The sequence below is a fragment of the Pseudomonas sp. GW821-FHT01A09 genome (genome assembly GCF_058986725.1).
In genome coordinates this window covers 1-55,122 of the sequence record NZ_JBYSWB010000032.1, presented here as the reverse complement: position 1 = coordinate 55,122, position 55,122 = coordinate 1, and the positions used below count along the sequence as shown (strand labels likewise).

Annotated in this window: 54 protein-coding genes (1 of these 54 only partly in view); 28 read left to right on the top strand and 26 right to left on the bottom strand. The window is 63.6% G+C overall.

The features are described from left to right. Both AC3WJP_RS25780 and AC3WJP_RS25775 read left to right on the top strand, forming a co-directional pair. On the top strand, positions 1–112 hold the 3' end of the coding sequence (locus AC3WJP_RS25780; protein ID WP_493723801.1) for a shikimate dehydrogenase family protein. Its footprint begins 698 nt before the window's first position; 112 of the gene's 810 nt are visible here — the last part of the coding sequence; the start codon falls outside the window, past its left edge; it ends in the stop codon at positions 110–112. Positions 113–183: 71 nt separating this feature from the next. Continuing rightward, positions 184–1,383, top strand: a complete 1,200-nt coding sequence (locus tag AC3WJP_RS25775; RefSeq protein ID WP_493723802.1) for a DUF2252 domain-containing protein — start codon at positions 184–186, stop codon at positions 1,381–1,383. Positions 1,384–1,455: 72 nt separating this feature from the next. On the opposite strand, the gene AC3WJP_RS25770 is transcribed toward AC3WJP_RS25775, so the two are convergent. After that, positions 1,456–2,499 (bottom strand): purine-nucleoside phosphorylase, encoded by a 1,044-nt coding sequence (locus tag AC3WJP_RS25770; RefSeq protein WP_493723803.1) that lies wholly within the window; start codon positions 2,497–2,499, stop codon positions 1,456–1,458. A gap of 590 nt (positions 2,500–3,089) precedes the next feature. Between AC3WJP_RS25770 and AC3WJP_RS25765 the strand changes: the two genes are divergently transcribed. The 4 genes from AC3WJP_RS25765 to deoA are packed head-to-tail and all read left to right on the top strand — an operon-like array spanning position 3,090 to position 7,126. After that, positions 3,090–4,016 (top strand): nucleoside-specific channel-forming protein Tsx, encoded by a 927-nt coding sequence (locus AC3WJP_RS25765; RefSeq protein WP_493723804.1) that lies wholly within the window; start codon positions 3,090–3,092, stop codon positions 4,014–4,016. 41 nt (positions 4,017–4,057) lie between these two features. Next, complete coding sequence (locus tag AC3WJP_RS25760; protein ID WP_493723805.1) at positions 4,058–4,468, top strand: cytidine deaminase; 411 nt, start codon at positions 4,058–4,060, stop codon at positions 4,466–4,468. A gap of 43 nt (positions 4,469–4,511) precedes the next feature. Continuing rightward, positions 4,512–5,777, top strand: a complete 1,266-nt coding sequence (locus tag AC3WJP_RS25755) for a NupC/NupG family nucleoside CNT transporter (protein WP_493723806.1) — start codon at positions 4,512–4,514, stop codon at positions 5,775–5,777. A gap of 17 nt (positions 5,778–5,794) precedes the next feature. After that, a complete protein-coding gene (gene deoA, locus AC3WJP_RS25750) occupies positions 5,795–7,126 on the top strand; it encodes a thymidine phosphorylase (RefSeq protein WP_493723807.1) in 1,332 nt (443 codons plus the stop codon). Here the strand turns inward: deoA and AC3WJP_RS25745 are convergent. From AC3WJP_RS25745 to AC3WJP_RS25705, 9 genes are all read right to left on the bottom strand, one after another. Next, complete coding sequence (locus tag AC3WJP_RS25745) at positions 7,098–7,361, bottom strand: hypothetical protein (RefSeq protein ID WP_493723808.1); 264 nt, start codon at positions 7,359–7,361, stop codon at positions 7,098–7,100. The two genes, deoA and AC3WJP_RS25745, sit on opposite strands and share 29 nt — an antisense overlap. 144 nt (positions 7,362–7,505) lie before the next feature. After that, positions 7,506–8,111, bottom strand: a complete 606-nt coding sequence (locus AC3WJP_RS25740) for a cupin domain-containing protein (RefSeq protein WP_493723809.1) — start codon at positions 8,109–8,111, stop codon at positions 7,506–7,508. An 83-nt stretch (positions 8,112–8,194) separates the two neighbouring features. Continuing rightward, positions 8,195–8,905, bottom strand: coding sequence for a DUF1989 domain-containing protein (locus AC3WJP_RS25735; protein ID WP_493723810.1), 711 nt, complete (start codon positions 8,903–8,905; stop codon positions 8,195–8,197). A gap of 18 nt (positions 8,906–8,923) precedes the next feature. Continuing rightward, on the bottom strand, positions 8,924–10,156 hold the full coding sequence (locus AC3WJP_RS25730) for a M20 family metallo-hydrolase (RefSeq protein ID WP_493723811.1): 1,233 nt from the start codon (positions 10,154–10,156) through the stop codon (positions 8,924–8,926). Next, on the bottom strand, positions 10,153–10,959 hold the full coding sequence (locus AC3WJP_RS25725; RefSeq protein WP_493723812.1) for an amino acid ABC transporter ATP-binding protein: 807 nt from the start codon (positions 10,957–10,959) through the stop codon (positions 10,153–10,155). The genes AC3WJP_RS25730 and AC3WJP_RS25725 overlap by 4 nt, the downstream gene beginning before the upstream one ends. Before the next feature lie 4 nt (positions 10,960–10,963). Then, entirely contained in the window at positions 10,964–11,611 is a 648-nt protein-coding gene (locus AC3WJP_RS25720; protein ID WP_493723813.1) for an amino acid ABC transporter permease, read from the bottom strand. After that, a complete protein-coding gene (locus tag AC3WJP_RS25715) occupies positions 11,611–12,270 on the bottom strand; it encodes an amino acid ABC transporter permease (RefSeq protein ID WP_493723814.1) in 660 nt (219 codons plus the stop codon). Before AC3WJP_RS25715 ends, AC3WJP_RS25720 begins: the two co-directional genes overlap by 1 nt. Next, on the bottom strand, positions 12,270–13,118 hold the full coding sequence (locus tag AC3WJP_RS25710) for a transporter substrate-binding domain-containing protein (protein WP_493723815.1): 849 nt from the start codon (positions 13,116–13,118) through the stop codon (positions 12,270–12,272). Before AC3WJP_RS25710 ends, AC3WJP_RS25715 begins: the two co-directional genes overlap by 1 nt. Positions 13,119–13,336: 218 nt before the next feature. Next, positions 13,337–13,738 carry a YybH family protein gene (locus AC3WJP_RS25705; RefSeq protein WP_493723816.1) on the bottom strand — a complete coding sequence of 134 codons (402 nt, stop codon included), beginning with the start codon at positions 13,736–13,738 and terminating at the stop codon, positions 13,337–13,339. A gap of 186 nt (positions 13,739–13,924) precedes the next feature. Between AC3WJP_RS25705 and AC3WJP_RS25700 the strand changes: the two genes are divergently transcribed. Then, positions 13,925–14,821, top strand: coding sequence for a LysR family transcriptional regulator (locus AC3WJP_RS25700; protein WP_493723851.1), 897 nt, complete (start codon positions 13,925–13,927; stop codon positions 14,819–14,821). On the opposite strand, the gene AC3WJP_RS25695 is transcribed toward AC3WJP_RS25700, so the two are convergent. Genes AC3WJP_RS25695 through AC3WJP_RS25685 form a run of 3 tightly spaced genes read right to left on the bottom strand, consistent with a single transcriptional unit; the run spans position 14,818 to position 18,956 of the window. After that, positions 14,818–16,233, bottom strand: a complete 1,416-nt coding sequence (locus AC3WJP_RS25695) for an aldehyde dehydrogenase family protein (protein ID WP_493723817.1) — start codon at positions 16,231–16,233, stop codon at positions 14,818–14,820. The genes AC3WJP_RS25700 and AC3WJP_RS25695 overlap by 4 nt on opposite strands. Then, complete coding sequence (locus AC3WJP_RS25690) at positions 16,230–17,423, bottom strand: iron-containing alcohol dehydrogenase (RefSeq protein ID WP_493723818.1); 1,194 nt, start codon at positions 17,421–17,423, stop codon at positions 16,230–16,232. Before AC3WJP_RS25690 ends, AC3WJP_RS25695 begins: the two co-directional genes overlap by 4 nt. A gap of 51 nt (positions 17,424–17,474) precedes the next feature. Then, positions 17,475–18,956, bottom strand: coding sequence for an APC family permease (locus AC3WJP_RS25685; RefSeq protein ID WP_493723819.1), 1,482 nt, complete (start codon positions 18,954–18,956; stop codon positions 17,475–17,477). 486 nt (positions 18,957–19,442) lie between these two features. Here AC3WJP_RS25685 and AC3WJP_RS25680 point away from each other — a divergent pair, with 486 nt between their 5' ends. Beyond that, positions 19,443–20,660: a GGDEF domain-containing protein gene (locus tag AC3WJP_RS25680; protein ID WP_493723820.1), complete on the top strand. Its 1,218-nt coding sequence runs from the start codon at positions 19,443–19,445 to the stop codon at positions 20,658–20,660. A 37-nt stretch (positions 20,661–20,697) separates the two neighbouring features. Here AC3WJP_RS25680 and AC3WJP_RS25675 read toward each other — a convergent pair whose 3' ends face one another. From AC3WJP_RS25675 to AC3WJP_RS25660, 4 genes are all read right to left on the bottom strand, one after another. Further along, positions 20,698–21,504, bottom strand: coding sequence for a CHAD domain-containing protein (locus tag AC3WJP_RS25675; RefSeq protein ID WP_493723821.1), 807 nt, complete (start codon positions 21,502–21,504; stop codon positions 20,698–20,700). Between the two features lie 152 nt (positions 21,505–21,656). Then, entirely contained in the window at positions 21,657–22,604 is a 948-nt protein-coding gene (locus tag AC3WJP_RS25670; protein WP_493723822.1) for a metallophosphoesterase, read from the bottom strand. 68 nt (positions 22,605–22,672) lie between these two features. After that, positions 22,673–23,719 (bottom strand): L-idonate 5-dehydrogenase, encoded by a 1,047-nt coding sequence (locus tag AC3WJP_RS25665; protein ID WP_493723823.1) that lies wholly within the window; start codon positions 23,717–23,719, stop codon positions 22,673–22,675. Positions 23,720–23,749: 30 nt separating this feature from the next. Then, positions 23,750–24,523, bottom strand: coding sequence for a glucose 1-dehydrogenase (locus AC3WJP_RS25660; protein WP_493723824.1), 774 nt, complete (start codon positions 24,521–24,523; stop codon positions 23,750–23,752). Between the two features lie 223 nt (positions 24,524–24,746). Here AC3WJP_RS25660 and AC3WJP_RS25655 point away from each other — a divergent pair, with 223 nt between their 5' ends. Next, complete coding sequence (locus tag AC3WJP_RS25655; protein WP_493723825.1) at positions 24,747–25,934, top strand: GGDEF domain-containing protein; 1,188 nt, start codon at positions 24,747–24,749, stop codon at positions 25,932–25,934. On the opposite strand, the gene AC3WJP_RS25650 is transcribed toward AC3WJP_RS25655, so the two are convergent. Next, complete coding sequence (locus tag AC3WJP_RS25650; protein WP_493723826.1) at positions 25,924–27,000, bottom strand: NAD(P)H-dependent flavin oxidoreductase; 1,077 nt, start codon at positions 26,998–27,000, stop codon at positions 25,924–25,926. The genes AC3WJP_RS25655 and AC3WJP_RS25650 overlap by 11 nt on opposite strands. 276 nt (positions 27,001–27,276) lie before the next feature. Between AC3WJP_RS25650 and hppD the strand changes: the two genes are divergently transcribed. Beyond that, a complete protein-coding gene (hppD, locus tag AC3WJP_RS25645) occupies positions 27,277–28,353 on the top strand; it encodes a 4-hydroxyphenylpyruvate dioxygenase (RefSeq protein ID WP_493723827.1) in 1,077 nt (358 codons plus the stop codon). A gap of 48 nt (positions 28,354–28,401) precedes the next feature. Here hppD and AC3WJP_RS25640 read toward each other — a convergent pair whose 3' ends face one another. Beyond that, a complete protein-coding gene (locus AC3WJP_RS25640) occupies positions 28,402–29,301 on the bottom strand; it encodes a LysR substrate-binding domain-containing protein (protein WP_493723828.1) in 900 nt (299 codons plus the stop codon). Positions 29,302–29,529: 228 nt separating this feature from the next. Here AC3WJP_RS25640 and AC3WJP_RS25635 point away from each other — a divergent pair, with 228 nt between their 5' ends. The 11 genes from AC3WJP_RS25635 (at position 29,530) to AC3WJP_RS25585 (ending at position 37,276) form a co-directional block, all read left to right on the top strand. Next, positions 29,530–30,369: a transporter substrate-binding domain-containing protein gene (locus tag AC3WJP_RS25635; RefSeq protein ID WP_493723829.1), complete on the top strand. Its 840-nt coding sequence runs from the start codon at positions 29,530–29,532 to the stop codon at positions 30,367–30,369. 51 nt (positions 30,370–30,420) lie between these two features. Beyond that, positions 30,421–31,068 carry an amino acid ABC transporter permease gene (locus AC3WJP_RS25630; protein WP_493723830.1) on the top strand — a complete coding sequence of 216 codons (648 nt, stop codon included), beginning with the start codon at positions 30,421–30,423 and terminating at the stop codon, positions 31,066–31,068. An 18-nt stretch (positions 31,069–31,086) separates the two neighbouring features. Continuing rightward, positions 31,087–32,214 (top strand): enolase C-terminal domain-like protein, encoded by a 1,128-nt coding sequence (locus AC3WJP_RS25625; RefSeq protein ID WP_493723831.1) that lies wholly within the window; start codon positions 31,087–31,089, stop codon positions 32,212–32,214. Next, positions 32,211–33,506: an NAD(P)/FAD-dependent oxidoreductase gene (locus tag AC3WJP_RS25620; RefSeq protein ID WP_493723832.1), complete on the top strand. Its 1,296-nt coding sequence runs from the start codon at positions 32,211–32,213 to the stop codon at positions 33,504–33,506. Before AC3WJP_RS25625 ends, AC3WJP_RS25620 begins: the two co-directional genes overlap by 4 nt. A gap of 160 nt (positions 33,507–33,666) precedes the next feature. Further along, positions 33,667–34,746, top strand: a complete 1,080-nt coding sequence (locus AC3WJP_RS25615; protein WP_493723833.1) for a helix-turn-helix domain-containing protein — start codon at positions 33,667–33,669, stop codon at positions 34,744–34,746. A gap of 106 nt (positions 34,747–34,852) precedes the next feature. Beyond that, positions 34,853–35,359 (top strand): DUF2589 domain-containing protein, encoded by a 507-nt coding sequence (locus AC3WJP_RS25610; protein WP_493723834.1) that lies wholly within the window; start codon positions 34,853–34,855, stop codon positions 35,357–35,359. 18 nt (positions 35,360–35,377) lie between these two features. Further along, entirely contained in the window at positions 35,378–35,995 is a 618-nt protein-coding gene (locus tag AC3WJP_RS25605; RefSeq protein ID WP_493723835.1) for a DUF2589 domain-containing protein, read from the top strand. A 78-nt stretch (positions 35,996–36,073) separates the two neighbouring features. Continuing rightward, a complete protein-coding gene (locus AC3WJP_RS25600; RefSeq protein ID WP_493723836.1) occupies positions 36,074–36,346 on the top strand; it encodes a hypothetical protein in 273 nt (90 codons plus the stop codon). Then, positions 36,346–36,651, top strand: a complete 306-nt coding sequence (locus tag AC3WJP_RS25595; protein ID WP_493723837.1) for a hypothetical protein — start codon at positions 36,346–36,348, stop codon at positions 36,649–36,651. Before AC3WJP_RS25600 ends, AC3WJP_RS25595 begins: the two co-directional genes overlap by 1 nt. Further along, entirely contained in the window at positions 36,641–36,847 is a 207-nt protein-coding gene (locus tag AC3WJP_RS25590) for a hypothetical protein (RefSeq protein ID WP_493723838.1), read from the top strand. Before AC3WJP_RS25595 ends, AC3WJP_RS25590 begins: the two co-directional genes overlap by 11 nt. 30 nt (positions 36,848–36,877) lie before the next feature. Then, on the top strand, positions 36,878–37,276 hold the full coding sequence (locus tag AC3WJP_RS25585; protein ID WP_493723839.1) for a hypothetical protein: 399 nt from the start codon (positions 36,878–36,880) through the stop codon (positions 37,274–37,276). A gap of 93 nt (positions 37,277–37,369) precedes the next feature. Here the strand turns inward: AC3WJP_RS25585 and AC3WJP_RS25580 are convergent, their stop codons facing one another. From AC3WJP_RS25580 to AC3WJP_RS25560, 5 genes are all read right to left on the bottom strand, one after another. Next, positions 37,370–38,671: a c-type cytochrome gene (locus AC3WJP_RS25580; protein WP_493723840.1), complete on the bottom strand. Its 1,302-nt coding sequence runs from the start codon at positions 38,669–38,671 to the stop codon at positions 37,370–37,372. A gap of 12 nt (positions 38,672–38,683) precedes the next feature. After that, positions 38,684–40,468, bottom strand: coding sequence for a GMC family oxidoreductase (locus AC3WJP_RS25575; RefSeq protein WP_493723852.1), 1,785 nt, complete (start codon positions 40,466–40,468; stop codon positions 38,684–38,686). Between the two features lie 2 nt (positions 40,469–40,470). Beyond that, the gene (locus tag AC3WJP_RS25570) at positions 40,471–41,211 is read right to left on the bottom strand and encodes a gluconate 2-dehydrogenase subunit 3 family protein (protein WP_493723841.1); all 741 of its coding nucleotides are present in this window, start codon (positions 41,209–41,211) and stop codon (positions 40,471–40,473) included. Between the two features lie 306 nt (positions 41,212–41,517). Further along, positions 41,518–42,411, bottom strand: a complete 894-nt coding sequence (locus tag AC3WJP_RS25565) for a carbohydrate kinase family protein (RefSeq protein ID WP_493723842.1) — start codon at positions 42,409–42,411, stop codon at positions 41,518–41,520. A gap of 166 nt (positions 42,412–42,577) precedes the next feature. Next, positions 42,578–43,504: a LysR family transcriptional regulator gene (locus AC3WJP_RS25560; RefSeq protein WP_493723843.1), complete on the bottom strand. Its 927-nt coding sequence runs from the start codon at positions 43,502–43,504 to the stop codon at positions 42,578–42,580. 154 nt (positions 43,505–43,658) lie between these two features. On the opposite strand from AC3WJP_RS25560, the gene AC3WJP_RS25555 reads away from it, so the two are divergent. The 4 genes from AC3WJP_RS25555 (at position 43,659) to AC3WJP_RS25540 (ending at position 48,548) form a co-directional block, all read left to right on the top strand. Beyond that, entirely contained in the window at positions 43,659–45,020 is a 1,362-nt protein-coding gene (locus AC3WJP_RS25555; protein WP_493723853.1) for an MFS transporter, read from the top strand. A gap of 83 nt (positions 45,021–45,103) precedes the next feature. Beyond that, positions 45,104–46,126: a UV DNA damage repair endonuclease UvsE gene (gene uvsE, locus AC3WJP_RS25550; RefSeq protein ID WP_493723844.1), complete on the top strand. Its 1,023-nt coding sequence runs from the start codon at positions 45,104–45,106 to the stop codon at positions 46,124–46,126. 342 nt (positions 46,127–46,468) lie between these two features. Next, positions 46,469–47,839: an MATE family efflux transporter gene (locus tag AC3WJP_RS25545; RefSeq protein WP_493723845.1), complete on the top strand. Its 1,371-nt coding sequence runs from the start codon at positions 46,469–46,471 to the stop codon at positions 47,837–47,839. A gap of 61 nt (positions 47,840–47,900) precedes the next feature. Continuing rightward, positions 47,901–48,548: a TetR/AcrR family transcriptional regulator gene (locus AC3WJP_RS25540; protein ID WP_493723846.1), complete on the top strand. Its 648-nt coding sequence runs from the start codon at positions 47,901–47,903 to the stop codon at positions 48,546–48,548. Between the two features lie 27 nt (positions 48,549–48,575). Here the strand turns inward: AC3WJP_RS25540 and AC3WJP_RS25535 are convergent, their stop codons facing one another. Together AC3WJP_RS25535 and AC3WJP_RS25530 are read right to left on the bottom strand one after the other, a co-directional pair. Then, a complete protein-coding gene (locus AC3WJP_RS25535) occupies positions 48,576–51,323 on the bottom strand; it encodes a beta-glucosidase (RefSeq protein WP_493723847.1) in 2,748 nt (915 codons plus the stop codon). Further along, positions 51,320–51,562, bottom strand: coding sequence for a hypothetical protein (locus AC3WJP_RS25530; protein ID WP_493723848.1), 243 nt, complete (start codon positions 51,560–51,562; stop codon positions 51,320–51,322). Before AC3WJP_RS25530 ends, AC3WJP_RS25535 begins: the two co-directional genes overlap by 4 nt. Before the next feature lie 527 nt (positions 51,563–52,089). Between AC3WJP_RS25530 and gspE the strand changes: the two genes are divergently transcribed. The 3 genes from gspE to AC3WJP_RS25515 form a co-directional block, all read left to right on the top strand. Beyond that, a complete protein-coding gene (gspE, locus tag AC3WJP_RS25525) occupies positions 52,090–53,802 on the top strand; it encodes a type II secretion system ATPase GspE (RefSeq protein WP_493723849.1) in 1,713 nt (570 codons plus the stop codon). Further along, the gene (gene gspF / locus AC3WJP_RS25520; protein WP_493723850.1) at positions 53,795–55,003 is read left to right on the top strand and encodes a type II secretion system inner membrane protein GspF; all 1,209 of its coding nucleotides are present in this window, start codon (positions 53,795–53,797) and stop codon (positions 55,001–55,003) included. Before gspE ends, gspF begins: the two co-directional genes overlap by 8 nt. 9 nt (positions 55,004–55,012) lie before the next feature. Then, positions 55,013–55,122: prepilin-type N-terminal cleavage/methylation domain-containing protein (locus tag AC3WJP_RS25515; RefSeq protein ID WP_493723854.1), on the top strand; the 110-nt coding region annotated here is incomplete at its 3' end.

The following is a 55,122-nucleotide window of genomic DNA, read 5'->3' as shown; positions in this document are numbered from 1 at the left end:
TCTGCTGCGCGCCCAGGCGCTGGGCGCGGTGATCCAGACCGGCGCGCAGATGGCGCGGGCGCAGATGGGCAACCTCGGCGCGTTCATGGGCGTCACGCCGATGGGCATCTGACGGTTTCCTGAAATGTTTTGAAACATCCTGGCCGGGGCGGGTCAACTGCTCACACTTGAAAGACTGCCTCGATGAAAACCCCTCGCCCCGCCGCGCGCCTCGATGTCCTCAACAACCTGCGTAACCTCAAAATGGCGCGTTCAGCGCACGCCTACGTGAGGGGCAGCACCGTGCAATTCTACGAGTGGCTGCACAGCCAGCCGGGGCGGCGCCTGCCCAGCGGCCCGCCGGTGTGGATCTGCGGTGATTGCCATGCCGGCAACCTCGGCCCCACGGGCGACCTGAAAGGCAAGACCGACATTCATATCCGTGACCTCGACCAGACCGTGATCGGCAATCCCGCCCACGACCTGGTGCGCCTGGCCTTGTCCCTGGCCACAGCGGCACGCGGCTCGGACCTCCCCGGGGTGGCCACCGCGCAGATGCTCGAAGAGATGATGCGCGGCTACGAGCAGGCCTTCGAGGCGGGCAATGACGAGGAACCACCCCGGCCAGCGCAGGTACGGGCAGGGATGCGCAGCGCTGTCGCGCGGACCTGGAAGCACCTGGCGCAAGAACGTATCGAGGATACCCGGCCGACTATTCCGCTGGGCAAGCACTTCTGGTCGCTGTCCAAGGCCGAGCGCGGTGCGCTGACCACACTCTGCGCCACGCCTGAGATGCACAGTCTGGTCACGGCGCTCAAGGGCCGTTCGCGCGACGACAGCGTTGAACTGCTCGATGCTGCCTATTGGGTCAAAGGCTGCAGTTCGCTGGGGCTGCTCAGGTATGCGGTGCTGCTGGGTGTGGGCGAGGGGGATGACGTGGACTATTGCCTGGTGGATATCAAAGAGGCCGTCCGGGCAGCAGCACCGCGGGTGCCGCGAGCGAGCATGCCACGGGACAACGGTCAGCGAGTGGTGGCCGGTGCGCGCCACCTGTCGCCGGGGCTGGGCGACCGGATGATCGCCGTGCGTATGCTCGACCACGGTTTTTTCATTCGTGAACTGCTGCCCCAGGACATGAAGCTCGAGCTCGACCAACTGAGCCAGCGCGAAGCGATGTCTGCCGCCGGCTACCTCGCCAGGGTGGTCGGCCTGGCGCATGCGCGGCAGATGGACCTGGCCACGCGTTCAGGCTGGATAAAGGACCTGCAGCGCAATCGCACGCAGACCCTCGATGCGCCGTCCTGGCTGTGGTCGAGCGTGGTGCAACTGGTGGGAGAGCACGAGAAAGGCTATCTGGAACATTGTCGCCGCTATGCCCTGCAGCAAGAACGCGCTGGCGCCTGAGCCGATAGCAAGCTCACCGGCGCCCGTCGCTTTCAAAGACGGGCGCCTTTCAGCCATCAAGCTGGCGGATGCTCAAGCACTCGGCACTCCCTTCTGCCACTCGCCCCAGTGCTCGACGATGTTCTGCACCAACGGATTCCCCGCTCGGTAAAGGTTCTCCAGCGCCGGCACGAAGCCGCCTTGGTCGGCGTACTTGAGCAGGTTGTCGACCTCGCTGTAGCCAGGATAGGGGCGATCGAAATCGGAACCCGCGCGCACCACCGCCAGGCGTGAGATATCCACCTTGCCGGCGTGACTGGCGCGCAGCAGCGCCTCGTAGGTGGAGTTGTCTTCCTGCTGGGTGGTGCAGTAGGTGCCCTTATTGTCGGTCAGCAGCTTGGTCCAGACCTCGGCTCGTTCGCTCAGTCGTGTGCCCGAGAACCAGGTATTGCCGGCCAGGGTGTCGCATTGGGTGACCTTGGGCGCCTGATTGGCCGGCGCGTAGGGGTAGTGCTTGCGCCACGCGGTGGATTCCTTGCTCTCGCTCAGGACCACGTCCTTGGACAACGCCAGCGCCTTAGCCTGCAGCACCGGGTTGAGCTCGAAGACTTCGGTTTTGTAGTCCAGCGGTGGTTTCTCGTTGGGGCCTTTGGTGTTGATGCCGATATAGCCGGTCGGCCAGCTCTTGGGCGCATCGCGGGAATCGATTTCCCATTGCGTACCGAACTCCACCAGGTAGTGCGCCCAGGCCGCGGTGCCGAGGGTGCCGTGGTGCGGGTTGATGCCGGCAATGCCGGCGACCACGAAGTAGGTCTTGCGCAGGTCGAACTCGCTGGAAAGGCTCAGCGCCAGGGTCGAGGCCGCCGCGTTGGTCTGGCCCATGCCGGTGACCATCAGGCACACCTGCTGCGCGTTGCAGCGTACTGCAGGGTATTCGGCTGACAGCCCAGGGACTTTGATCTCCTGGGTGAGCTTGAGGCGGTCGATCCAGTTCTGGGCTTCGGGCCCGAACATGGTGATCAGCATGACCTTGGGAGTGACGGTGGCGGCGGGTGGCGTATCGGCCCAGGAGGGGCTGGCGCCCAGCGCCGCGAAGGTCAGGCCGAAGGCGGCCGCGAGGCGAGAAGTGTCGAACATGATAGCTCCATGCAAATGATTGGATGCCCCGTGCGCTGCAGCTGCAATCGCCACCGGGCTATCGCACGTAGCAGGATGCAGGCCAACAAGTTGTCCGGACCGTCAAGTATTTGCCCGGCGGGGACATCGGCAATGTCCGTGGCGAAAGAGCGGCATTGTGCCATGCCAGCGGCTGCGCTAAAACCGCGCACCACGCACAAACCAGGTGCTCTGAAGTAGATCAAATGGTCAGAAAAAACCTGACCGATCGTTCAAACTCCCGCAAATACAGGGCGAGGACTAGATGGCATGCATTCTGCTTTGGAGACATCCGCTTAAAGGGCAGGTATGCAATGAGCAAATACCTGTAGGAAGTTTCTGAAAAGGATCGTACTGATGCCGCGAATAATGAACTAGTTCGACGCAACGTCGAATATTACCCCTGAGCTCTTCAATCAATGAGCAATCGATAGACGAATCTGCCGACGGGCCAGACAGGTCAGGGTACAACTGTGCCCGGACGCTGAGGACGGCCGGGTAAGTGTGTGCCAAGGAGCGTCATAGTGAACATCAGAGCCGTGCGTCATGCCGTTTCACGTCAACGAACAATAATGTCGAATACCCTCGGTATCGCTGCCTTGAGCCTGAGCGGTAGTATTTCCTGCTGGGCCGCCACCGCCCCGGCGAAGGGCGCCGACAGTGCTCAGGGGGAGGACTTGAGTTATCAAGTCACACCGGCCAATACCACGCAGAAGGCCGCACCCTGGTATAACCAAAACTTCACTTTGATTGGCAGCAAGGACATCAGTTTCGGCCCGCGGCCATCGGACGATATCTACCTCGAATACGAATATTTCGGCCGCAAGGGCCCATTCGAACTCTATGGATACATCGACGCGCCGAAAATCCTCGGGGTCGGCAACAGCCACGACAGCGGCGCCTGGGACAAGGGCTCGCCGGTGTTCATGGAGCACGAACCGCGTATTTCCATCGACGAACTGGTCGGCCGCAAGCTCGGTTTCGGGTTGTTCAAGGAGTTCTATGTCGCCTTCGACTGGATCTACGACATGGGCCACAACAAGGCCGGGCGGGCCAACACCCTGTATGCCGGCCTGGGCACCGATATCGATACCCACAGCCCGGTGAACCTGTCGGCCAACTTCTATGCGCGGCGTCAGTGGGAGAACTACGGCGCTTCCAACGAGAACTCCTGGGACGGCTATCGGGCGCAGTTGAAATATATACTGCCCCTGGGCAAATATTCCAACGGCGCCTCGCTCACTTATGTAGGCTTCACCAACTTCGATTTTGGCTCCGATTTGCACGATCAGGCCGGTTCTGCGCGGACAGCCAATGCCACAGTGGCCACTAACGTTCTACTTTATTCATTTACCCATCTGCGCTTCATGGCAGTTGGCCGCTACTTCCATAATGGTGGTAACTGGAAAGATGGCAGCCAACTTGATTTTGGCGATGGCCCCTTTGAGGCGCGCTCCAACGGTTGGGGTTACTATTTCGGCGTCGGCTATCAATTTTGAGCCGATGGCCAACTATTTTGCACGGACAAGTGATAAATCCAATGACCGAACCCGTTTTTGATCGTGACGTTTTGCTGGACGAAGCCAAGGTCGCCGCGCAGCACACCTATTCGCCCTATTCTAAGTTCCCGGTGGGCGCGGCGCTGTTGACTGCCGAAGGCGCCATCATCCACGGCTGCAATGTGGAGAACATCTCCTATGGGCTGACCTACTGCGCCGAGCGCTCGGCGTTGTTCGCCGCCATCAGCCATGGTCTGCCGCCACGCAGCTTCAGGGCGATGGCGGTGTATGCGCCCAACGTGGCGCTGATCAGCCCCTGCGGCGCCTGTCGGCAGGTGCTGCTGGAACTGATGGCTCCTGACGCCGTGGTCATCTGCGCTGGCAGCGATCCATCGGCTACCCGGGTCTGGACCCTTGACCAACTGCTGCCCGGCGCTTTCGACGCCTTTTGAGCCACGCCACGCAATCACCCCTCAGGTGTTCGGAGATAACTGCATGATCAGTCTTGTCGGCATGGCGGTCCTTGTGCTCGTTGCCATCCTGTTGTCCACCCAGCGTCGCGCCATCAAGTGGCGCACCGTGTCCGTCGCGCTGGCGCTGCAGATATTCATTGGCGCCTTCGCCCTGTACGTGCCTTGGGGCCAGGAGGCGCTCGGCTCGTTGTCCGGTGCGGTGGCGTCCTTGCAGCTGTACGCCGACAAGGGCATTGCCTTCATGTTCGGTGGTCTGGGGTCGCCGCGCATGTTCGAGCTGTTCGGCAGTGGTGGCTTCGTCTTTGCCATCCGCGTGCTGCCGATGCTGGTGTTCTTCGGCAGCTTCATCGGGGTGTTGTACTACATCGGCGTCATGGGCTGGGTCATTCGCCTGCTCGGCGGTTTGCTGCGCTTGTTGCTGGGCACCAGCCGCGTCGAGTCGATGGTGGTGACCTCGGCGATTTTCGTCGGCCAGTCCGAAGTCCCGCTGGTGGTGCGGCCCTTTATCGCGAGAATGACCCGCTCAGAGCTGTTCGCGGTGATGGTCGGTGGTTTTGCGGCCGTGGCCGGTTCCGTGCTGCTGGGCTATGCCGGCCTTGGTGTGGAACTCAAATACCTGATTGCCGCATGCTTCATGTCCGCTCCCGGTGCCTTGCTGATGGCCAAGCTGATGGAACCGGAAACCGAAACGGTCAACGACGACATGATGCTCGAAGAACTCAAGGACCCGGAAAACCGCCCGGCCAATATCGTCGACGCCGCCGCCGAAGGCGCCCAGGTCGGCTTGCGCCTGGCCATGGCGGTGGGGGCGATGCTGATTGCCTTCATCGGTTTGATCGCGCTGCTCAACGGTCTGCTGGGCTGGGCCGGCGGCTGGCTGGGCTATCCGCAACTGACCCTGCAATTGATCCTCGGATACGTGCTGGCGCCGGTGGCCTTTCTGATCGGCGTGCCCTGGCACGAAGCGGTGCTGGCCGGCGGGTTCATCGGCGAGAAGCTGACCCTCAACGAGTTCGTCGCCTACGCCGACCTGTCCAACTACCTGACGCCCGAGAAGGCCAGCGCCGCCGGTGTGTCGGTGTTGTCGGTGCATACTCAGGTCATCGTCACCTTTGCCCTGTGCGGATTCGCCAATCTGTCGTCGATCGCCATTCAACTGGCCGGCCTCAGCGGCATCGCCCCCCAGCGTCGCCACGAACTGGCGCGCCTGGGGCTGCGGGCGATGGTCGGTGGCACCTTGTCGAACCTGATGAGCGCCGCCATCGTTGGCTTTTTCATTTCGTTGTAAGGCTGGAGGTCAAAGCCATGTGGCTTGCTCAGGAAGTGATCCGTCGCAAGCGTGACGGCGGTACGCTTGGCGCCGACGACATTCGTCGCTTCGTCGCCGGCATCAGCGACGCCAGCCTCAGTGAAGGCCAAGTTGCCGCGTTCGCCATGGCGGTGCTGCTCAAGGGCATGAACATCGATGAACGCATCGCCCTGACCGCGGCGATGCGCGACTCGGGCCAGGTGCTGCAGTGGGACCTGCCGGGGCCGGTGGTGGACAAACATTCCACCGGTGGCGTGGGCGATTTGATCAGCCTGCCGCTGGCCCCCTTGCTGGCGGCGTGCGGCTGTTTTGTGCCGATGATTTCCGGACGCGGGCTGGGCCATACCGGCGGGACCCTCGACAAACTGGAGAGCATCCCCGGCTACGATTGCCAGCCGAGCGCGCAGCGCTTTCGTCAGATCGTCGCCGAAGTGGGCTGCGCGATCATTGGTCAGACGGCGGATCTGGCGCCGGCCGACAAGCGCCTCTACGGGATCCGCGACATGACCGGCACGGTGGAGTCGCTGGACCTGATCACCGCGTCGATCCTCTCGAAAAAACTAGCTGCCGGCCTCGACGTGCTGGTCATGGATGTGAAAACCGGCAACGGTGCGTTCATGGTCAAGGCCGAGGACGCCCACGACCTGGCCCACAGCATCGCCGCGGTCGCCAATGGCGCTGGCGTGCGCACCACTGCGCTGGTGACCGACATGAATCAGCCGCTGGCCCGCAGCGCCGGCAATGGCCTGGAAGTCGCCGAGGCCGTGGCGTTGTTGCAAGGCGAGGTGCGCAGCCCCAGGCTGTGGGAGTTGACCCTCACCCTGGCCGAGCAGGCGCTGCTGCTGGCCGGGTTGGCGGACACCGAAGCGCAGGCGCGGGCCAGGTTGCTGGAGGTATGGCACAGCGGTGCGGCGTTGCAGCGCTTCGGGCAGATGATCGCGGCGCTGGGTGGCCCGCAGGATTTCACCCAGGCGCCTCAGCGCTACCTGCCCGCGGCGGCAATCAGCCAGCCGGTGTGGGCCGAGCAGAGCGGCACAGTGGCTGCCATCGACACCCGCGCGGTCGGCATGGCGGTGGTCGAACTGGGCGGTGGCCGCCGTCATCCCAACGATGCAGTGGACCCGGCGGTGGGCTTCAGCGAATTGCGTTTTATCGGTGAACAGGTCGGTGCCGAGCAGCCGCTGGGCTGGGTCCACGGGCAGACCACGGCGGCCGTGGAGCAGGCAGCCAGGGCGCTGAGCGCGGCCTACCGTATTGGCGACAAGGCAGATGTTGCCACGCCGCTGGTGGCCGCGATGCTCAAGTCCCCATCTGCGCCCTCGCGCTGATGGAGGCGGCGGCTGGGTATTTCATGGCCCTGAGCCCGCTGAGGCGCTCCAGATAATGCTGACCCTCGGGGCTGAGCCTGACCTGGGCCAGCCCCGCCGCGCCGCTGTGGATGGTCACGTATTTGCAGGCCACCAGCACCTGCAATTCATTGGCGTGCGTGTCGGGGATATCCCGCCATTGACCAGAATGGATCAGCTTGAGCAGTTCCAAATGCTTTTGGTCGTATGTGTTCATGGGCGGTACGTTCGCGAAGGGCCAGTGGGATCGCGATGATAGCGTTTTAGTATCAGTTAAAGGATTCTATTAACGCGTTTCGGATGAGAGGCTATGGACGCCAAAACCCGCTGTCCTAACGGCTTGTGCCTGACGCGCGGGCCACTAGAACGTCGCTGGCGTATTCACCCACAGGATCCGCACCACGCTCGTCGTCGAATTGCGGTAGCCATGGGGCACATTGCTGGGGAAATGAAACGAGTCGCCGGCCTGCAAGGTATAGGTGGCATCGCCAAGCGTCAGGTCCAGGCTGCCCTCGATCACATAGCCCATCTCCTCGCCGGCATGCTCGATCATCTCGCTGACCATGCCTGGGGACACGATATGAATGTCGCCCTGCAGCAGCCCGCCTTTTTGCAGGTGGGTGATGCGCTCCAGGTCGATATAGCCTTTTTTCGCGCCTTTGGCGAAGCGGCTGACCTGACGATCGCCGGCACGCAGCACCGGCTCCTCGGACACCCAGTCTTCAGAGGTGAGTTCGGAGATGTTGCTGCCCAGCGCCAAGGCCAGACGATGGAGCATGGCCAGCGAAGGCGAGGCGGCGTCGTTTTCCAGCTTGGAGATCAGGCTTTCCGAGCAGCCTGCGGCCACCGCGACTTGCTTGAGGGTCAGGCCAGCCACCTTGCGCGCATGCCGCAGGCGCACGCTCAGGCTCGGCAACCCTTCGGAGTGCTGGGATTTGCCGGCAGGCGTCTGGTTGGGTCTGGACATGCGTCCCTCGGTTGACTGATTGCGGATGTGGGCGACAGGCATCCTAGGGGCACGAACGCCCGTCGTCCAGCGGCAATCGATGGTCAGGCGTGAACCGAGAAGCTCACGTCCACCGGGTTGAGATCGTTGATCGGCACGATGTCCTGCGGGCAGGCGGACATCACCACGACGACGTCCATCTCGGCACGGATTTCCACATAATCGCCGGCCTTGGACACCGGTGGCAGCCACTCGACCGTATAGTCGGGCTTGACCGGAATGTTCATCCACAGATTCAGCGGCTGCGGCACTTCATGGGCGCGCAGGCCGATGGCTTGCAGCGCCAGGCGCATGTTGTCGGCGCAGCTGTCGTGGTAGCCCTCGACGCCCAGGTTGGTGTAGCGATGCAGATCGCAGGCGGCCATCAGCGTGTCGTGAATGCCCGGCGAGGTGTCTGCGGTCAGGGTGCCGATGGCGCGGCGACGGTTGCTGAACAGTGCGTCGCCGACCTTGGGAATGATGCTGTTGCAGTGGGCGCGGGCATGTTCCATCGAGGAGAACTCGCTCAGGTCGGCGCTGTTGAACAGCCAGGTGTCGCACACCTGGGTGCCGTGGGTGTTGACGATCTTGATGGTCTGCCCGGCCTTGAGGTGCACGGCGCGGCCGCAGCGCGCAGGCACGGTGTAGTTTTCGCCGAGCACCGGGGTGCCGTCGGCCGAAATCGGTTCGTGCAGCGTGGCGTTGACGCCCAGCGAGGTGCCGTTGTCCGGTTGGCAGCACGCGGGGAAATCATGGCTATGGGTAACGTGGGTCATGCTTGACTCCTAAGGGCTTCAGGGTTGTTCGGCAAGGGCCACCAGGCTCCAGGCCAATGCCTGGGCGCCCGCCAGCAGTTGCGCGGGATCGGTGTATTCCAGCGGGTTGTGGCTGATGCCGTCGCGACTCGGCACGAACAGCATCGCGGTGGGGCAGTGCTCGGCCAGGTACATGGCGTCGTGAAAGGCCCCCGAGCGAATCGGTTGCCAGCTCAGGCCGGTGGCGGAGCAGCCTTGTTCGAGCACGTCGATGACGGCTGGATCGAACGCCGTCGGCGCATGGCTGAACAGGCGGGTGAGCTCGGCGTCGACCGGCAGGCAGGCGCTCAGACCAGCCTCGAAGGCTTCGAGTACCGCCAGCTCGGCGTGGCGAAAGTCGATGCTGAAGGTCGCCTCGCCGGCGATGGTGTTGATGGCGTTGGGGAACACGCTCCAGCGCCCGAACGTCAGGCGCTTGTCGACGCCCGCCAGTTGCTCGGCGAGGGCGTCGATGCGGCCCAGAGCGGCCACCGCCAGCAGCATCGCATCGCGGCGCATGGGCGTCGGCGTGGTGCCGGCGTGGGCCGAGGCACCCCTGCAGCGCACCTGATACCAGCGCACGCCCTGGATGCCGGAGACCACGCCGAGCGGCACCTGGGCCTGCTCCAGCACCGGGCCCTGCTCGATGTGCAGTTCGACGAAGGCGTGGGTGGCAATCTTGCCGCGCAGGGGCAGGTCGGCGAAACGCTCGGCATGGGCGTCCAGCGCCGCGCCGACCGAGATACCGGCGGCGTCCACAGTGTTGCGATAGTCCGCCAGCCGCGCCGGCTCGACATAGGCACTGGAGCCCATGGCCCCGGGGCTGAAGCGGCTGCCTTCTTCGTTGGTCCACACCACCAGTTCGATCGGCCGCCGGGTGCGTACGCCGGCATCCTCGAGGGCGTACAGGCATTCCAGGCCGGCCATCACGCCGTAGCAACCGTCGAGGGTGCCGCCGGTGGGTTGGGTGTCGATGTGGCTGCCGGTCATCACCGGTGGCAGGTCTTCGCGGCCTTGGCGACGGATGAACAGGTTGGCGCAGGCGTCGGTCCACACCTGGCAGCCGAGTCTTTGCGCGGCGTCGATCAGCCAGGCGCGGGCGTCGAAGTCTTCGGTCGACAGCGCCTGGCGGTTCATGCCGCCGTCGCGGCCGGGGCCGAAGGTCGCCAGGGTGTCCAGCAACTGTTGCAAGCGCGGGGCCGAGACGGCCTGCAGAGTCTGTTCAGTGTTCATGAAACCACCTGTGCGCGAGGGGTGAGGCTGCGGTTGAACCAGGGCTTGAGGAACTGTTGCAGGCGTTCGGTCTCGGGCGCCTGGAACAGCCTCTGGGGCGCACCGGTTTCGATGATCTTGCCGGCTTCCATGAACACCACCTGATCGGAGATCTGCGCGGCGAAGCTCATCTCGTGAGTGACCATGACCATGGTCATGCCGTCGTCGGCGAGGCTGCGAATCACCTGCAGCACCTCTTCGACCAGCTCCGGGTCGAGGGCCGAGGTCGGCTCGTCGAGCAGCATCAGCCGCGGCTTGACCGCCAGGGCGCGGGCGATGCCGACGCGTTGCTGCTGCCCCCCGGACAGGCGCGCGGGGTAGGCATCGGCTTTGGCACCGAGGCCGACCCGCGCCAGGGCCTGATCGGCCAAGGTGCGTGCCTGGGGCTTGGGGATTTTCTGGCCGAGTACCAAGGGCGCCATGATGTTCTCGCGCACGGTCATGTGCGGCCACAGATTGAACTGCTGGAACACCATGGACAGCGGCCTGCGTACCGCATCGATCTGCGCTTCGCTGTCACGGTCGGCGACGCCGCGCCCGCTGCCGCTGTAGCCCAGCAGTTGGCCGTCGATCCACACTTCGCCCTCGTCATAGCGTTCGAGGAAGTTCATGCAGCGCAGGGCGGTGGTCTTGCCCGATCCCGAAGGGCCGATCAGCGAGACGATTTCACCGGCCTGCACGCTGAGATCGAAGCCGCTGAGGACGCGGTGGCCGCCATAGGATTTACCCACGCCGCGCAGTTGCACAAGTGCCAGGTTGCTCATCGGTTCAGCCTCTCAGATGACGGGTCATGCGCCGCCCCAGGGTGCTGGCGACGACCGCGACGCAGGACGTCAGCAGCCAGTAGCTCAACACCAGCAGGGCGTAGGGCAGCACATAGGAAAAGGTGGTGGACACGATGCGTCCGGCGGTCATGGTCAACTCCGGCACGGTGATGATCGACGTCACGGCGCTCTCCTTGATGGTCAGGATCACCTGATTGCCCAGCAACGGCAGAGCGAAGGCCATGGCCTGCGGGGCCTGCACATGCCAGAACACCCGGCTGCGCGAAATACCATGCACCCGCGCGGCTTCCAGTTGGCCGTTGGGCACGCTGGCCCAGGCGGAGCGGAACAGCTCCGCAAAGTAGGCGCCGCTGTACAGCGCCAGGGCGAAGATGCTGGCCTCCACCGCTTCAAGGCGCAGACCCAGTACCGGCAGACCGAAGTAGATCAACGCCAGTTGCGCCAGGAACGGCGTGCCGCGGATCAACCATACGTATAACCGATAGACCACCCTCAAACCCGGTATCGCCAGACGCAGGGCGTTGAGGCCGAAGCCCAGCCCCAGGCCGATCAGCGCGGCTGCCAGGCTGATGCCCAGGGTGACCAGCAGGGCGTTGGCGAAGTCCGGTAGATAATTCAATAGCTCTTGCATCAACTGCGCTCCTGCCAACGGCGTTCCAGCAGGCTGCCCAGCACGCTGAGGAGGCTGGTCAGCGCCAGATAGAACAGCCCGGCCACCAGATACACCTCGAGCGGACGGTAGGTCTGCGCCACCAATTGCTGGCTGACGCGCATCAGATCGGTGATGGAGATGACCGAGACCACCGCCGAAACCTTGATCACGTCGATCAACTCGGAAATCAGCGCCGGTGAGGTCAGGCGCAGCACCTGAGGCAGCTGGATATGCAACAGCCGCTGATACCGACCGATGGCGAAAATCGCGGCCGCTTCCAGTTGGCCCTTGGGAACGGCGGCAAAGCCGCTGGCCAGAATCTGCGACTGGTACGCGGCGCTGTTGAGCGCCAGCGCCACCGCCGCGGCGATCATCGGCGGCACATCCAGGCCCAGCGCCGACGGCAGGTAGAACAACAGCAGCAGCTGCGCGAGCATCGGCGTACCGCGGAAAAAGCTCACGTAGATACGGGTCAAGGCCACACCGGTGCGGCTGCGGCCAGTGCCGATCAGGTAGATCATCACGCCGACGGCGAAACCCAGCAGCATGCCGATGGCACACAACCACAGGGTGGTCCAAGCGCCTTGGATCAAGGCCGGCCAGTACAGCGCCAGGCGGCTGCCGAAGTCATTCATCATCAGATGCTCGGTACCGGCATGGCGTCGCTCGGCAGTGCCGTAGTGAAGCCGAACCACTTGGTTTGCAGAGTCTTCAGTGTGCCGTCCTTGGCGGCGCGGGCGATGCCGTCACTGAACAGCTTGACCAGGCTGGCGCTGTCAGCGTCCTTGCGCCCGACCCAGCCGAAGTAGGTCACCGGCCCGACCATCTCCGGCAGGGTAGTGAACAGCCCCGGACGCGCCTTCATCAGCGGGCCGAGATTGGACAGCGACTGTGCCACGCCATCGAGACGACCGTTGGCCAGGTCGGCATAGGCTTCATCGAAGCTCACGTATTCCTTGATCTGCTTGAAGCCCGTCTGGCCCTGCGCCTTGAGCTTGGCGTCCAGTGCCTGCAACACCGCCAGCTGACCGGAACCCGCCTGCGAGCCAATCACCCGGCCGTTGAGGTCGGAGAGGGTGTTGAGATCGCTTTCATCGGCGCGCTTGAGCAAGGCTACGGTGGATTCGGCAATCGGCACGGTGAAGGCGAACTGCTCGAAGCGCGCTTTGTTGACCGTGACCGAGGTCACCACGAAGTCGAATTTCTTCGAATCCAGGCCCGGCAGAATGCCTTGGAAGGGCAGGTCCAACTGGCGGATCTTGACGTCGGGCAGATCGGCGTCGAGCACGTAGTGCATGAGGTCGGCGCCGAAGCCGACGATCTTGCCGTTCTCCACCGATTCGAAGGGCGCGAAGCGCGCCTCGGTGGCGACCACGATCTCGTGTTTCTGCTTGATGCGTTGCAGCAGGTCATCGGCGTGCGCCATGGACATGCTGCATAGCGTGACCAGCGATAACGACAGTGCCTTGAGCGTGAAACGGTTCATCGTCGACCCCCTTGAAATCGTCTGTATTTTTATTCAAGTTACTTGAATAAAAATACATAAGCATGAAATATGCCAGTCACGCAGGCGCTGTTGATCAAGGGGGCGGGGGGTAAAAAGCGGCGATTGACTGCACTGATTGTGCGCGGCGAGGGAGAAGTCGCCTTGATGTGGTGCGGATCTACGTGCGGCGCGCCACTGGCGGCGCCGCACGCCGGCAATCAAGTGGCGCTGGCCACCGACAGATGCTCGTGACAGGCCAGCCAGCGCCCGGCGTTGTAATTGAAGACGATGGTTTCGCGCTCTTCGCACTGCACCTCTTCGCCCGCGATGCGCAAGCGCGTCGACACGTCGTGGATAAACACTGCCACATCGCCCTGCAGGCTGACATGGCCGTTGCCTGACCGGCACTCCAGCACGGCAAAGCCTTCGGCCTGCCATTGCGCCCACACCGCTTCATATTCGGCGCGGGTGTACAGCGGGCGGGGCAGGGTATGGAAGACGAAGGTGGCGTCCAGGCTGAAACAGGCGAAGTAGCGCGCGCTGTCGTTGCTGGCGAAAGCCTGCACCAGATCGGCGGCGGCCTGGAAAACCTGTTCCTGGGTGTGAGGGGATTGCTGCACTGTGGGCCTCGGCATCTGTTGTGATTATCGTCGCGGATTCTGGCAGGTGCGGCAGGCGGGGCAAATCCGCAGGGACAAATAATCAGTTGAGAGATTCATCAACCAAGCGGGCGATTGACACGCCCTGCGCGCTGGCATTGAATGCCTCGCACCCTAGCCGTGGTCCTTGCCCGTGAGCCAAACACCGTGTTGAGAAACGTCGCCGATATGGACCTGCGCCTGCTGCGGATCTTTACCGTGGTGGTCAAGTGCGGCGGCTTCAGCGCCGCCCAGGCCGAGCTCAACATGAGCCAGTCCAACATCAGCATGCACATCAGCGGGCTGGAAAAACGCCTGGGCTATCGCCTGTGCGAGCGCGGCAAGGGCGGCTTTCGGGTGACCGAGAAGGGCCAGCGCATTCTGGATGCCGCCGCGGTGCTGTTCGGCGCCGTCGATGCCTTTCGCGACGAGGCCCAGGGGCTGTCGGGGCGCTTGGTCGGCGACCTGTATCTGGGCGTGGCCGACAACATCGCGACCCTCCCCACCGCGCGCATCGATGCCGCCATCGCGCGTTTCTACCAGCGCGAGCACGACACCCATCTGCACATCCACGTGAATTCGCCCACCGAGCTTGAGCGCGCGGTGATCGACGGGCAGTTGGACATGGCGGTGTCGTATTTCAGCCGCGAGCTGCCGACCCTCGACTATCAGGCGCTGTACAGCGAAGAGATCGGCGTGTTTTGCGGGCGCCTGCATCCGCTATTCGTGGTGCCGCAACCGGATACCGTGCAACTGCAGGAAGCGGACTGGATCCGCCATGGTTTTCTGCCGGCCAGTCAGGTGCTGCCGATTGCGCCGCGGCGCGCCTCGGCGACCGCTCACCATATGGAAGCGGTGGTCCATGGCGTGTTGGCGGGCACCCATCTGGGCTATCTCCCCGCCCATTACGCCCAGCCCTGGATCGCCAGTGGGCAGATGCGCGAGCTGAGCGACTCGCTACTGCGCTATGAAGTGCAGCACAGCCTGATCACCCACATCGGGCACCCACAGAGCGAAGCCGTGCGCGCCTTTATCCACGACCTGTTGGCCGTGCACCGCGTCTAGCCCAGGCAGCGGGTCACGTGCTTGACCGATTGATACGCCGACAACCCCCACGGCCCCAGCTCGCGACCGATGCCGCTGGCCTTGCTGCCGCCCCAGGAGGTTTCAACGAACACCGCCTGCATGGAGTTGATCCACACGTGGCCGACGTCCAGCGCCGCGGCGACCCGTTGCGCCCGCGGCAAATCGTTGCTGATCACCGTGGCGACCAGCCCGAAGCGGCTGTCGTTGGCGATGTCGATGGCCTGTTGCTCGGTGCTGAAGCGCTGACTGCAGAGCACCGGACCGAAGATCTCTTCGTTCCACAGGCGGCTGCTAGCGGGCACGTCGGCGTAGAGCGCTGGGCGCACGAACCAGCCGGGCTGCTCCAGCGTGGCGCCGCCAGCCAGACACTGCAAGCCCTCAGCCCGGGCGACGGCGAAGTAGTCGTTGACCTTCGCCCATTGCGCCTGGCTGATCAGCGGGCCCATCTCGGTTCCCAACTGCAGCGCCTCGAAGGCCGTGGCCAAACGTTGCAGCAGGGCATCGGCGATGCGTTCGTGTACCACCAGACGCGAAGTGGCCGAGCACATCTGGCCGGCGTTCCAGCAGATCCCGCCGACTATCCATTGCACTGCCTGATCGAGGTCGCAGTCATCGAATACCAGGATGGCTGACTTGCCGCCCAGCTCAAGGGTCAGGGGCCGGCAATGCTCGGCGGCGGCGTGCATCACCTGGCTGCCCACCGCATTGCTGCCGGTGAACGACACCTTGTCGAGCCCGGGATGGCTGCTCAGGGCTGAGCCTACCTGGCGCGCGCCAATCACGATATTCAACACGCCGGCGGGCAAGCCGATGGCGCTGCTGATCTGTCCGTAGGCCTGCTCGATCAGCGGGGTGACTTCGGAGGGCTTGAGCACCAGGGTGCAGCCGGCCGCCAAGGCCGGGGCGATCTTCCAGGCGCTGGTCACCAGCGGGAAGTTCCAGGGCACGATCAAGCCCACCACACCGACCGGCTCCAGCCGCGTCTGCGCGACAAAGCCCGGGACGGCCAGGGCGACGGCGCTGTCCTGACGGGCATCGAGCTGCTCGGCCAGGGCGGCGTAGTAGTTGAACGTGGCGACGGCGTCGTCGATATCGACACCGGCTTCATGCTCAGGTTTGCCGTTGTTGCGTTTTTGCAATGCCAGCAGCTCGGGGCGCCGTTGCTCGATCTGCTCGGCGATGCTGCGCAGGTAGCCGCCTCGCGCGGCGCCGCTCAAGGCACGCCAGGCGGGCAGGGCAGCGCGTGCGGCGGCGACGGCTTGATCCACTTGCGCCAGGCTCGCGCCCTGGAGTTCGGCGAAGGCCTCGGTGGTGCAGGGGTCATGGACCACGATGGCTTCGTCGCCGTGGCCGGCGAGCCATTGACCGTCGATGTAATGGGGCGTGCTCATGGGCTGACTCCCGTCAATTGGCCCTGCACGGCGTTGCGCAGGATCTGGCTGTATTGGCCAGCCGTGAGGGGGCGGGCGTTGGTGTCGGAGGAAGAGAGGTCGGCCAGCGCCTGCGCACCTACCCAGTCGGCTTCAGCGGCGTCGATGCCTATTTCCTGCAGGGTGTGGGGAATGCCCAGGTCGCGTCGCAGTTGCAGTATCCATTCGAGAAAACCGCCGAAGTCGGGCTGGCCGAGTTGCAGGTAGCGCGCCAGGCGCGCGATATCGCCGGCGATGGTCGGCTGGTTGGCGACCAGTACGTAGGGCAGCAGGATCGCGTTTAGCAGCCCATGGTGTTGGTGATAGCGGGCCCCCAGCGGATGAGCGAGCGCGTGTACGCCGCCCAGGCCTTTCTGGAACGCCACGGCGGCCATCGCCGAGGCCACCAGCATGCCTTCGCGGGCAGCCAGGTCGTGGCCGTCGCGCCAGGCCGCGAGCAGATGCTGCTGGATCAGGCGCACGCCTTCCACCGCCACCCCGGATGACATCGGGTGATAGAGCGGCGAGCAGAAGGCCTCGATATGGTGGGTCAGGGCGTCCAGGCCGGTGGCGGCGGTCAAGGCGGGCGGCAAATCGCGGGTCAACACCGGATCGAGAATGACGCAGGCCGGCAGCAGTTGCGGATGGCTGATCACTTGCTTGATCTGCCGCTGGCGATGGGTCAGCACCGCTTCGCGACCGAGCTCCGAACCGGTGCCGGCGGTGGTCGGCACGGCAATCAGGCGCGGCAGCGCCAAGGGCGGGAAGTCCGCCAGGGTGGCATAGCGCGCGAGCACTTGGGACCACTCGTAACCTTGCAACCCCTGTGCATCGGTCGCCGCCAGGGCAATACCTTTGGCGGCGTCCATGGCGCTGCCGCCGCCGATGGCGATCAGCGAATCATGGGCGCCGGCCTTGAATGCCAGCACCCCGGCGGCAACGTCCTCCAGACTGGGATTGCTGGCAATGGCGCTGAACACGGCGAAGGGCAGGCCGGCGTCGGTCAGATGCGCTACCAACTGCGCCAGCGGTGGCAGTTCGAGCATGCCTGGGTCGGTGACCACCAACGGCTTGCGCATCCCCAGCAGCGCGCATCGAGCGGCCAGACGGTCCAGCGCGCCCGCGCCGCAGAAGATCTCGGTGGGGTAATTCCAATAATGTATCGACGACATCGTTGACTCCGATGCAGCGGCGCAGCCTATGCGCCGATGCGTGAATGATCATCACAGGCCGGGCGCGGCCTGCAGGGTACGTTGCCAGGGCCTGGCCCAGGCCATGTAGGCCAGCCCGAGCACGGCCAGGCTGGAGAACACCAGGATCACCGCCCAGACCTGAAACCAGGGCGCATCGGGCGGAGCCAGGGAGGCACGGGGCCAGGCGATGTTGATGGTTTCGAGCAACAGCCAGACGAACGCCACGCTATTGACCAGCAGGCCCCAGCGCCCAAGGCTGAACACGCCGGGCTCGGGTGGCGCGGGGTTTTTGAGCCGTGCCACCAGGGCGCAACCGACCACGATCAGGAACACCCCGTAAAAGCCGCCGCTGCCAAAGGCGATCAGGGTCCCGACCGCCGTCGCGTTCAAGCCCAGCAGCAATCCGAGGCCGGCCAGCAGGGTGCTGATGACCACCGCCGCCACTGGCACCTTGCGCTTGTCGACCCGCCGCAACAGCGCCGAGGCCGGCAGGATCGCATCACGGGCCATGCCGAATACGGCGCGGCCTATATAGGTCTGCACCGACACCACACAGGCCATGAAGGCCACCAGCACCACGGCGATAAAAGGCTGTTGCGCCCACGGGCCGAAGGCCTCGACCACTGCCGGGGTCACCGGATCGATGACTTGCCCCGAGACTACGCCGGCGATATCGCCATAGGACATGGTCACCGCGAAGGCCGTGAGCATCACCGTCAGCCCCACCAGCATCATCGAGCGCAGAATCGCCCGGGGCGTAGAGGTGCGCGCATCGGCGGTTTCTTCCGACACCTGCGAGCAGGCATCGAAACCCAGGAAGGCCCAGCCGCCTACCGCCATCGCGGTGAGAAAACCTGGCAACCATGCAGCGGGTTCGGTGCCGGTCCTGGTCAAGCCCTCGAGCAGCATCGACCATGGATGGTGACGGAAGAACAGCAGCAACAGCACGCCGATACCGATCGAGGCGATGGCCTCGGCTATGATGCCGGCGTTGACGAAATGCTTGAGCGCATTGATGCCCAGCAGATTGACCACCAGGCCCATCATCAGCAACACCGCGCCGCACACCACCTGGGCATTGGCCCCCGGGGCTTGGCCTGTGATCAACAACCACAGCCAGAAGCCGCCCAGATAGGCCACGGTGCTCAACGAGGCCAATGCCGAGGCCAGGTACATGAAGCCGGTGAACCACGCCAGGCGCTCGCCGGCCAGGCGCTTGACCCACTGGTAGCAGCCGCCGGCCAGCGGATAGCGCGACGCCAGTTCGGCGTAGACCAGCGCCACCAGCAGTTGCAGGGCCAGGCACAACGGCACGATCCAGACCCACGCGGGCCCCAGGTTCATGGCGCCCAGCGACATCACGGCATAGATGCCGACCACGGGCGAGACGGTGGCGAAGCCGACGGAAAACGATGACCACAGCGTCAGCCCGCGCTGCAGTTGCTGATCGTAACCCTGGCCTTTGAGCAAGGCTTCATCGGTACGGGTCGTGGGGGTTTGACGTTCGCTCATCGCGCACCTGCGACGAACGAAGAGGGCTCGACGCGCAAGCGCGGCCTATGGATGGGATGCATGGCAATTCCTGAAGTCGGCAGATTCATTGTTTTTAGGATCGTCCGCTCTGAGGCGCACTGACCGACGATGCACCGGCTGTGACAGCCGGCGGTAGAAAGCTTAAGCGCGCCAGGCATCAGTTTGAATTTATGATTTTGGATGCTGATATATGATTTGGCTGATGTAAGCGGGCTGTGCGCCACCGGAGGCGGGAGGAGGACGACGTGCCGCTGCGGTGCTCGGGGCGGATCGCAGAAGATCCATGGGCCGGAGCAATGAGGGAGTTAGGGCCGTGCGTTGAGATAGATAAAGGCCGCATGCTTTGCTTGTGCTGCCGATAAACCCTCTGCCTGGCCTCACATCGGAATATTCTTGTGGGGTGATGGCACTAAGATATCATCCGGGCTGTCCCACCTTGATTCATACCTGTCAGCCCGGTGCCCCATGCAAGTCAGCGTTCCCGATCACTCCATTGCAGAAGACCCGTACACCCTGGTGCAGGTCGAGCAAGCCATCGCGTCGGGTGCTCGTACGCTGCGTTTCAACAGTGAGCTGGAGCGTCGTTACGATGTCGACACTCAGCCACAGCGCCGGCGGTTTCTCACTACCGTCGGAATTAGCGGCGGGGTGGTCTACAACCTGTTCCTGATCAGCGACTGGCTGACCCTGCACGATATGTTCACCTACGTGGCACTGGGGCGCCTGTGCCTGATCACGCCCATGTTCATCGTTTTGCTGCTGCTGGTGCAGCGTTTGACCTCGCGCTGGGCGCTGGAAACGGCCGCAGCAACGGGCACGGTAGTCGCCTCGCTGATGCCGCTGGTGGTGATGATCTACAGTGACAGCCCCTATCGCATGCACTATCAGCTGGGGATGCTGTTGATCATGGTCTATTGCACCATGATCCAGCAGATGCCGTTGCGCTACGCCGCCGCGGCCATGCTGTGCATGGTAGTCATTCAACTGGTGACGACTTACCTGGCGCACTTCGCCGACTTCATCATCTGGCAGTCCAACGCGCTGCTGTTCGTCTCCACGGCTGCGTTGTTGTTGATGGCCGCCTACTTCATGGAGCGCGGCAAACGCCTGAGCTATCTGTTCTCGCTGCGGGGGGGGCTGCTGCAGGCGCAATTGATGCGACTGGCGCGCACCGACTCACTGACCCAGCTGTTCAACCGCCGCTACCAGGGTGAGGTGATGGCCAGGGTCTGGGAAAAGGCTCACGCGGCGCCGACGGCTGTGGCGATCATTCTGCTGGATATCGACCACTTCAAAAGTTACAACGACAACTACGGCCATCTGCAAGGCGACGCTTGCCTCAGGCGCCTGAGCGAAGCGGTTCGGCAGACCGCCGAGGCCGCCGGGGCGCTGGCGTTCCGTTTTGGTGGCGAGGAGATTCTGCTGCTCTTGCTGAACGCGGACGCCAGCCGTGCGCGGGTGCTGGCTGAAGCTCAACAGGCGGCGGTGGCGGCGTTGCAGATGGAACACCCGGTGCTGGGCGACGGGGCGCGAGTGACCATCAGCCTTGGCATTGCCATCGGCACTGCGCCGGATGTCAGCGCCGATGCCTTGATCGGCAGCGCCGACAGCGCCCTGTACGCCGCCAAGCATGCCGGGCGTGATTGCCTGTGCTTCGCCCGCCCTGGTGCGGTCGGCAGCTGAATCGGGTATTCGCTGCAAGGGGTCGAGCGGCTGGATGCTATCGAGCGGGCTGCCTGACGGGGGCCGCTCGGTGCTTGCTGTTGATGTCCGGCAATAGACGTTGCAGGTGTTTGATCTCGATTTCAGCCTCGGCCAGTTCTTTCACCGCCGCTCGTTGCCAGATCTGCTCCAGCGGTTGCAGATCGGCTTGCTCCTTGACCTTCAGGCACCATTGGAAATGGTCGTGCCAGGAGCCCAGGGCCGACTGCACGGCCTTGAGGGACTTGGCGGCCTTTTTCGACAATGGCGATAGCTGCGGGAACGCTTCGGTCAGGTAGCGCGTGCGCTTGACCAGTTTGCGCAGTTCGTGGCGGTCGAACTGTGGATCATTCAAGGCGGCGTGCAGTTTGTCGATCTGCTTGGTCAGGGCGCGGCCGATCATGCGTTTGAGCTTGGCGCAGTGGCGGCCAGCGTCCTCGGCACGGAACAGCGACGGCCAGTTGTCCAGCGCCACGAACAGACGCTGGAGCGCCGCATCGGCGAGTATCGCCTGGTAATCGGCCTGCAAACGATCCCTTCGCGCGGCGGCCTCTGCGGGCATTCCCCGGGCCTGCAGCTCAATGGCCATGACTTCGAGATCCCGCGCGGGGGTGGTCAGGCGGCCGACTTGCGCAGCGGCTTCGCGCAGGGCGCTGGTGGCGGCGATCGAACGCAGCGGGCTGAGCAGGCTGCGAATACGGCGGATATGGATCCGCAGATCGTGAAGCGCTTCATCGTCGGCAGTGGCCTCGAGCCGCGCCCGGGCATGAAACAACGCCACTTCCAGCTCGAGGATTTCCTTGACGTACTGGTTCACGAAAGCCATTCGATCCACCTGTTCATGCTGATCTGGCGGCTGAGGCTAGCAGAGAATGGTGACAGATTAGAAGTGGGTGGGCAGGGCGGTTGCCAGCATCAGTGGCAAGCGCCGCATTTTCCCGGCGGGGCGGCGATCACACCCGTTGGGCGGGACTGCGCCTATGGATGCGCAACGGGCGGCCCGTCCACCCAGACGAAATGCTCATTCGTCAGCGTCGCCTCGCCGCTCCAGCGATAAGCGCAGAGCTTGCCGTCCGGCGTGCCCTTGCCGATTGAATAGTCCAGCACGGCTATGTGCGGCGAATGGATCCGCGGCGTGCCGCTTGCCCAATAGTGGCCGATGAATACGGGGCGCAGTTCGTCGTAGCTGTACAGCAGCGTTTGCGGCAGCGGCAGTTGCGGCAGCCGCGTGCGCAGTGGCTCGTCGACGATCGCCGCGGCCGCGTAGGTGGCCGCGGACCTGTCCCACCAGCGCGTGCGTGTGGTGTCTCTTTGCACGCCGTCCTTGTCGGTATAGAAGACGCCGTCGGGCAGCTTGACTTCGGTTCCTTTGAGGACGGTCTCGATGGCTTCGTGGGCCAGTGATCGGCTGTCGTGCAAGCACGGCCAGGCGCTGTCCTTGATCGAGTGGTCGGCGTTCAGGTACGGCGCCAGCGCATCCAGATAGCCTTGATGCCAACAGGCGTGCACGGCGCGAATCTGGCCGGTGTCCAGGTAGACAGGCAGGGTCTTGAACCAGGCGATCAGCTCTTTGTGCTGCGCCGATTCGAGCGCCACCTCATGGATGAAGGCCTGGTGCTGGTGGCGGTTCTTGGCGCTGCGGGGCCGCAGATAGTCTCCGGGCCGCTCGGCGTCCAGGGTGGCGAAGCCCACGGCGTTGTACTCATGGTTGCCCATGATGGCCTGCGCCGAGCCGGCGTCGACCATGGAGCGGACGATATCCACGGTACGCAGTTGGTCCGGGCCGCGATCGACGTAATCGCCGAGGAACACCGCCTGGCGCTCGGGGTGGCGCCAGGCCGAGCCACGTTTGCGGTAGCCGAGTTTGTGCAGCAGTGCTTCGAGGCGCTCGGCGTAGCCATGGATGTCACCGATCAGATCCAGCATGAAATGCTCCTTTTTCATCATGCCGGACAGTCTAAAGGCTTGAGTCGCAAAAGGGGCGGGGCGCGGGGCTAATCCTCCACGCCAAAATCCAGCACCACCTTCATCGCCCGGCTTTTGTCCGCCGCCAGCTCGAAGGCCTCGACCGCCTGCTGGAACGGCACGGTATGGGAGATGACCGGGCGCACATCGATGATCTTGCGGTTGAGCAGGTCCACGGCCTGGGCGAACTCCGGGTGAAAACGGAAGGTGCCGCGCAAGTCGATTTCGCGGCTGACCAGCAGGTTCAAGGGCACTGACACATCGCCGCCCAGGCCGACCGTCACCACCACGCCACGGGGCGCGACGCATTCCAGGCCGTTGCGCAGGGCCTGGGCGCTGCCGGACACTTCGAACATCACATCGAAATAGCCTTTGTCGGCGGTGTAGCGTTGCAGGGCATCGGCGTCCTCGGCCAGGTTATGGGTACGGTTGGCGCCCATCTTTTCAGCGCAGGCCAGTGGCCCGGCGGCGAGGTCGACGGCGACGATCTGCCCGGCACCGGCGGCGCGCAGGCTGCCGATCAACAAATTGCCGATGGGCCCGCAGCCAGTCACCAGCACGCGTTTGCCGAAAATCGCCCCGGCGCGCTGGATGGCATGCAGGCCCACAGACAGGGGCTCGGCCATGGCGCCTTCAGCCAGGCTGACATGATCGGCGAGCACATGCGCCTGATGGGTGTCGATCACCAGCGACTCCTGAAAGGCGCCCTGGATATGCGGGAAGGGCATGGCGCTGCCGTAGAAACGCATGTTCAGGCAGTGATTGGGCAAGCCTCGGTTGCAGAATCGGCAACCGCCACAGGGCCGTGATGGCGATACCGCAATGCGCTGGCCAGCCCGCAATGGCCCGGCTTCGCTGCCCACGGCATCGATCACCGCCGAGACTTCATGGCCCAGCACCATGGGCTCGCGCAGGCGCACGGTGCCGAAGCCGCCGTGCTGGTAGTAGTGCAGGTCCGAGCCGCAGATGCCGCCGCGAGCTATGCGCACGCGCAACTGATTGGGCGCGAGCGGGTGGGGCTGAGGTTGGGGTTCGACCCGCAGGTCTTTGCTAGCGTGGCAGACAATGGCGTGCATGGAACTCTCCGTTATTTTTGCCTTTGAGCGTCAAAGCGATGCGGTGATGCCGCCATCGACGTAGAGGATATGGCCGTTGACGAAGCTGGCCGCATCGCTGGCCAGAAACACTGCGGCGCCAGCCAGTTCAGCGACATCTCCCCAACGGCGGCTCGGGGTGCGTTTGACCAGCCAGTCGCTGAACTCGGGGTCGGCCACCAGTCTGGCGTTGAGTTCGGTCTTGAAATAACCCGGGCCGATGCCGTTGATGGTCAGGCCATGGGGACCCCAATCGATGGCCATGCCCTTGGTGAGCATTTTCAGCGCGCCTTTGCTGGCGGCATACGGGGCGATGCCCGGGCGCCCGAGTTCGCTCTGCACCGAGCAGATATTGATGATGCGCCCGCGCTGTCGCGGGATCATCACCCGCGCCACGGCCTGGCCCACCAGGAAGGCGCTGTCCAGGTTGGTGCTGAGCAACTCGCGCCAGTGCTGCTCGCTGTAATCCTCCAGCGGCCCGCGCCGCTGCATGCCGGCGTTGTTGACCAGAATTTCCAATGGCCCCAGGCGCGCTTCGATGTCGCTGACGGCGGCCTGAATCGCGCTGCTGTCGGTGACATCGAAGGCCTGGGTGTGCACCGTCAGGCCCTCTGCCGCCAATTGTGCGGCGGCGTCGCGCAAGGTGCTGTTGTTGCGCCCGTTGAGCACCACCTGGGCACCGGCCTGGGCCAGGCCACGGGCAATGCCCAGGCCGATACCGGCGCTGGAGCCGGTGATCAACGCCAGGCGGCCGTCGAGGCGGAAGGTATCAAGAACATTTGGCATTTAAAGGCCCTTATATAGGGAAGTTTCTGTCAGGCATGAGGTATGACGACTATTACTAAAGCGCAGACCGGCGGCCAGGTCCAATCTGCATGGGCGATAGGGGGCAGATTTGTCGATAGCGCGACCCTGCTGAAGCGGCCTTAATGTCGCAGGGATTCTGGAGAGGCGCTAAACCCCTTACACTTGTGCCTCTTTAAAGCAGTTCTGGCAGGCTGATCAGGAAATGGCGCTCGACCCCCTCACCATGTTGACTATCACCATCGCCCTCGCAGCCGCCGCGGCGTTGTATCTGGCGGTGGAGTGGCGCAGCGTCCGTGAGTCTTCGTTACTGTTCTGGAGCGCCGGCTTCGCCATCATCAGCATTGGCTCGATCCTGGCACTGCTGCGCATCAGCGGACTGTTGCTGATCGGCATCTGGTTCGCCAACGGCCTGCTGGTCACGGCTCACTGGTTGTTTCTGCTGGGCGTGGCGCGCTTTACCCAGGCGCGTCTGGCGCGGGCCTGGTACCTGATCTTCGCGCTCTGGCTGGCCATGCTGCTGTTGCCGGGCGGGCCGCTGTGGTCCAAGACCATGCTGCTGGTCAACTCCTCGCTGGTGGCGCTGTTGATGCTGCGGGCCAGCTTTCTCTTGCGCCCCCACGGCAAGTCGCTGAGCGTGGGCGCGGTGCAATTGCGCTATGTGCTGCTGTTCCATGGGCTGTTCTACGCGGTCAAGGCCATGACCGCGCTGATGCCGAGCGCCTTGCTCGATCTCGCTACCTTCAGCGGCCAGATCATCAAGATCTCTTTGGTCGAAGGGGTAATGGCGATCATGCTCATCGCGCTGTCGATGACCGGCACCGAGCGTTATCGGCGCGAGCGGCATATCGCCCGGCTGGCGGCTCGTGATCCCTTGACCACGCTGTACAACCGCCGCGCCCTCGAAGTCCGGGCACCGCGGGTGTTCGCCGAAGTGTCGCCGGGCCGTCCGGGGGCGTTGCTGTTGATCGATATCGATAATTTCAAGCTGGTCAACGACCTGTACGGCCACCCCGCCGGCGACCGCCTGCTGGTCGAGCTGAGCGAAATGATCCGCTTGCTGCTGCCCGAGCGGGCGCTGGCGGCACGACTGGGCGGTGACGAGTTCGTGCTGCTGCTCGGCAATGCCTCGCTGGAGCGCGTCGTCGATCTGGGTGGGGCGTTGCGCGAGCGCTTCCAGCAGACCGCCGCGCAGACGTTCGCGACGCCCGCGGCAGTGACCCTGAGCATCGGCGTCAGCCTGTTCGACCAGCCGCCCGCCAGCCTTGCGGCCCTGATCGAGCAAGGCGACGCCGCGCTTTATGAATCCAAGCGTGGCGGGCGCAACAGTATTCGTCTGGTCGATCGGACGGTGACGGGCGGGGAGTCGCCAGGCGCTCCCGTCAGCGAGTGATCGCGCGGTGGTATTCGCTCATCAGCGTCGCCACCAGTTCCCCCGCTGGCAGCGCTCTGGCCAACGGCGCGCCTTGCCCGGCCCATTCGGCGGCGAAGTCATTGCTGCCTTGGCGGCTGGCCAGGGCGTGCAGCGCCTTGCCAGCGTCGTAGGCGAGCGGGTATTCGGCATGCAGCGGCGCGGTATTGGCGCCGGGTTGATCCAGATATAACCGATTGGCCAAACCCCGTGCCGGACGGCCGGAGACGCTACTGGTGATGCGCGTGTCGGCTGCCCGTGCGCTGCCCAATGCGGCCCGATGCGCAGCGGTGGCGCAGGATTCGGGGCTGAGAATGAAGGCTGTGCCCATTTGCACCGCACTGGCGCCCAATTGCAATGCTGCGGCGATGCCGGTGCCGTCCATGATGCCGCCGGCGGCGATGATCGGGCGCTGGATGTGGGTCGCGAGCAGCCGCAACAGGGTGAACAGCCCCAATTGCGCGTCCTTGCCGGGCGCGTCATCGAATACCCCGCGATGGCCGCCCGCTTCGACGCCTTGGGCGACGATGGCATCGATACCGGCATCGGCGAGGACCTGAGCCTCCTGCAGCGTCGTCGCGCAGCCAAGGGTGAAGATGCCCGCCGCCTGCAACTGGCTGATCCAATCCGCAGGGGGTGCTCCGAAATGGAAGCTCACTACCCCAGGGCGTTCTTCGATCAGCATCTGCAGCATGGCGCTGTCGGCCAGGAAAGAGGTGTAGATCTCCCTCAGGCTTGCCGGGGCTTGGCCCCCGAGCTCTTCGAACAACGGCCCCAGATGGGCCAGCCAGGCCGCGTTACGCGCTTCGTCGAAGCGTGCCGGCGCGTGGCAGAACAGATTGACGTTGAACGGTCGCTCGGTCAGCGCGCGGGTCTTGTGGATCAGCGCTCGCCCTTGCTCGGCGGTGCTCGCGCCGAGGCCGATGGAGCCCAGGCCGCCGGCGTTGGATACCGCCGCCGCCAACTCGGGAGTGGAAACGCCGACCATCGGCGCCTGGATGATCGGGTGATCGATGTGCAATTGCTGCAGCAGGCGGGTGGTACTCATTGCAGGGTCCCTTTTTTCTGGCTGTGGCATCAGTCTACTGAATTTGCCAACCTCGCGCGGGCGTGCATTTGACAGCCTGGGGCAAACGGCGGACATTGCCCTGACGTAATCACGTTACGTGCATAAGGATAAAAAGAATCCATGAAGGTTCTAGGTTTGCAGTTGATCCACGGTGATTTCCTGGCTCGCAGTGTGCGGGGCATCCCCTGCGCGCCGCCCGCGGATCGGTAGATACAGGACGTTTGCTACTTTCATTCTGCATACCGGACGTCAACCATGACCGATCTCTACGAAAACCCCATGGGCCTCATGGGCTTTGAATTCATCGAATTCGCCTCACCCACCGCCGACACCCTCGAGCCAGTCCTGGCGATCATGGGCTTCAGCAAAGTCGCCCACCATCGCTCCAAACAGGTAACGCTCTATCGCCAGGGCGCGATCAATATCATCGTCAACCACGAACCCAACAGCCCGGCCTCGTACTTTGCCGCCGAACACGGGCCGTCGGTCTGTGGCATGGCCTTTCGCGTGCGCAACGCTCATCTGGCCTACAAACGCGCCCTGGAGTTGGGGGCGCAGCCCGTCGAGATCGCCACCGGGCCCATGGAACTGCGCTTGCCTGCCATTCGCGGCATTGGCGGCGCGCCGTTGTACCTGATCGACCGTTTCGGCGAAGGCACCTCGATCTACGACATCGATTTCGAATTCATCGAAGGCGTCGACCGGCATCCACCTGGGGCCGGCCTGAAGCTTATCGATCACCTGACTCACAACGTCTATCGCGGGCGCATGGCCTACTGGGCGAATTTCTACGAGACCCTGTTCAACTTCCGCGAGATCCGCTACTTCGACATCAAGGGTGAATACACCGGCCTGACGTCCAAAGCCATGACCGCCCCCGACGGCATGATCCGCATTCCGTTGAACGAGGAGTCGTCCAAGGGAGCCGGGCAGATCGAGGAGTTCCTCATGCAGTTCAACGGCGAGGGGATCCAGCATGTGGCCTTCATCACCGATGACCTGATCAAGACCTGGGACGCGCTCAAGGCCCTGGGCATGCGCTTCATGACCGCGCCGCCCGCCACTTACTACGAGATGCTCCAGGAGCGGCTACCCGACCACGGCGAGCCGCAGGATCAATTGCAATCGAGGGGAATCCTGCTCGATGGCACCTCCCGGGACGGCAGCCGCCGCTTGTTGTTGCAGATATTTTCCGAGACGCTCATGGGGCCGGTGTTCTTCGAATTCATTCAGCGCAAAGGCGATGACGGCTTCGGCGAAGGCAATTTCAAGGCACTGTTCGAGTCCATCGAGCGTGACCAGGTCCGTCGCGGGGTATTGGCGGCCGAGTGAGGCTTTTCGCTGAGCGTGCAAACGGTGCTGCGATTCGCGCAGCACCGTCTACCCACGCTTGTTCTGATTCGCCTGCTGCACCAGCCAGTCGCGAAACACCCTCACGTGCTGCTTCTGATATTTACGCTCCGGCGTCACCGCCCAGTAAGACTCTCCCGAGCGTACCGGGCTGCCGAACGGCGTATGCAGTTCGCCGCTGCGCAGCTCGCGTTCGACGTAGTGCAGCGGCACCACCGCCAACCCCAGGCCGCTGGCCGCCGCGCTGATGAGCATTTCACTCTGGGCAAAACGCACGCCTTGAATCACGCCGTCATTGTTCAACCCCGACGCCCGCAACCATTGCAACCATAGGCTCGGTCGGCTGGCGTTCTGCAGGGTGGGCATTTGCGCGAAATCCAGGCGATCACGTTTTTCGCCCAGCGCGATGAGCTTGGGCGAGGCCACCACTACCAGTTCTTCGGCGAACAGCTCCTGGGCCCTGGCTTCATGCCAGGCGCCGGTGCCGCGCATGATCGCGATGTCGAACCGGCAAGTCTTGAAGTCGACCGCGGCGGCCAGTGGATTGACCTCCACAGGCACCTCAGGGGCCGACCGCACGAAGTGCGCCAGGCGTGGCGCCAGCCAGCGCGAAACGAAGGTGGGGTTGGCCTCGATCATCAGCGAGGCATCGGTCTTGCGCCCCCGTACCAGGTCGATGGAGGCCTCTTCGAGCTTGTTGAGGGTGTGCACCACGTCGCTTAAATACTTGCTGCCGGCATCGGTGATCACCAGGCGCGAGCCGGCGCGCTCGAACAGGCGCAGGCCGAGAAATACTTCCAGATTGGTGATCTGGCGGCTGATGCCGCTCTGGGTCACCAGCAAGTCTTCCGCCGCCCGGGTGAAGCTCAAATGCCGGGCGGCCGCCTCGAAGGCCTGCAGCGCAGCGAGGGAGGGCAGGAATCGGCGCATGAACATTATTCCTCGATAATCGGCATCATGATTTTTAGTCATGACGAACCCAGTTTTCAAGTCTTCAGTTCAAGCAATTTTTATGTCATCAATAGGGGCCATAGAGCCTCGCTCATGGTTCAAGCCCCGTTTCGAGAGGCGCCCGTATGTTTTTTCGCCTGCCAATAAAAGTTGTGTGATGGACAACCAGACAAACACCTGAAAACGGCTCACGGGGAAGACGGTTACATGATTACACGCAGAACATTCAGCAAGCTCTTTGGCGCCACCGTGATCGGCACCTGCACCGGGCTCGCGTCATTTGGCGCCAGCGCTGCGGCCGGCAGCTCGCTGGAACGGATCAAGGCCTCGGGGGTGCTGCGCATCGGCGCCATTCCCGATGGCGCGCCTTACTACCAGAAGAGTCTGACCGGCGGCCCGTGGCGCGGCTTCTATATCGACATCTGCCAGCAACTGGCGGATGACCTGGGCATCAAGCTATCGATCGTGGAGACCACCTGGGGCAACTCGGTGCTGGATCTGCAGACCGAGAAGTCCGATGTGTTCTTCGGCCTCAACCCCACCCCGGAACGCCAAAAAGTCATCGACTTTTCCGGGCCGGTGTTCAAGAACTCGTTCACCTTCATCGCCAGAAAATCCGTCACCGCCAAGACCTGGGACGACTTCAACAACGCCGACATGCGTATCGGTGTCGATGCGGGCTCGTCCCATGACTCGGCGGTCACCCGTCTGGCGCCGAACGCCACCGTGTCCAGGCTCAAGACCGCCAGCGATGCCACGGCCGCGCTGCAGTCGGGCCGGGTCGACGCGCAGTGCCTGGTGATGGTTCTGGCACTGGCGCTGCGGGCCAAGAACCCGTCCATCGGCGAACTGATCGTGCCCACGCCGGTGAGCTTCACCACCTCCAACGCTGGTTTTCGGCGCGAAGAAGACACCAGCTGGCGCGACTTCGTCGACCACTGGATCACCGAGCACCGGGACAACGGCTTCATCAAGGCCGCGATCATGCGCAACATGGAACTGGTCGGCGTCACCCAGAAAAATTTTCCCAGCGGGTTCGAGATCTGACGCTCACGCGGCAGTGCCGCACAAACCTGTTGGTTGATCTGAGGTGTCTACATGTACACGTGGGATTTCTCCGTCCTCTGGGAATACCGCTGGCTGTTCCTGCAAGGCCTTGGCCTGACGGTCTCGTTCACGGTGGCCATCGTCATCGGCGGCCTGGCACTGGGGATGCTGGCCGCCATGGGGTTGCTGTCCCGTTGGCGCCTGGTGCGCACCGTGGCACTGATATTTACCGAGGTCTTTCGCTGCACGCCGGTGCTGGTGCAACTGATCTGGTTCTATTACGCGCTGCCGATTCTGGCCGGTATCGAAATGACCCCGATCACCGCCTCGGTGGTGGCGCTGTCCTGTTACGGCGGCGCGTTCTACGGTGAGATCATCCGTGGCGGCATCGTTTCCATCGACCCCGGCCAGCAAGAGGCGGGCACGGCACTGGGCATGACCTCGGCGATGATCATGCGCCGGATCATCCTGCCCCAGGCGCTACGACGCATGGTGCCGGCGCTGATGAACCAATCGATCATGCAATTCAAGAACACCTCGTTGGTGTCGGTGCTGGCCGTGCCGGACCTGGTCTATCAAGGCCAGATGGTTGCCCACGACAGCTTCCGTCCGCTGGAAACCTACACCGCGGTGGCCGTGGCCTACTTCGTGATCCTGTTCCCGTTGACCTTGATCGTGCGTTACCGCGAGAAGAAATAGAGCGATGGAGTCTTGAGCATGGAAATTGAAAGGATCGAGCGATTGCGCGTCTTCCTGATCGAAAGCCCGATCAAGATGGCGCGCCTGCAAGGCGTCGGTAACGTCAAGGGCAGCGTCAAGCGCGTGCTGGTGGAGCTGACCTCCACCTCGGGCATCGTCGGCTGGGGCGAGGCTGCGCCTTGGGAGGTGTTCACCGGCACCGCCGAAGGCGCCTTCGCCGCCATCGATGTGTACCTGCGCAGCCTGGTCATCGGCGCGCCCATCCGCGCGATCCGCGCCACCACACTGGCAATGGATGTGGCCCTGGTAGGCCATGGCGAAGCCAAGCTGGCGATCGAGACGGCGATGTTCGACATCCTCGGCAAGTCCTCCGGGCTGTCGGTCGCCGATCTGCTGGGCGGGCGGGTACGCGACAGTATCGCCCTGTCGTTTTCCATCGCCGATCCTGATTTCGACGCCGATCTGCAGCGCATGCGCGAGATGGTCCCGGCGGGCAATCGCATCTTCAAGGTCAAGACCGGGGTCAAGTCCCACGCCGAGGACATGGCCCATCTGGAGGCGATGCGCGGCGAATTCGGCGACGCCATCGATCTGCGGCTCGACTACAACCAGGCGCTGGAGCCATTCGGCGCGATCAAGACCCTGCGCGATGTCGACCGCTTCCGCCCGACCTTCATCGAGCAGCCGGTGCCGCGCAATTGCCTCGCGGCCATGGCCTCGTTCGCCGATGCCCTCGACACACCGATCCTCGCTGACGAGAGCTGCTTCGATGCCCGCGATCTGCTGGAGATCATTCGTCTCGGCGCCGCCGATGCCATCTCGGTCAAGCTGATGAAGGCCGGCGGCATGCTCAAGGCCCAAGGGCTGATGGCGATCGCCGACACCGCCCATATCCCCGGTTATGGCGGCACGCTGTGGGAGGGGGGCGTAGCGCTGGCCGCGGGGACCCAGTTCATCGCCGCCACGCCGGGCATGTCGCTGGGCTGCGAGTTCTACATGCCCCATCACGTGCTGACCGAAGACGTGCTCGAGACGCGCATCCCCAATCGTGACGGTGCGGTGATCGTACCGACCGGGCCAGGCCTGGGAATTTCGGTCAGCGAGGCTTCGTTGCGCGGCAACTCGCGGGTATTGGCCGAACGATGAGTACTCCAGCGGCTATCAATGACCGCCCAGGCACCCGCCACATCGTCGTCATCGGCGGCGGCATCGTCGGCGCCTGCTGCGCCCTGGCGCTGATCGAGGACGGCCATCGGGTGACGATCCTCGAGCCGGGCGAGCCCGGTGGCCAACAGGCCGCCAGTTACGGCAACGGTGCGTTCCTGAGCCCGGCCTCGATCATCCCGATGTCGATGCCCGGGCTGTGGAAGAAGGTCCCGGGCTATCTGCTCGATCCCAAGGGGCCGTTCACCATACGTTGGCGTCATCTGCCGCGTCTGACGCCTTGGCTGATGCGTTTTCTCCAGGCCGGGGCGACGCCCACCAAGGCCACTCGCACGGCGCGGGTGCTGGCCAGCCTGCTGAGTGATGCAGCCACTCGGCATCTGGCGCTGGCGGCGGCCAGCGGCGTTACCGAACTGATTCGTCAGGACGGCTTGCTGTATGTCTATCCGGACCGCGCGGCGTTCGAGCGCGAAGCCTTCGCCTGGCAACTGCGCCGCGACAACGGCATCCTCTGGCGCGAGCTGGAAGGGTCGCACTTACATGCTTTCGAGCCAAGTCTGAGCCAGCGCTACAGCTTTGCCGTGCTGTTGCCGAGCGGCGGCCACTGCCTGGACCCAGGTGCCTATGTGCAAGGGCTGGTGCGCAGGGTCATCGCCTTGGGTGGTGAGTGGGTAAGGGCGCGTGCCGAAGGTTTCGAGGTGGTCGATGGCCGCTTGCGCGGTGTGCTCACCGATCAGGGGAGGGTCCCGTGCGAGGGGGCGGTGATTGCCGCCGGCATCCATTCCAAAGTGCTCGCCGGCCAGGTAGGGGACGCTGTGATACTGGAGAGCGAGCGCGGTTATCACGTTGAAATCGCCAACCCTGCCGTCGGCCCGCGGATTCCCGTCATGCCTTCGGACGGCAAGATGGCCAACACCATGACCCACGGCGGCCTGCGGGCTTCAGGCCAGGTCGAACTGGCCAGCGTCGAATCGCCACCGGACTGGGCGCGTGCGGACATCCTGCTGCATCAGTTGCTCAAGACCTATCCGGGGCTGGGCGACGAACCGGGCCGCCTGCGTATCTCGCGCTGGCAGGGCAATCGTCCGTCCACGCCCGATGGCCTGCCGATCATCGCCCAGGCCACTGCCACAGCGGATGTGGTGCATGCCTTTGGCCATGGCCATGTCGGCCTGGCCTCGGCGCCGATGACGGGGCTGATAGTGGCGAGCCTGTTCGCCGGCAGGGTGCCACCTATGGATATCGCGCCATTCGTGGCGACGCGATTCAGCTGAGACTTCCATCAACGAGATCCGCTCGATGACCCGGTAGCCTTTCCGAGCCAGCCCCGCTACCGGCCAACGACGCGCAGTGCAATAGGGAAATGCGCACCTATGTTTCATCGCCGGCTTTCATGAATCAATCCGCCGACTCGACCACAGATGAGCCGGTACGATGGATTTTCATTTTTTTCCTGAAGGCACACGCCACGACGATGCGCAGGGCAGCGCAGCGATTCCCAGATTCCACAGCAGCACGCTGGATGTGCCGCGCGATCAGCGCCTGCAGACCTGGCGACGAACGATCGAGGCATTGTTCGAGGCGAACGCCACCGAGGCAGACGCGTTTTCAGCCTGCCTCACGGTCTACCACTTCAACCGTTTTCTGCTGTGCCGCGCTCGCCTCGATGGTGCCCGCTACTACCGTGACAGTGTGCGGCTGGGCTGGTGCGACCTCGACCACTACCTGTTGCACCTGCCGTTGCAACGCGGGCTGGTGGCCGGCAACGGCCTGCGGGTGCGCCCCTTGGACATGGTGATGCTCGATCTGGCGCAGCCGGCCGACTTCCGCACCACGGCCAGCGATGGCGTGAGCCTGCTGATTCCACGTATGGCGCTGTCACCGTTACTGCAGGACGCCGGACAATTGCATGGCCTGGTGTTGCGCCGCGACACGGCCGCCGGTGAGTTTCTGTCTGCGTTGCTGATGTCGCTGGCCACTGCGGCGCCACGGTTGGCCATGAACGAGGCGCTCAGGCTGACCCGGCCAATCCTCGGGCTGGTGGCGGCCTGCTTCGCCCAGACGGCTGCTCGCCAGGCGCCAGCACCCTCGAGCCTGCACGTCAGCCTCGGCCGCCGGGTGCGGCTTTATATCGAACAGAATCTGCACCGTGAAGACCTCGCCCCGGTGATGCTGGCCAAGGAGCTGGGGGTGTCGCGCAGCCAACTCTATCGGGCCTTCGAACAACTGGGCGGCGTGTGTCACTACCTGCGCCAAAGGCGGCTGCGTCGCTGCTTGCTGGCCCTCTGCGACGTCAGCAACAGCGGGCGGCATATCGTCGATCTGGCCTGTGAACACGGATTTGCCGACGAAGCGCACTTCAGCCGCCTGTTTCGCAAGGCCTTCGGGCTGTCTCCGCGTGCGGCCCGCAGCGCCATGCAGCGCGGTGATCCGTCGGTGTTTTCGAGCTTGATGAGCAAGCCGGGCAACCGTTGCCCGTTCGCCCATTGGGTGCGCGAGCTGACCAGCTGTTGAGGGCTGCCGATCCGGGACGCGTGTACAAGTTTGCGGGACGCACGTCCAAGCCGGCGTATCGGCCTGGGATTAATCTGTGCGCATCAGACGACAAGGAGTGTCACCCGTGGCGAATCAATCCCTTCACCTGCTCATCCAGAGTATCGCCGGCGCGGTCGCCGAAGCGCAGGACAAGATCCAGCGCTTTCAGGTATCCACCGTGCGCCAGTACTTCGATGCCGACAATCGGCCGGTCAGCATCGACGTCAGGCTGCCTTCGCCGTCACCCGATGCCTGTGTGGGAGAGGAGCGTCTGGTGCGGGTGCCCCTGCTGTCGCTGATCGGGCCACGATTGCTGGCTGTGAAAGACATGGAGATTTCGTTCGAGGTTGGCCTGAGCGTCGAGCCCGGCGGCGCGGCTGTCAAGGCGTCGGCGCGGCCCGTGGCCGAGGGTGCTGCGCACAATTGCAACGGCACCTGGCCAACTGTGACGTACACGCCTTTGAACGTCGATCTTGGCGTTCGTCGTAATGGGGAAGGCGGGCCACTGGCGCACGTCACCCTCAGAGTCGAAACCTTGCCTTGTTCCGAAGGCATGGCGCGGCTGATGCAAAACCTGGATCAATTGATATGAATAGCATGGAGAGGCTTTATGACTGATTTTTCAATGGGTGACCAATTCCGTGGTCTGCCGATGGGCGACCTGATCGGCGCTCCGCTGACGGCCGCTTGCGATGCGCAGGTGCGCCTGGCCAATGCCACGGCGGATTTCATCAAGGTGGTGGGGTTCCTGCCGCCGGCATCCGATGGCCAGGACCCGAGCGGGGTGGGCGGGGTGCGCAACGTGATGTTCCGCTTCGACCGGCCTTCCCAGAGTCTTCCGGCCGTTGCCGGCGAACATCCGATGGAGACGGTAGAAATGGAGGTGCCACTGCTTGCGGTGGTCAAGGTACCGAACCTGTCGATCAACAAGGTCGATGTAAGTTTCGACATGGAGGTCAAGAACGCCGTGCAATCGCGGGACGCGACCGATTACGCGGCGGCGCTGGCGGCCGAAGCGAATGTCGGCTGGGGGCCTTTTAGCGCCAAGGTGAGCATTTCCGGTTCGATTTCTTCGCACAAGGAAAACACCCGATCCACTGATCAGTCCGCCAAGTATCACGTGCAGGTGCATGCCGCCGACAACGGTATGCCCGAAGGGCTGGCGCGGGTGATGGGCATGATCGCTCAATCGGTGGCACCACGGACCATCACCCAGGTGACGGCGTAATCACGTTCACTCACCTGACCGCCGGCGCCGGACGGTATCGCGCTGGCGGTCAGGTGCCCACCAGGAAGGAGACACGCAATGTTCGATTTGACGGATGCAGGCTACGTAAGACGCATCGTGGTCGGGAGCACCGATCCCGAGCAGCTGAACTCGCAGGCGCAGGTGGAAAGCCAGCTCGCCTTGCTCAATCGCTGCCTGAGCGATACGCCGCGGGGACACATCATCGGTATCGAGAAGAATTTTTCGCTGCTCAACATCGGTGAGCATCAGGTGGTTCTGCAGGCGCAGATCTACCATGTCGGATTTGCCCGCAAGCCGTACTGGCTGACCGACGATGGCGGGCAGTCCTGATGATGGCTCTGGAGGATCTGGCCCGGGCGCTGGGTAGCGAGCTGGACCAGGCGCAACGCAGCTGCGGGCACCTGTGGCCCGGTACCCGGGTGGTGGAGATGGCGGTGGAGATGGCGGCGACCGTGGAGTGCATCGGCGCCTCCGGGGGCTTGGCGCTCAGGGTGGGACGGGCGCCGCGCCGCAGGCAGCGGGTGCATCGGCTGCGTATCGAGGTGCCAGGCAGCGATGACCAGGCCATCACCGTGCGTCTGGACGGCGATCCGTTCGGACACTACGCGCGCTCTGGCCCTCACCATGGGCACTGACCGCTCGGTGCTGCTGGTACTCTCGGCCGAGCAAGGCAATCAGTTGCGCAGGCTTGCGGGTACGCCTGCGCCGTGTACGCGGCGTCGATCGACAGTACGCCTGAAGGCCTTGCTGTGGGTCCTGGTGGTGCTCGGGCTGGTAGCGGATCTGCCAGCGATTTTTATCCAATGGGCGGCCAATGTGCCCATTCCATGAACGGCAATACGACTGACAAGGATCGTCAACATGAGACTCATCACTTCTGCGCTGATCGGCGTTGTGTCATTGGCGACGTTATTCTCGGCGTCGGCGGTCGCCGACAATTTTCGCGGCATTCTGGATGACAAAGGGCGTCCGGTCCCGGTCGTCCTCGTGCTGCACCCTGACGCAGAGGCTGGCGCCAGTGCCGGGTACATCCGCTTCGAGGGGGCCTGGGCCTGCGGCTTCGATCTTGAAGTCGCCCAAGTGGCTGCGCAACGACGTACCTACTTCCTCAAGGGGGCCGGGGCAGGTCGTTGCACGCTGCTGACGTCCGGCTATCTGTATAGCCAGCCGGCGGACCAAGGACTGGCCATCCGCTTGTCCGACAGTGAAAACCGTATGCCCGCGCTTTACCGAATGAAGGTGCAACCGACGGGCTCCTGACGACGCCCAGGGGAAGGGGCGGCCGGCGCCTTGAACGGCACCGGCCGCCTCGCAGACGGCACGGCACCGAGCAGCGGTGCCCCACCCTGACGATCAGTGCTGGGTGACTTGCCCCAGATCATCGCCGGAGGTGTGCTTCATGTCGCTGGTGCGCAGCTTGGCCACGTCCGCCGCGCTGACCGGTGCACCCTGGTTGCCCCAGCTGCCGCGGATGAAACTCACCACATCGGCGACTTCCTGATCGCTCAAGCGCCAGGCGAACGCCGGCATGGTGAAGGTCGAAGGCGCCGTGTGCGTCGCCTGCAAGGTGCCGCCGGCCAGCACCACATGGATCAGCGAAGTCGGATCGCTGCTCTGCAGCACCGGGTTGCCCGCCAATGCCGGGAAGACCCGGGTATAGCCATGGCCATCGGTACGGTGGCAGGCCGCGCAGTTGTCGATGTACACCGAGGCGCCGCGCTGGCTGTCGTCACCTTTCCACAGGGCGTCGGCCACCTGCTTGTCGTAGACCTGCGGCTTGTCGTTCGGGTCGCTGGCCGGGAGGGTCTTGAGGTAGCGGGCGATGGCGGTCAGGTCGGCGTCGCTCATGTACTGCATGCTGTGCTCGACCACGTCGCTCATGCCGCCGAACACAGCGGTCCTGTCGCTGCGGCCGGTCTTGAGGAACTGCACCAGGTCGTTCTCGCTCCAGCTGCCCAGGCCATCCTTGTGGTCACCGCGCAGGCTCTTGGCGATCCAGCCTTCGAGCGGCGCGCTGCCGGCCAGAAACTGGCTGCCGTCGGCGGGGTTGAGGGCTTTTTCCTGCATGGTGATCGCCCGCGGCGTGTGGCAGGCGCCACAGTGGCCAAGGCCTTCGACCAGGTAGGCGCCGCGGCTGACCACCGGGTCGCTGCCGGCAGGTGCCGGGGTGGGCTGGACCTTGGGCGCGAACAGACCGCGCCAGATCGCCAGCGGCCAGCGCATGCTCAGCGGCCAGGGGATGTCGGTGTCCTTGTTCGCTTGCACCACCGGCTCGACGCCGTGCATGAAGTAGGCATACAGCGCCTTCATGTCGTCGTCGCTGACGCTGGCGTAGGAGGGGAAGGGCATGGCCGGGTACAGGGTGCTGCCGCTCTTGCCGATGCCATGGCGCACGGCCTGGTCGAAGTCGTCGAAGCTGTAGCTACCAATGCCGCTGGCATCCGGGGTGATGTTGGTGGAGTACACGGTACCGATCGGCGTCTCCATGCCCAGGCCGCCGGCGAACGGCTTGCCGCCCTTGGCGGTGTGGCAGGCCACGCAGTCACCGGCGCGGGCCAGGTATTCACCTTGCTTGACCAGCGGGTCGCTGCTCTCGGCCGCCAGCAAAGGCAGGCTGGCGCTGAACAGCAGGGAGGCGATAAACAGGTTCTTCATGGTCATCGCTCCTTATGCCTGCACCAGCGGGCCGGGGTTTTTCAGGTACTGCTCACGGATCGCCCGCGCCGACCAGTAGGTCAGCGCCGCCACCAGCCCGGTGGGGTTGTAGCCCAGGCCCTGCGGGAATGCCGAGGCGCCAGGGACGAACACGTTGTGCACGTCCCAGCACTGCAGATAGCGGTTGAGGGCGCTGGTCTTAGGGTCGGTGCCCATGATCGCGCCGCCGTTGAGGTGAGTGGTCTGGTAGGACGCGGTGTTGAAGTGCTCCTTGACCTTCTTGCCCAGCAGGGCGATGGACTTGGGGTTCATGGCCTGGGCGACCTTGCTGAGTTTGTCGACCATGAACTGGTTCATCTTGATGTCGTTTTCCTGCCAGTCGAAGGTCATGCGCAGCAGCGGCTGGCCGTAGGCGTCACGGTAGGTCGGGTCCAGGTCGAGGTAGTTGGCGCGGTACGACTGGTGCGCACCGTGGGCGTCCATCGATACCTGGTGGGTGTAGTACTCGGCGGTGGTTTTCTTCCAGGCGCTGCCCCAGGCCGGGGTGCCTGGCGGGTTGGACGTACCGGCGATCGGCCGACTGCCGGCCTGGTTGACCCACATCGGCGAGCCGCCGACGAAGCCATGGGGCCCGTGGTCGAAGTTGTCGGCGTTGTAGTCGTCGATGGCCACGCCGTTGCCGCCCGCGCCGATGAAGTTGTTGGTGTGGGTGTCCTTGTCGAAGAACGCCTTCACGGTGCCCATGTTCTGATAGGCGAAGTTACGCCCGACCACGCCTTCGTTGGTGATCGGATCGTAAGGCTTGCCGATGCCGGACAGCAGCATCAGGCGCACGTTGTTGAACTGGAACGCGCCGAGGATCACCAGGTCCGCAGGCTGCTCGACTTCGCGGCCCTGGGCGTCGATGTAGGTGACGCCGGTGGCCTTGCTCCTGGTGCTGTCGAGGTTGACGCGCAGCACGTGGGCGTTGGTGCGCAGCTCGAAGTTGGGCAGTGGGCGCAGCGCCGGCAGGATATTCACGTTGGGCGACGCCTTGGAGTACATGTAGCAGACGTAGCCGCTGCAGAATCCGCAGAAGTTGCACGGCCCCATCTGCGCGCCGTAGGGATTGGTGTAAGGCCCCGAAGTGTTCGCCGAGGGCAGGTTGTATGGCTTGAGGCCGATGTCCGCAGCGGCTTTCTGGAACAGCTGCGCCGAGTAGGTGTTTTTCTGCGAGACCAGCGGGAAGTGATTCGAGCGATCAGGCGCATAGGGGTTGCCGCCTTTGCCTTCGCCGACCAGTTGGCCTTTGACGGTCCAGGCCTGGCCCGAGGTGCCGAAGACTTTTTCGGCATAGTCGAAGAACGGCTCGAGCTCTTCGTAGCTGACGCCGAAGTCCTGGATGGTCATGCCTTCGGGGATGAATTTCTTGCCGTAGCGTTCTTCGTAGTGGCTGCGCATGCGCAACTCGATCGGGTCGACCCGAAAGTGCACGCCGGACCAGTGCAGGCCGGCGCCGCCGACGCCTTTGCCGGGCAGGAAGGCGCCCAGTTGGCGGTTGGGCAGGGCCACGTCATTGACGGTGTGGCGCACGGTGACGGTCTCTTTGGACACGTCGACGAACAGCTTCTTGCGCACGCTGTAGGTCAGCTCGTCGATGACCTGCGGGTAGTTGCCATCGGGGTAGGTGTCCTGCATCGGGCCGCGCTCCAGCGCTACCACGTTGAGACCCGCCTCGGTGAGTTCCTTGGCCATGATGGCGCCGGTCCAGCCGAAACCGACGATCACTGCATCGACTTTTTTCAATACGGTCGCCATGGTCATGCCCTCTCGCCGCGAATGGAAACGGCCGGGAAGGGATACGCTTCGTTGCGCTCCACCCAGTCCATGAAATCGGCGCGCGCGCCAGGGAAGCCGATCTGGGTCCAGCCGACCATGCCTTTGTTGCCGCCATGCACGGGGTCGCTGAAGAAGCCTTCGCGGGTGTTCTGCACCAGCAGGCTGAAGAATGCCTTGGACGGCACTTCGTCGAATTGCAGCTCACCTGATTCGATCGTGCTGAGAAAATGGTCTCGGGTAGCGCTGTCTTGTGCGGAAAATGTTTTACCGTGCTGCGCTTTGCAAGCGGCCTCCGCGGCGGCGATGCCGAGGCGATAGATCTGCTGCGGGACCAGTTGCAGTTGATAGCCCATCTCGGCCGGGGCATCGGTCACGAACGGACCTTGCATGTACCAGAGGGCGCCGGTGGCGTAGGGAGTGTTCATCTGCCGGTCGATGAATTCCGGCACGCCGGCTTCCAGGGCGCCAGGGCCAAGGTCATCGGCGGGGATGATGCGCGATACCGCAGCCTGGATGAAGTCCCATTCCTCGGCGGTAAAGAAACTTGGCTGGTAGTCGTCCTTGGGGGGAGTCGGCGGCACCTTGTGCTCGGGAGCGGCCGGCGCGGCGAGCAGCGATTGGGCGCTCATGCCCAGCCCGGTGCTGGCGACGGTGACCACGGGGATCAGGGTCAAGGTCTTGCGCAGGAACTCCCGGCGCGGGTTGTCTTCTCGATCGGACATGGTGGATCCTCATCAGCGGTTCAGGCGATGCGGCGACGTAAGTGGATTTTTATGGGGGATATTATTAGAGGGACGTACGCAACGACTTGAAACCAAGGCTGCGGCAATCAGCCGCGAAATCGGTCGGGCGCAAATGTAACCATTTGTGAATTAAATTGAAACCGGTTTCACCTTAATGGCGGCTGGCCTCTTCGCGAGCCAGCTTCGCTCCCACAGGGTAGGACTGCCGGAAGTCCAACATTGTGGGAGCCGGGCTTGCCCGCGAAGAGGCCAGATGCATCAACCTAAATCCACCGGCAGCCGCTATCAGCCCAGCAGCGCTTGCACCTCGGCCGTGGTCGGCGCCTGGGCGCCGGCATGGCTGCACGAGACCGACGCGCAGGCCGCCGAGAAGCGCAGGCGTTGCTGGTAATCGCTGATGCCCAGCAACCCCGAGGCCAGCCAGCCCGCCATGCTGGCATCGCCGGCGCCCACGGTATCGACTACCTTGACCGCGATGGCGGCCTGTTCGTACTCGCCCTCCAGCGTATGCAGCACCATGCCTTTTTCACCGCGGGTGAAGAGGATCTGCGCCTTGGGGTTGAGCGCCCGCAGTTCATCCAGCGCCTGATGCTCGGTGAGGCCCGGATAGATCTGGCGCAGGTCTTCATCCGACAGCTTGATGATGGTGGCCAGCGCGACCATGGTCGGGAAGGTCTGCTCGCGGTAGTGGTTGTCCATCAGGTTGCGCCAGTTGGGGTCGTAGCTGATCTGCTTGCCAGCTTCATGTACCTGCCGGGCGATGGCCACCAGCTTGTCACCCAGTGGCTGGCGGGCCAGGCTGATGCAGCTGAAATGGCACAGTTGCGCAGCGTCGAGCCAGCCGTGGGGCAGTTGCTGGCCGTCGAAATGCAGATCCGATTCACCGGCGAAGAAATAGCGCGGCGGTTGGCTGGAAGCGACGATGGCCACCAGTGGATCGCAATCGACGCGCTGGATAAAGCCCATGTCCAGCCCAGCAGCGACGGACTGACGAGCGATTTCATCGCCCAGCGAATCGCTGCTGATCGCGCCAGCGAAGGCGCTGCTGACGCCCAACTGGCTCAGGCCCCGGGCGACGTTCCACGGCGCACCGCCGGGGTATCCCTGCCAATGCCCGGGGGCGCCTTGAACGATATCGGTCAAGGCTTCGCCGAAGACGACTACGTGGGGCAATGCCATTTCTTGTTCTCCTGGGTTCGAGGTGCGTTCGCTCGGCGAGGGCCGAGGCGCACCTTTGCGTGCGTGGCGCGGTTCTATCGACATGCTGCTCGCGCAGCGCCAACCATACGTTGGCTTGGCGGCCGATGACTAGTATCGCGATGCCGTCGCGCTGATACTTTTCTGATCACGGCGCGGCGGGGAAGTGCGGCTCGCCGGTAGCGGATTCCACACGCTTGAAATATTCGCCAGCCATCTGGATAAAGGGTTTGACCGCCGGGTTGTCGTTGTCCAGGCGTGAGGCCATGTAGATCTGCGCCACCGGGTCGGCATCGCGCAGGCGGCGAAACTGCAACTGGCCGGGGTACAGATGGCGCGCCGCCGCGGGCACGATGGCAACGCCCAGGCCCGCGCGCACCAATCCCAGGATCGAGTGCGTCTGGCCCAGGTAGTAGCGGTAGCGCGGGCTGACCCCGGCCATGGCGAACAGGCCGGCGATGCAATCATGGAAGTACCGGCCCTCATCCGGTGAATACATCACGAACGGCTGCTGATCGAGGTCGGCGATCCCCACCTGTGCGTGCGTCGTCAGCGGATGCTCGTTGGCCATGACCACCAGCAGCGGCTCCTGACTGATGAGCTGATAGTTGAACCCGGCGTGTGAGTGGGACCACCGCACGAAGCCGATATCCAGCATGTTCGCTTCCAGCGCCTGGATCTGCGCGCCGGAAACCATTTCGCGCAGATCCACCCGCACATCCGGCAGCTCGATAGCGGTGTATTCGAGCAGGCCCGGGATCATCCGATAGCTGCTGACCGCCGTGAAGCCCAGCAGCAACTGCCCGACCTCACCGCGCTCCAGGCGTCGCGCGCTGTCGGCGGCCTGCTCGGTGTAAGCCAGGACGTGGCGGGCATCGCGCAGGAAATGCTCACCGGCAATGGTCAGTTTGACCCGCCGATTGCTGCGTTCGAGCAGGGTCACGCCCAGCGAACGCTCGAGCAACTGGATCTGTCGGCTGAGGGGCGGCTGGGTCATGAACAGGCGGCGGGCGGCCCGACCGAAATGCAATTCGTCGGCGACCATCACGAAGCAGCGCAGTTGATGCAGTTCCATGATTCAATTCTTGTATTGATCGATTCAGTCTCTATGTTAGACGCGCATCGTCAGTTTTCCTACTCTGGTTGCAATCCGCAGGCTTGGGTGTCTGTGGCCATAACAACACAGCCCTCCACGCAGGGGGCCGGAGAGCTTCATGAACACCAGCCCCATGAATGCCAAGACCGCTTCCCTGGCGGTGCCCATCGCCGAGGCCAAAGTGGGCCGCCGCCGTTTCGTCATCCTCTCGCTGATCTTTATCGTCACCGTCCTCAATTACGCCGACCGGGCGACCATGTCGATTGCCGGCACCGGAGTGGTCAAGGACCTGGGGCTCGACCCGATCATGCTCGGGATGATCTTTTCCGCATTCGCCTGGGCCTATGCGCTGGGGCAAATTCCCGGCGGCTGGCTGCTGGACAAGTTCGGTGCGCGGCGGGTCTACGGTTGCAGCCTGGCATTGTGGTCGCTGTTCACCATACTGCAGGGTACCGTCGGCTGGATAGGGCTGGTCGGTTCCACGGCAGCCATCACCTTGTTCGGCATGCGCTTTATGCTCGGTCTGGTGGAATCGCCAGCGTTCCCGGCCAACAACCGTATCGTCTCGTGCTGGTTTCCTACCAGCGAGCGCGGCACTGCGTCGGCGTTGTTCAACTCGGCGCAGTACATGGCGGTGGTGGTGTTCGCCCCATTGATGGCGTGGCTGACCCACACGCTGGGCTGGGAGCATGTGTTCCTGTGGATGGGCGTGCTGGGCCTGGTGGCTACGGTGTTCTGGTTCGTGCTCTACCGTGAGCCGTTGAGCGATGCGCGCCTCAGCGAATCCGAGCTGGCCTATATGCGCGAGGGCGGTGCATTGGTCGATCTGGAGGCCAATCGCAAGGCCAGCAAGCCCAAGCTCAAGGCCGCTGAAGTCATGCAGCTGTTCAATAACCGCACCCTGTGGGCGATCTATCTGGGGCAGTACTGCATCACCGCGCTGACGTACTTCTTCATCACCTGGTTCCCCATCTACCTGATCAAGGGCCGCGGCATGACCATCATGGAAGCCGGCTGGGTGGCTGCTTTGCCGGCGATCTGCGGGTTCTCCGGTGGCGTGCTGGGCGGGGTGGTGTCCGATTATCTGATCCGCCGCGGCATGCACCCTTCGCGGGCGCGCAAGACGCCCTTCGTGTTCGGCATGGCGCTGGCAGCGAGCCTGGTATCGGCCAACTACGTCGATGCCAATTGGATGGTCATCGCCTTGATGGCCCTGGCGTTCTTCGGCAAAGGGCTGGCCGCAGTGGGCTGGGCAGTGCTGTCCGACACCGCGCCCAAAGGCATGGTCGGCCTCAGTGGCGGGGTGTTCAACGGCATCGGCAATATCGCCGGGATCGTCACGCCGGTGGTGATCGGCTATTTCGTGGCCGCCACCGGTTCGTTCAATTCGGCGCTGTGGTTCGTCGCCGCCCATGGCCTGATCGGCATCTTCGCCTACGTGGTGCTGGCCGGGCGTTTCGAGCGGGTGGAGATTGCCCCGGCGCAGGGTGATTGACGGCTGAGCCAAGTGCACTGAGTACTCTGGGCGCGAAGGTTGTCTTAACATCACCCGACACTTTCGCCGCATCAGGACCTTCGATGACTCACCCCCGTATCGGCTTTGCCTGCATGTACCGCCACCCCGAGCGGTCGCTGTCGGCCAGCGCGTTGAAACTTATCGAGGCGCCGTTCAACCCGCGCACCACCACCTTGCGCTGGATGGACAGCGTGTCGCCACAGCAGGCGCGGGACAAGCTGGTCGAGGTGGTCACCCACAACCTTGCAGCGCAGTTGCGCCTGCTGGCCTATGTCGCCGAGCTGCCTGCGCCATTGCGCATGCTGCGCTTGAGCAGCGACTTGCTGCCGTTCTACAGCCACGTCAAGGTTCACGCGTTCTACCAGGAACCGGCCATTCGAACCTGGCTCGGCGAAGGCTTCGCCGCCATCGGCGAGCTGGCGCGCCAGGCACAGATTCGCCTGTCGTTTCACCCCGGGCAATATTGCGTGCTGGGTTCCGACCGACCTGAAGTGGTGGACAACAGCCTGGCCGAATTCGAATACCACGCCGACATGATCCGCATGATGGGCTACGGCACGCGCTTTCAGGACTTCAAATGCAACGTGCACATCGCCGGCCGCTTGGGCGCGCAGGGCATACGGGGTATCTGGTCGCGGCTGTCCGAAGTGGCGCGCAACTGCATCACCTTCGAGAACGAAGAAAAGACCTACGGCGTCGACAATTGCCTGCAACTCGCCGACCTGGCACCGGTGGTGCTCGACATCCACCACTGCTGGATCAACGAGAACGACTACATCGCGCCGGACGATCCGCGGGTCGAGCGCATTATCGACAGCTGGCGCGGCGTGCGCCCGACCATGCACTATTCCCAGCCCCCCGAGCATCTGCAGACCCTGGGTTTCTCGGCCGAACAGAAGCTGGAGATGCCTGCGCTGCTGCAGTCGGTGAGCAAGCGCGACCTCTATGGCCATAGTGACCTCATGTGGAACCACTGGACCAACTGGTATGCGCTGCAGTTCCTGCCGCGGTTCGACATCATGTTCGAGGCCAAGGACAAGAACCTCGCGACCTTGGCGTTTTATCGGGAGTATTTGGCCAGATAACCCGCCATCTCCACCTCCGGCAGCGTCCCGTTGCGCATCGACAGGCTTCAGGCGTGGCCCCACTGGGCGGCATCAGTTCATTCAGCGCATCGCTCAAGTGCCCGAGGCTGAACGGTTGGATCACAGCCTGGTGTCCGCGAGGATGCGTCACCCTGACAGGACAATGGTCGGCGCGCAGGGTCTTTAACGCATCGCCGCTGGCAGCTGCCCGCAGACCCGCGTATCGTTCGCACCGCGCGGCCACTCGGCACTGCCCGCCAAGCTCCGTTCGCCCACGGGGCGCGGCTTTCGTCGCGCCGCCCGCAAAGGGCCATTCCCTACCGCTTCGTTCGAGTACTGACCATGACGCCCGCCCGCGCCAGATTTACCGAGGGCTCGGTTTTCAGCCACATCATCGCCGCCGCCAGTACCAGTGCCTTGAGCCTGCTGGCGATGTTTCTGGTGGATATATTGACCCTGGTCTACGTCGCCAGGCTCGATGACCAGGTGGCGCTGGCGGCCGTCGGCCTGGCCAAGACCCTGACCTTCATCAACGGCGCCTTCGTTTCAGGCGTGGTGATCGCCGCCGGTGCGGTGCTGTCCGAGCGTATCGGCAAGCACGCGAGCAAGGCGTTGGCGCGGCTGGTCAGCCATCTGCTGATCATGGTGCTCTGCGTTTCGGCGGCGGTGGCGGCCCTGGAGTGGCTGTTTGTCGTCTACCTGGCGCAGCGACTGGGGGCCGACCCCGAAAGCTACGGCACCGCACGGCGCTTCATCGCCAGTGTGCTGCCGACCAGCATGCTGATCGCCGCCATGCAGATGTGCGCGCAAATGCTTCGTGCCCAGGGCCACGTGCGCCTGGCCCTGGCGGTGCTGCTGTCGGGAGCCGCGACGCTGGGGCTGGCGGATCCGTTGTTGATTTTCGTCTGCGGGCTCGGCCTCGATGGCGCCGCACTCTCCTATCTACTGTCGGCGCTGGTGTCTTTGGCGGTCGGGCTGGTGCTGGTCAAGCGGCATATCGGCTTGTCGGCGACGGTCAATCTCAAGCGCCTGAAGCTGCACGTCGGCCTGACCTTGCCGATTGCGCTACCGGCCATGTTGGGTAATCTGGCCATGCCCGTGGGCATCACCTGCCTGATGATCGTGCTCACCGGCCTGGGCGCTTCGGCGCTGGCCGGCATGGCCGTGATCGACCGCATTCTGCAATTCGGTTTCTGCGTTTTCTTTGCCCTGCCCAGTGCGCTGGTGCCGGTGCTGGCACAGAATCTGGGCGCAGGATGCGATGACCGGGCACACACCGTGATCAAGGTCATTCGCCGGTTGGTGGTGCTCTATGGTTTGTCGATATGGCTTTTGCTGATAGTGTTCGGGCCGTACGCCGCCGACTACTTTCACCTGCAGGACAGTGGCCGGGCCATGTTCCAGGCGTTTTGCCGATACGGGGCAGGGCTGTGGATTCTCTATGGGCTCGATTTCGTCGCCCAATCCATGTTCCTGACCATGGGCCGGGCCTGGTGGGTGCCGGCCTTGGGCTGGCTGCGCGGAACCCTGGGCTCGGTGCCCTTCGTCTACGCCGGTGCATACCTGTACGGTGCTACCGGAGCGGTGGTCGGCATGTGGTGTGGCAATGCCCTGGTGGCGGCGCTGGCCGTCGTCATTGCGTCGCGCCAGGCGCGGCAGTTTTTTGCCGAGCGCCGCGTTGGCCAGCGTGGTCGGACTGCGGCTTGTCCTTGATCGAATCATTCGGCCGCTGCCAGAGCGAGCAGTCAATACGGCCGACAGCTAATGGAATCGCATGCCTGTGACCGATACTCCTGACTCCCCGCAAGCGCCCGCCGGCCCCAAGCGCCGAAGGGCACCTAAAGGCGAAATGCGCCGTATGGCCTTGCTCGATGCGGCGACCGAAGTGTTCGCCCGCGACGGTTACCTGGGCGCTTCGATGCGTGATGTCGCCGATATCGCCGGCATCACCACCGTCGGACTGCTGCATCACTTCCCCAACAAGGTGGCGCTGCTGCGCGCGTTGCTGGATCGGCGCGACGAGCGCGTGACGGAGCGCTTCAGCGACCTGGAGACGGCGCCGACGCTGGAGGGCTTCGTGAAGTTCCTCACGCTGAGCATGAGTTTCAGTGTCGAAGACCGGCGTGAATGCCAGGCCTCGGTGATGATCAATACCGAAAGCCTCTCGGACAAGCACCCGGCGTTCCCCTGGTATCAGGAAAAGTTCGAGATCGTCCACGGCCATGCGCAGGCGCACCTGGCGGCGCTGGTCGAAGCGGGGGAGATACGCGCAGGCGTCGACGTGAAAGCCTTGGCCCAGGAGATCTTTTCGATGATGGACGGGCTGCAGATCCAGTGGCTCAGGGGCCGCAAGCAGGTCGAAGTGAAGCACGTCTTCGACCTTTACCTGCAGCGCCTGGCCAGAGATCTCAAGCCAGACTGACGGGCTCGTCCCTGAGCCCTGACATCCTCAGTAGGTTTGTGCGGTGTTGACCTGCACTGCCTTGCGCAGCGGGATCGGCAGCGGGTTGCTGTCACGAGTGGTCAACTGCTCGGGATAGAGCGTGGTCAAGGTCTGGCTCAGGGACAGATCTTCCGAGTCGGTGCCCACGCGGATCTTGAACTTGCCGGCATCGACGTTCCAGCTGTCGGTGTTGTCCACGTAGTAGGCCAGCGAGCGCGAGTCGAGCGGGATGCTTACCGTTTTGCTCTCGCCAGGCTGCAGGTACACCTTGGTGAAGCCCTTGAGTTCTTTCTCCGGACGGTCGACGGTCGAATTCACCGGCTGCACGTACAGCTGTGCGACTTCATAGCCGGCTTTGTCGCCGGTGTTTGTCACGGTGAACTTGGCGTTGACGGTGGCCCCAGGGGTCAGCACATTGGACGACAGTTTCAGGTCGCTGTAGCCGAAGGTGGTGTACGATAGACCGAAACCGAACGGGTACAGCGGCTTGGTGTGGTTCTTGTCGTAAGCGCGGTAGCCCAGATACAGACCCTCGCTGTAGGTCATGCTGGTCAGGGCGTTGTCGCCGCGATAGGCCGCCGGGTCCGGATACGAGGCGTAGCTGGCGTTGTCCTCGATGCTCTTGTCGATGGTGACCGGCAACTTGCCCGACGGGTTGACCTTGCCGTAGAGGATCTCGGCCAGTGCCTGACCGCCTTGCTGACCTGGCAGCCAGGCCTGCAGCGAGGCGCCGACTTTCTTCGCCCATGGCTGCATGTCTGCAATGCCGCCGCCGTGCATGACCACGATGGTGTTGGGGTTGGCCTTGGCCACGTAGCTGATCAGCTCGGCCTGTTGGTCAGGCAGCTCGTAACCGTGGTCGGAGCCTTCGCCTTCGTTTTCATAGTTGGTACCGACGGCGACCACCACCGCGTCGTACTTCGACAGATCCTTGGGTGGACGCAACGCCGCCCAGCTCATCTGCACGCCTGCCAGGCCACCCAGCGCCGGGGTGAAGTTGGCCGCCGAACGACGGTATTCGAGTTTGACCGTGTACTGCTTGCCAGCCACCAGTGCGGCGGTCTTGCCGGAGGTGACGATGGCGTTAACCACGTCGCCGGAGTGCGGCACGCCGTCGCTGTCGATGACCAGCTCGTCGTTGACCCAGACCTTGTACGGGCCATCGGCACGGACCTTGAACACCTGCACGCCTGAGACGGTCGGCTTGATCTTGGCGGTGAAGCGCGCCGAGAAGGCGCCGGCGGTTGGCGTGAAGCCGGACACCGAGGTAGTGCCGGCGTTGGTGACGTTGGTGCTGGTGGTCCAGTTGAAGTTCACCCCTGGCTCGACGCGGGTCAGCGCCGGATCACCGGAGAAACTGGTGTTGGCGTAGTACTCGGCCTTGACGCCCGAGTTGCTGATGCCGCTGCTGCCGGTCGCCGGCTGGTACCACACCGAGGCCTGCGGATTGAGGCTCAGGTCCGACAGGTAGGTGACATTGGAGCTGCTGGAGGCCAGTTGCTGCAAGCCGCTCAACTCGGTGACGTAGCTGTTGGGCGGCGAGTTGGCGGTGCCGAACGGCGATGCTGGTGCCTGGGCGGCCCAATCGCCGATCACGGCAATCTTGGCGGACTTGGCCAGTGGCAGCAGCGGCTTGCCTGCGCTGGTGTTTTCGTTGCGCAGGAGCACCATGGCTTCGCGAGCGGTGTTCAGTGCCGCGCGTGCGCCGTACTCGGTGTGCACCAGAGTCTGCGCGCTGTTCGGGTGCTCCTGCAGGTCGTAACTGACGATCCCGCGCAGGTTGCGCTTGACCTTGTCGTCGATGACGTTCTGGGTCAGTTGGCCGCTCCACAGGTACGGCATCAGGTTGGCTTCGGTGAATTGCAGGCCCGACGGCATGTCGATGTCGGTGCCGGCCCAGGCGCCCTTGAAGGCATCGTGGATGGCGTTGAAGTCGCTGATCACCATGCCTTGATAGCCCCACTCACCTTTGAGCACGTCGGTGATCAGGTGGTGGTTTTCGCAGGCGTAATCGCCGTTGATCTTGTTGAAACCGCACATGATCGAGGCGACGTTGGCGTTCTTGACCATGGATTCGAAGCCCGGCAGGTACATCTCGCGCAGGGTGCGTTCGTCGACGACAACGTTGAGCGCCTGGCGGTTGGCTTCCTGTTCGTTGGCCAGGTAGTGCTTGCCGCTGGCCTGGATACCCTGGGCCTGGATGGCGTTGACCACTGCCGGTGCAAGCACCGCGCCGAGGAATGGATCCTCGCCGCTCAGGTACTCGGCGGAACGGCCGCCATACGGGGTGCGGTACAGGTTGACGCCCGGGGAGAGCATCTGCTGGCCTCCGGAGATACGCGTTTCGTAGGCGATGGCCAGGCCGAATTCCTTGGCGCGGTTGATGCTCCAGGTCGCTGCCAGTGCAGACTGCGATGGGTACGCGGCGCCGAAGGTAGCGTTGTTGACGTGTACGCCCATGGAGGAGTCGTAGGCGACCGTGCCCTGGATGCCCCACTTGAGCAGCGACGGGATCATATGACCGTCGTTGACACGAGTGAAGTTGATTTTTTCCGACTCGCTCATGTTGTCGAGGATCGAGCTGACGCGCGCTTCGACGGCGTTACCGGTGGCAGGCGTGACCTCGGCCAGCGCCAGGTTGGCCTGGCCAACGCTGAAGGCGAGCAGGCTCAGGCTCAGGGTCTGTTTGAAAGTGGACAAGGCACACGTCCTTTTAGGCGCAGCGAACGAATGGGCGGGGCGCGATAGGCTCATGGCTGTTGCACCTGTGCCGGGGCATCGTCGGTCGCCACTGGCGCGTCGAGCAGGGCCGAAGAGCTTTTCTGGGTGGTCTGGCTGATCTGCGAAACGCCTGAAAGTTGATCGCGTTGCGCTTCGACCTGCTCGCGCAAGGTGGACGCGGAAGTGGCACTGGCGGATGCCGAAGTTGAATCTGCAGCGAACACGGAGAAACTTTGAGCGCAAAGGAATATTGCGCCCACGACAGGCAGCATGGGTCGGATCATCGATATTGACTCGATCAGTGGAAGAGGCGGTAGTTGATCGACCTGGGGCAGGGATTGTCCCGAAGTTGGTCGAAGCATAAGTCTCGATGATGCACTTAAAAGTTCAATGGCCGCAAAGATATTTTCCCCGGACGAAAAAAACGCGGAGGAAAACCGACTCTGCGCGTTTCGTTCGTTAAGGTTTGATGCCAAAAAAACGAAATAAATTAGAATAAAACGTCGTGCAAATCGGTTATACAGGTTTTCTATGGCTGTTTGTAGCGATTTAACGGCATTTTATTTTATTCAGTAAACCTAGTTGCAATTAGGTTTAGCGGTCTGTTAAGCTTCCTCGGCGATCATCCTGGTCTCTTGTTGAGCGATGATTAGTTCATCTTGTGCGCGGGTGAAAGTTGCCGATGTGTTCCTGAAAAGATCGCGGTGTTTACCTCTTTAATATTAATCAGATCATTAAACTCCAGGCCGTTCCGAATCCGGGTAACGGTCTCTGAGCGGTTATTTGGCAGTAGCGTTAAATGATCTCAAACAGCCCTTTGCCCATACCCTCGCAATCACTGGTCTGCGATTGGTTGATTGAAAACTCCGACCTCAAGATCGCGGACCTCAACCGTGCTCGCAAACTGTGCCTGGCCGAAAGCGGCAACGATGGCCAGGTGTTGAGCATCCTCCTGCGTCTGGGGGCGGTGCGTGACGAGCAGGCCGTGGAGGCCTACACCACCTTGCTCGAAGTACCGCGTTTGGCGGCGGATGAGGCGCTGCTCGTCAGCCCCCCGCAGATCATCGGCAGCGAGCGCTTCGTGCGCCATTACGGGGTGGTGGCGGTGGCTGTCGGTGACGACGAGGTCACCGTGGCCGCCAGCCCGCCGCTGTCGCAATACGCGCTTGACGCAATGAGTTACTGCGCGGGCAAGGCGCTGACGTTGCAGGTGGCCACGGCCGCTGAGGTCAACGCCTTGATCGAGCGATTCTACGGTCAGGGCCGCAGCGCCATGGACGCGTTGATCGAGTCTCTGGATGAAGAGGGCGGGCAGCAGGATGACATCGAGCACCTCAAGGACCTCGCCTCGGAAGCGCCGGTGATCCGCCTGGTCAACATGATTCTGCAGCGTGCGGTGGAGGACCGTGCCTCCGACGTGCATGTCGAGCCCTTCGAAGGCCAGCTGCAGGTGCGCTATCGCATCGATGGCCTGTTGATCCAGGGTGAGGCGCCGCCTAGCGCTTATGCCGCGGCGGTGATTTCCCGCCTCAAGATCATGGCGCGCCTGGACATCGCCGAGCGGCGCTTGCCCCAGGACGGGCGCATCATGCTGCGTATCCAGGGGCGTGAGCTGGACCTGCGGGTGTCGACGGTGCCCACCGCATTCGGCGAATCGGTGGTGATGCGCTTGCTCGATCGCCAGACCCTGAGCTTTGATTTCCCCACCCTCGGTATCGATGGGCCGCGCTTGGCTACCCTGCTCGAACTGCTTGAACGCCCCCACGGCATCCTGCTGGTGACCGGGCCCACGGGCTCGGGCAAGACCACCACGCTGTACACCGCGCTGTCGCGGCTCAACACGCCCGAGCGCAAGATCATCACCGTCGAAGACCCGGTGGAATACCAACTCGCGGGTATCAATCAGATTCAGGTCAAACCGGCCATCGGCCTGGATTTTCCGGCGGCGCTGCGCTCCATCGTGCGCCAGGACCCGGACGTCATCATGATCGGTGAAATGCGCGATCTGGAAACCTGCCGCATCGCTATCCAGTCGTCGCTCACCGGCCACCTGGTGCTTTCGACGCTGCACACCAACAGCGCTGCCGCCAGTATCACCCGCCTGCTGGACATGGGCGTCGAACATTACCTGATTGCCTCCACGCTCCAGGGCATCGTCGCCCAGCGCCTGGTACGCCGGCTCGATCCGGCCACGCGCATCGCTTTCGAAGCCCCCGCCGAGCTGATCGCCCAACACGACCTGGAACGCTACACCGATGCCCGCCCGATCCTCTTGTACAAACCGGACGAGCAGGGCAGTGGGGGTGGCTATCACGGGCGCAGCGCCATCACCGAACTGCTGGTCATGAACGATGAACTGCGCAGCCTGCTGATGCGCCAGGCCGATGCCGCGACGCTGGAGGCCGCTGCCCGTCGGCATGGCCTGATAACCCTGTTCGAGGACGGTTTGCGTCAGGCCCTGGCGGGTATCACCTCGCTCGAAGAAGTCCTGCGGGTGGCGCGCGGTGACTGATCGGCACACCTTCAAGTTTCGCGCCCTGGACGCCGATGGCGCGATGCAAAAGGGCAGCATCGAAGCGGCAGACGAGCAGGCGGCGGCGAGCCGATTGCAGGCCCGCGGCTTGCTGGTGCTGAGACTCGAAGCAGGCACCGCCGCGGCCCTCCGGTCAGGTGCGGCCAGCCTGCTCGATGGCGCTCGGTTGCTCAGCTTTACCCAACAGATGGCGACCTTGCTCGGTGCCGGGCAACCGCTGGAGCGCGCCCTGGGGTTATTGCACAAACAGGCTGGCGCGGCCAGGCGGGCGGGCTTGATCGGACGTATTCGCGAACAGGTCAAAGGTGGCAAGCCACTGTCCCAGGCGCTGGAAGAAGAGCACGGGCAGTTTTCGACGCTGTACATCAGCCTGGTGCGCGCCGGTGAGGCAGGCGGCGCGCTGGACGTGACGCTGGCGCAGTTGGCGGAGTATCTGGAGCGCAGTCAGAAGCTGCGCGGCGAAGTCGTCAACGCGCTCATCTATCCGGCGTTCCTGGTGGTCGGCGTATTGGCTTCGCTGGCCCTGCTGCTGGCCTATGTGGTGCCGCAGTTCGTGCCGATCTTTCGCGATCTGGGCGTGCCGATCCCGTTGATTACCGAAGCCATTCTCGCCTTGGGCGAATTCATGAGCGCTTATGGGTTGATGGTGCTGGGCGCCGTGGTAGCGATGCTGTGGACGTTCGCGATCGCACGCCGCCAGCCGACCCGACGGCGTCGACACGATTTGCGCCTGCTGCGGGTCCGGGTGTTGGGGCCGTTGCTGCAGCGCCTCGAAGCCGCGCGCCTGGCACGCACGCTCGGCACCCTGCTGGGCAACGGCGTATCGCTGCTGCAAGCGCTGCTCATCGTGCGTCAGGTGAGCGGCAATTTCGCCATCCGCGCCCAGATCGAACAGGCCACCGAGCGGGTCAAGGGCGGCGGTACCTTGGCCAGCGCCTTCGGCGAGCAACCGCTGCTGCCGGAGCTGGCGATCCAGATGATCGAAGTCGGCGAACAGTCTGGCCAGTTGGGCGCGATGTTGCTCAGGGCGGCCGACGTGTTCGATGTCGAGGTCAAGCGTGGTATCGATCGTCTGCTCGCCGCGCTGGTGCCCACGCTTACCGTGATCATGGCGGTGATGGTCGCCCTGATCATGCTCGCCATCATGCTGCCGCTGATGAGCCTTACCAGTAATATCTGAGGATTTTCCATGTCTCGTTTCAACGCTGCACGCCGTGGTCGCCAAGGCGGCTTCACTCTGCTGGAAATGCTCGCGGTGATCGTGCTGCTGGGCATCGTCGCCACCATCGTCGTGCGTCA

What these genes read in the sequence shown, in the direction of transcription:
- AC3WJP_RS25775 (WP_493723802.1), top strand. Translation starts at nt 184, where the DNA reads ATGAAAACCCCTCGCCCCGCCGCGCGCCTCGATGTCCTCAACAACCTG.
- AC3WJP_RS25770 (WP_493723803.1), bottom strand. Translation starts at nt 2,499, where the DNA reads ATGTTCGACACTTCTCGCCTCGCGGCCGCCTTCGGCCTGACCTTCGCG.
- AC3WJP_RS25765 (WP_493723804.1), top strand. Translation starts at nt 3,090, where the DNA reads ATGTCGAATACCCTCGGTATCGCTGCCTTGAGCCTGAGCGGTAGTATT.
- AC3WJP_RS25760 (WP_493723805.1), top strand. Translation starts at nt 4,058, where the DNA reads ATGACCGAACCCGTTTTTGATCGTGACGTTTTGCTGGACGAAGCCAAG.
- AC3WJP_RS25755 (WP_493723806.1), top strand. Translation starts at nt 4,512, where the DNA reads ATGATCAGTCTTGTCGGCATGGCGGTCCTTGTGCTCGTTGCCATCCTG.
- deoA (WP_493723807.1), top strand. Translation starts at nt 5,795, where the DNA reads ATGTGGCTTGCTCAGGAAGTGATCCGTCGCAAGCGTGACGGCGGTACG.
- AC3WJP_RS25745 (WP_493723808.1), bottom strand. Translation starts at nt 7,361, where the DNA reads ATGAACACATACGACCAAAAGCATTTGGAACTGCTCAAGCTGATCCAT.
- AC3WJP_RS25740 (WP_493723809.1), bottom strand. Translation starts at nt 8,111, where the DNA reads ATGTCCAGACCCAACCAGACGCCTGCCGGCAAATCCCAGCACTCCGAA.
- AC3WJP_RS25735 (WP_493723810.1), bottom strand. Translation starts at nt 8,905, where the DNA reads ATGACCCACGTTACCCATAGCCATGATTTCCCCGCGTGCTGCCAACCG.
- AC3WJP_RS25730 (WP_493723811.1), bottom strand. Translation starts at nt 10,156, where the DNA reads ATGAACACTGAACAGACTCTGCAGGCCGTCTCGGCCCCGCGCTTGCAA.
- AC3WJP_RS25725 (WP_493723812.1), bottom strand. Translation starts at nt 10,959, where the DNA reads ATGAGCAACCTGGCACTTGTGCAACTGCGCGGCGTGGGTAAATCCTAT.
- AC3WJP_RS25720 (WP_493723813.1), bottom strand. Translation starts at nt 11,611, where the DNA reads ATGCAAGAGCTATTGAATTATCTACCGGACTTCGCCAACGCCCTGCTG.
- AC3WJP_RS25715 (WP_493723814.1), bottom strand. Translation starts at nt 12,270, where the DNA reads ATGATGAATGACTTCGGCAGCCGCCTGGCGCTGTACTGGCCGGCCTTG.
- AC3WJP_RS25710 (WP_493723815.1), bottom strand. Translation starts at nt 13,118, where the DNA reads ATGAACCGTTTCACGCTCAAGGCACTGTCGTTATCGCTGGTCACGCTA.
- AC3WJP_RS25695 (WP_493723817.1), bottom strand. Translation starts at nt 16,233, where the DNA reads ATGAGCACGCCCCATTACATCGACGGTCAATGGCTCGCCGGCCACGGC.
- AC3WJP_RS25690 (WP_493723818.1), bottom strand. Translation starts at nt 17,423, where the DNA reads ATGTCGTCGATACATTATTGGAATTACCCCACCGAGATCTTCTGCGGC.
- AC3WJP_RS25685 (WP_493723819.1), bottom strand. Translation starts at nt 18,956, where the DNA reads ATGAGCGAACGTCAAACCCCCACGACCCGTACCGATGAAGCCTTGCTC.
- AC3WJP_RS25680 (WP_493723820.1), top strand. Translation starts at nt 19,443, where the DNA reads ATGCAAGTCAGCGTTCCCGATCACTCCATTGCAGAAGACCCGTACACC.
- AC3WJP_RS25675 (WP_493723821.1), bottom strand. Translation starts at nt 21,504, where the DNA reads ATGGCTTTCGTGAACCAGTACGTCAAGGAAATCCTCGAGCTGGAAGTG.
- AC3WJP_RS25670 (WP_493723822.1), bottom strand. Translation starts at nt 22,604, where the DNA reads ATGCTGGATCTGATCGGTGACATCCATGGCTACGCCGAGCGCCTCGAA.
- AC3WJP_RS25665 (WP_493723823.1), bottom strand. Translation starts at nt 23,719, where the DNA reads ATGCACGCCATTGTCTGCCACGCTAGCAAAGACCTGCGGGTCGAACCC.
- AC3WJP_RS25660 (WP_493723824.1), bottom strand. Translation starts at nt 24,523, where the DNA reads ATGCCAAATGTTCTTGATACCTTCCGCCTCGACGGCCGCCTGGCGTTG.
- AC3WJP_RS25655 (WP_493723825.1), top strand. Translation starts at nt 24,747, where the DNA reads ATGGCGCTCGACCCCCTCACCATGTTGACTATCACCATCGCCCTCGCA.
- AC3WJP_RS25650 (WP_493723826.1), bottom strand. Translation starts at nt 27,000, where the DNA reads ATGAGTACCACCCGCCTGCTGCAGCAATTGCACATCGATCACCCGATC.
- hppD (WP_493723827.1), top strand. Translation starts at nt 27,277, where the DNA reads ATGACCGATCTCTACGAAAACCCCATGGGCCTCATGGGCTTTGAATTC.
- AC3WJP_RS25640 (WP_493723828.1), bottom strand. Translation starts at nt 29,301, where the DNA reads ATGCGCCGATTCCTGCCCTCCCTCGCTGCGCTGCAGGCCTTCGAGGCG.
- AC3WJP_RS25635 (WP_493723829.1), top strand. Translation starts at nt 29,530, where the DNA reads ATGATTACACGCAGAACATTCAGCAAGCTCTTTGGCGCCACCGTGATC.
- AC3WJP_RS25630 (WP_493723830.1), top strand. Translation starts at nt 30,421, where the DNA reads ATGTACACGTGGGATTTCTCCGTCCTCTGGGAATACCGCTGGCTGTTC.
- AC3WJP_RS25625 (WP_493723831.1), top strand. Translation starts at nt 31,087, where the DNA reads ATGGAAATTGAAAGGATCGAGCGATTGCGCGTCTTCCTGATCGAAAGC.
- AC3WJP_RS25620 (WP_493723832.1), top strand. Translation starts at nt 32,211, where the DNA reads ATGAGTACTCCAGCGGCTATCAATGACCGCCCAGGCACCCGCCACATC.
- AC3WJP_RS25615 (WP_493723833.1), top strand. Translation starts at nt 33,667, where the DNA reads ATGGATTTTCATTTTTTTCCTGAAGGCACACGCCACGACGATGCGCAG.
- AC3WJP_RS25605 (WP_493723835.1), top strand. Translation starts at nt 35,378, where the DNA reads ATGACTGATTTTTCAATGGGTGACCAATTCCGTGGTCTGCCGATGGGC.
- AC3WJP_RS25600 (WP_493723836.1), top strand. Translation starts at nt 36,074, where the DNA reads ATGTTCGATTTGACGGATGCAGGCTACGTAAGACGCATCGTGGTCGGG.
- AC3WJP_RS25595 (WP_493723837.1), top strand. Translation starts at nt 36,346, where the DNA reads ATGATGGCTCTGGAGGATCTGGCCCGGGCGCTGGGTAGCGAGCTGGAC.
- AC3WJP_RS25590 (WP_493723838.1), top strand. Translation starts at nt 36,641, where the DNA reads ATGGGCACTGACCGCTCGGTGCTGCTGGTACTCTCGGCCGAGCAAGGC.
- AC3WJP_RS25585 (WP_493723839.1), top strand. Translation starts at nt 36,878, where the DNA reads ATGAGACTCATCACTTCTGCGCTGATCGGCGTTGTGTCATTGGCGACG.
- AC3WJP_RS25580 (WP_493723840.1), bottom strand. Translation starts at nt 38,671, where the DNA reads ATGAAGAACCTGTTTATCGCCTCCCTGCTGTTCAGCGCCAGCCTGCCT.
- AC3WJP_RS25575 (WP_493723852.1), bottom strand. Translation starts at nt 40,468, where the DNA reads ATGGCGACCGTATTGAAAAAAGTCGATGCAGTGATCGTCGGTTTCGGC.
- AC3WJP_RS25570 (WP_493723841.1), bottom strand. Translation starts at nt 41,211, where the DNA reads ATGTCCGATCGAGAAGACAACCCGCGCCGGGAGTTCCTGCGCAAGACC.
- AC3WJP_RS25565 (WP_493723842.1), bottom strand. Translation starts at nt 42,411, where the DNA reads ATGGCATTGCCCCACGTAGTCGTCTTCGGCGAAGCCTTGACCGATATC.
- AC3WJP_RS25560 (WP_493723843.1), bottom strand. Translation starts at nt 43,504, where the DNA reads ATGGAACTGCATCAACTGCGCTGCTTCGTGATGGTCGCCGACGAATTG.
- AC3WJP_RS25555 (WP_493723853.1), top strand. Translation starts at nt 43,659, where the DNA reads ATGAATGCCAAGACCGCTTCCCTGGCGGTGCCCATCGCCGAGGCCAAA.
- uvsE (WP_493723844.1), top strand. Translation starts at nt 45,104, where the DNA reads ATGACTCACCCCCGTATCGGCTTTGCCTGCATGTACCGCCACCCCGAG.
- AC3WJP_RS25545 (WP_493723845.1), top strand. Translation starts at nt 46,469, where the DNA reads ATGACGCCCGCCCGCGCCAGATTTACCGAGGGCTCGGTTTTCAGCCAC.
- AC3WJP_RS25540 (WP_493723846.1), top strand. Translation starts at nt 47,901, where the DNA reads ATGCCTGTGACCGATACTCCTGACTCCCCGCAAGCGCCCGCCGGCCCC.
- AC3WJP_RS25535 (WP_493723847.1), bottom strand. Translation starts at nt 51,323, where the DNA reads ATGAGCCTATCGCGCCCCGCCCATTCGTTCGCTGCGCCTAAAAGGACG.
- AC3WJP_RS25530 (WP_493723848.1), bottom strand. Translation starts at nt 51,562, where the DNA reads ATGCTGCCTGTCGTGGGCGCAATATTCCTTTGCGCTCAAAGTTTCTCC.
- gspE (WP_493723849.1), top strand. Translation starts at nt 52,090, where the DNA reads ATGATCTCAAACAGCCCTTTGCCCATACCCTCGCAATCACTGGTCTGC.